At 65.7% G+C, this 56,154-nt stretch carries 56 protein-coding genes (1 of these 56 only partly in view); 13 read left to right on the top strand and 43 right to left on the bottom strand.

Annotation, left to right across the window (positions count from 1 at the left end; all coding sequences use genetic code 11):
* On the bottom strand, positions 1–120 hold the beginning of the coding sequence (locus tag AD89_RS0113680; RefSeq protein ID WP_025779796.1) for a pentapeptide repeat-containing protein. It extends 540 nt beyond the left edge of the window; the window shows 120 of its 660 coding nt (coding positions 1–120); the start codon lies at positions 118–120; its stop codon lies off the left edge, out of view.
* A 142-nt stretch (positions 121–262) separates the two neighbouring features.
* Between AD89_RS0113680 and AD89_RS0113675 the strand changes: the two genes are divergently transcribed.
* From AD89_RS0113675 to AD89_RS0113665, 3 genes are all read left to right on the top strand, one after another.
* The gene (locus AD89_RS0113675; protein WP_025779794.1) at positions 263–475 is read left to right on the top strand and encodes a hypothetical protein; all 213 of its coding nucleotides are present in this window, start codon (positions 263–265) and stop codon (positions 473–475) included.
* The gene (locus AD89_RS0113670) at positions 460–852 is read left to right on the top strand and encodes a hypothetical protein (protein ID WP_025779793.1); all 393 of its coding nucleotides are present in this window, start codon (positions 460–462) and stop codon (positions 850–852) included. Before AD89_RS0113675 ends, AD89_RS0113670 begins: the two co-directional genes overlap by 16 nt.
* A gap of 108 nt (positions 853–960) precedes the next feature.
* Positions 961–1,377 carry a VOC family protein gene (locus AD89_RS0113665; protein WP_025779791.1) on the top strand — a complete coding sequence of 139 codons (417 nt, stop codon included), beginning with the start codon at positions 961–963 and terminating at the stop codon, positions 1,375–1,377.
* Positions 1,378–1,381: 4 nt separating this feature from the next.
* Here the strand turns inward: AD89_RS0113665 and AD89_RS0113660 are convergent, their stop codons facing one another.
* The 4 genes from AD89_RS0113660 to infC all read right to left on the bottom strand — a co-directional run bounded on the left by AD89_RS0113660 (position 1,382) and on the right by infC (position 3,800).
* Positions 1,382–2,203, bottom strand: coding sequence for a TrmH family RNA methyltransferase (locus tag AD89_RS0113660; protein WP_025779789.1), 822 nt, complete (start codon positions 2,201–2,203; stop codon positions 1,382–1,384).
* 190 nt (positions 2,204–2,393) lie between these two features.
* Positions 2,394–2,783, bottom strand: coding sequence for a 50S ribosomal protein L20 (gene rplT / locus AD89_RS0113655; RefSeq protein ID WP_025779787.1), 390 nt, complete (start codon positions 2,781–2,783; stop codon positions 2,394–2,396).
* A gap of 128 nt (positions 2,784–2,911) precedes the next feature.
* Positions 2,912–3,118, bottom strand: coding sequence for a 50S ribosomal protein L35 (rpmI, locus tag AD89_RS0113650; RefSeq protein WP_025779785.1), 207 nt, complete (start codon positions 3,116–3,118; stop codon positions 2,912–2,914).
* A gap of 100 nt (positions 3,119–3,218) precedes the next feature.
* Positions 3,219–3,800, bottom strand: coding sequence for a translation initiation factor IF-3 (gene infC, locus AD89_RS0113645; protein WP_025779783.1), 582 nt, complete (start codon positions 3,798–3,800; stop codon positions 3,219–3,221).
* A 348-nt stretch (positions 3,801–4,148) separates the two neighbouring features.
* Between infC and AD89_RS0113640 the strand changes: the two genes are divergently transcribed.
* A complete protein-coding gene (locus AD89_RS0113640; RefSeq protein ID WP_025779781.1) occupies positions 4,149–4,520 on the top strand; it encodes a DUF1844 domain-containing protein in 372 nt (123 codons plus the stop codon).
* Positions 4,521–4,678: 158 nt separating this feature from the next.
* Here the strand turns inward: AD89_RS0113640 and AD89_RS0113635 are convergent, their stop codons facing one another.
* From AD89_RS0113635 to AD89_RS0113625, 3 genes are all read right to left on the bottom strand, one after another.
* Positions 4,679–5,041, bottom strand: a complete 363-nt coding sequence (locus AD89_RS0113635; RefSeq protein ID WP_051505264.1) for an ArsR/SmtB family transcription factor — start codon at positions 5,039–5,041, stop codon at positions 4,679–4,681.
* Positions 5,038–5,511 carry an SRPBCC domain-containing protein gene (locus tag AD89_RS0113630; RefSeq protein WP_025779778.1) on the bottom strand — a complete coding sequence of 158 codons (474 nt, stop codon included), beginning with the start codon at positions 5,509–5,511 and terminating at the stop codon, positions 5,038–5,040. The genes AD89_RS0113635 and AD89_RS0113630 overlap by 4 nt, the downstream gene beginning before the upstream one ends.
* Positions 5,512–5,646: 135 nt before the next feature.
* Positions 5,647–6,333, bottom strand: a complete 687-nt coding sequence (locus AD89_RS0113625; protein WP_025779777.1) for a TetR/AcrR family transcriptional regulator — start codon at positions 6,331–6,333, stop codon at positions 5,647–5,649.
* A gap of 65 nt (positions 6,334–6,398) precedes the next feature.
* On the opposite strand from AD89_RS0113625, the gene AD89_RS19360 reads away from it, so the two are divergent.
* A complete protein-coding gene (locus AD89_RS19360; RefSeq protein WP_155807452.1) occupies positions 6,399–7,415 on the top strand; it encodes an NAD-dependent epimerase/dehydratase family protein in 1,017 nt (338 codons plus the stop codon).
* A 12-nt stretch (positions 7,416–7,427) separates the two neighbouring features.
* On the opposite strand, the gene AD89_RS0113615 is transcribed toward AD89_RS19360, so the two are convergent.
* The 9 genes from AD89_RS0113615 to AD89_RS0113575 form a co-directional block, all read right to left on the bottom strand.
* Positions 7,428–9,080 carry an AbgT family transporter gene (locus AD89_RS0113615; protein ID WP_025779774.1) on the bottom strand — a complete coding sequence of 551 codons (1,653 nt, stop codon included), beginning with the start codon at positions 9,078–9,080 and terminating at the stop codon, positions 7,428–7,430.
* Positions 9,081–9,143: 63 nt separating this feature from the next.
* Positions 9,144–10,490: a M20 family metallopeptidase gene (locus AD89_RS0113610; protein ID WP_035320875.1), complete on the bottom strand. Its 1,347-nt coding sequence runs from the start codon at positions 10,488–10,490 to the stop codon at positions 9,144–9,146.
* Between the two features lie 46 nt (positions 10,491–10,536).
* On the bottom strand, positions 10,537–11,391 hold the full coding sequence (locus AD89_RS0113605) for an SseB family protein (protein ID WP_025779771.1): 855 nt from the start codon (positions 11,389–11,391) through the stop codon (positions 10,537–10,539).
* Positions 11,392–11,395: 4 nt separating this feature from the next.
* A complete protein-coding gene (priA, locus tag AD89_RS0113600; protein ID WP_025779769.1) occupies positions 11,396–12,133 on the bottom strand; it encodes a bifunctional 1-(5-phosphoribosyl)-5-((5-phosphoribosylamino)methylideneamino)imidazole-4-carboxamide isomerase/phosphoribosylanthranilate isomerase PriA in 738 nt (245 codons plus the stop codon).
* Between the two features lie 58 nt (positions 12,134–12,191).
* Positions 12,192–12,866 (bottom strand): imidazole glycerol phosphate synthase subunit HisH, encoded by a 675-nt coding sequence (gene hisH / locus AD89_RS0113595; RefSeq protein WP_025779767.1) that lies wholly within the window; start codon positions 12,864–12,866, stop codon positions 12,192–12,194.
* The gene (locus tag AD89_RS0113590; protein WP_025779765.1) at positions 12,863–13,465 is read right to left on the bottom strand and encodes a hypothetical protein; all 603 of its coding nucleotides are present in this window, start codon (positions 13,463–13,465) and stop codon (positions 12,863–12,865) included. The genes hisH and AD89_RS0113590 overlap by 4 nt, the downstream gene beginning before the upstream one ends.
* A complete protein-coding gene (gene hisB, locus AD89_RS0113585) occupies positions 13,462–14,058 on the bottom strand; it encodes an imidazoleglycerol-phosphate dehydratase HisB (RefSeq protein ID WP_025779763.1) in 597 nt (198 codons plus the stop codon). The genes AD89_RS0113590 and hisB overlap by 4 nt, the downstream gene beginning before the upstream one ends.
* Complete coding sequence (locus AD89_RS0113580) at positions 14,055–15,233, bottom strand: histidinol-phosphate transaminase (RefSeq protein ID WP_025779762.1); 1,179 nt, start codon at positions 15,231–15,233, stop codon at positions 14,055–14,057. Before AD89_RS0113580 ends, hisB begins: the two co-directional genes overlap by 4 nt.
* A 138-nt stretch (positions 15,234–15,371) precedes the next feature.
* Positions 15,372–15,710: a LysM peptidoglycan-binding domain-containing protein gene (locus tag AD89_RS0113575; RefSeq protein WP_025779760.1), complete on the bottom strand. Its 339-nt coding sequence runs from the start codon at positions 15,708–15,710 to the stop codon at positions 15,372–15,374.
* 234 nt (positions 15,711–15,944) lie between these two features.
* Here AD89_RS0113575 and lexA point away from each other — a divergent pair, with 234 nt between their 5' ends.
* Positions 15,945–16,700 (top strand): transcriptional repressor LexA, encoded by a 756-nt coding sequence (lexA, locus tag AD89_RS0113570; protein WP_025779759.1) that lies wholly within the window; start codon positions 15,945–15,947, stop codon positions 16,698–16,700.
* 93 nt (positions 16,701–16,793) lie between these two features.
* On the opposite strand, the gene AD89_RS0113565 is transcribed toward lexA, so the two are convergent.
* Both AD89_RS0113565 and hflX read right to left on the bottom strand, forming a co-directional pair.
* The gene (locus tag AD89_RS0113565; protein ID WP_025779757.1) at positions 16,794–18,764 is read right to left on the bottom strand and encodes an ATP-dependent DNA helicase; all 1,971 of its coding nucleotides are present in this window, start codon (positions 18,762–18,764) and stop codon (positions 16,794–16,796) included.
* On the bottom strand, positions 18,761–20,233 hold the full coding sequence (gene hflX / locus AD89_RS0113560) for a GTPase HflX (RefSeq protein ID WP_025779756.1): 1,473 nt from the start codon (positions 20,231–20,233) through the stop codon (positions 18,761–18,763). Before hflX ends, AD89_RS0113565 begins: the two co-directional genes overlap by 4 nt.
* A 129-nt stretch (positions 20,234–20,362) precedes the next feature.
* On the opposite strand from hflX, the gene AD89_RS0113550 reads away from it, so the two are divergent.
* Positions 20,363–20,977: a class I SAM-dependent methyltransferase gene (locus AD89_RS0113550; RefSeq protein ID WP_025779754.1), complete on the top strand. Its 615-nt coding sequence runs from the start codon at positions 20,363–20,365 to the stop codon at positions 20,975–20,977.
* A 21-nt stretch (positions 20,978–20,998) separates the two neighbouring features.
* On the opposite strand, the gene dapF is transcribed toward AD89_RS0113550, so the two are convergent.
* From dapF to AD89_RS0113485, 13 genes are all read right to left on the bottom strand, one after another.
* Complete coding sequence (gene dapF / locus AD89_RS0113545; RefSeq protein ID WP_025779753.1) at positions 20,999–21,988, bottom strand: diaminopimelate epimerase; 990 nt, start codon at positions 21,986–21,988, stop codon at positions 20,999–21,001.
* Between the two features lie 93 nt (positions 21,989–22,081).
* Positions 22,082–23,002: a tRNA (adenosine(37)-N6)-dimethylallyltransferase MiaA gene (miaA, locus tag AD89_RS0113540; RefSeq protein WP_025779752.1), complete on the bottom strand. Its 921-nt coding sequence runs from the start codon at positions 23,000–23,002 to the stop codon at positions 22,082–22,084.
* 6 nt (positions 23,003–23,008) lie between these two features.
* Entirely contained in the window at positions 23,009–23,674 is a 666-nt protein-coding gene (locus tag AD89_RS0113535) for a hypothetical protein (RefSeq protein WP_025779751.1), read from the bottom strand.
* 1 nt (position 23,675) lies between these two features.
* Entirely contained in the window at positions 23,676–25,172 is a 1,497-nt protein-coding gene (gene miaB, locus AD89_RS0113530) for a tRNA (N6-isopentenyl adenosine(37)-C2)-methylthiotransferase MiaB (RefSeq protein WP_025779749.1), read from the bottom strand.
* A 35-nt stretch (positions 25,173–25,207) separates the two neighbouring features.
* Positions 25,208–26,242, bottom strand: coding sequence for a regulatory protein RecX (locus AD89_RS20395; protein ID WP_025779748.1), 1,035 nt, complete (start codon positions 26,240–26,242; stop codon positions 25,208–25,210).
* Positions 26,223–27,314: a recombinase RecA gene (recA, locus tag AD89_RS0113520; protein WP_025779746.1), complete on the bottom strand. Its 1,092-nt coding sequence runs from the start codon at positions 27,312–27,314 to the stop codon at positions 26,223–26,225. Before recA ends, AD89_RS20395 begins: the two co-directional genes overlap by 20 nt.
* 191 nt (positions 27,315–27,505) lie before the next feature.
* Positions 27,506–27,913, bottom strand: coding sequence for a VOC family protein (locus AD89_RS0113515; RefSeq protein ID WP_025779745.1), 408 nt, complete (start codon positions 27,911–27,913; stop codon positions 27,506–27,508).
* Positions 27,914–27,976: 63 nt separating this feature from the next.
* Positions 27,977–28,204: a DUF3046 domain-containing protein gene (locus AD89_RS0113510; RefSeq protein ID WP_025779743.1), complete on the bottom strand. Its 228-nt coding sequence runs from the start codon at positions 28,202–28,204 to the stop codon at positions 27,977–27,979.
* Entirely contained in the window at positions 28,204–28,533 is a 330-nt protein-coding gene (locus tag AD89_RS0113505) for a helix-turn-helix domain-containing protein (RefSeq protein WP_025779741.1), read from the bottom strand. The genes AD89_RS0113510 and AD89_RS0113505 overlap by 1 nt, the downstream gene beginning before the upstream one ends.
* Positions 28,534–28,710: 177 nt before the next feature.
* Positions 28,711–29,253, bottom strand: coding sequence for a CinA family protein (locus tag AD89_RS0113500; protein WP_025779739.1), 543 nt, complete (start codon positions 29,251–29,253; stop codon positions 28,711–28,713).
* Complete coding sequence (pgsA, locus tag AD89_RS0113495; protein WP_025779737.1) at positions 29,246–29,986, bottom strand: CDP-diacylglycerol--glycerol-3-phosphate 3-phosphatidyltransferase; 741 nt, start codon at positions 29,984–29,986, stop codon at positions 29,246–29,248. The genes AD89_RS0113500 and pgsA overlap by 8 nt, the downstream gene beginning before the upstream one ends.
* Before the next feature lie 125 nt (positions 29,987–30,111).
* A complete protein-coding gene (locus AD89_RS0113490) occupies positions 30,112–32,901 on the bottom strand; it encodes an FtsK/SpoIIIE family DNA translocase (protein WP_025779735.1) in 2,790 nt (929 codons plus the stop codon).
* 488 nt (positions 32,902–33,389) lie between these two features.
* Entirely contained in the window at positions 33,390–33,929 is a 540-nt protein-coding gene (locus AD89_RS0113485) for an ArsR/SmtB family transcription factor (RefSeq protein WP_025779733.1), read from the bottom strand.
* A 150-nt stretch (positions 33,930–34,079) separates the two neighbouring features.
* Here AD89_RS0113485 and AD89_RS0113480 point away from each other — a divergent pair, with 150 nt between their 5' ends.
* Positions 34,080–35,417 carry an MFS transporter gene (locus AD89_RS0113480; protein ID WP_197021766.1) on the top strand — a complete coding sequence of 446 codons (1,338 nt, stop codon included), beginning with the start codon at positions 34,080–34,082 and terminating at the stop codon, positions 35,415–35,417.
* A 106-nt stretch (positions 35,418–35,523) separates the two neighbouring features.
* On the opposite strand, the gene AD89_RS0113475 is transcribed toward AD89_RS0113480, so the two are convergent.
* Positions 35,524–36,183, bottom strand: a complete 660-nt coding sequence (locus AD89_RS0113475) for a response regulator (protein ID WP_231488681.1) — start codon at positions 36,181–36,183, stop codon at positions 35,524–35,526.
* A complete protein-coding gene (locus AD89_RS0113470) occupies positions 36,180–38,114 on the bottom strand; it encodes an ATP-binding protein (RefSeq protein WP_025779727.1) in 1,935 nt (644 codons plus the stop codon). The genes AD89_RS0113475 and AD89_RS0113470 overlap by 4 nt, the downstream gene beginning before the upstream one ends.
* Before the next feature lie 143 nt (positions 38,115–38,257).
* Between AD89_RS0113470 and AD89_RS0113465 the strand changes: the two genes are divergently transcribed.
* Together AD89_RS0113465 and AD89_RS0113460 are read left to right on the top strand one after the other, a co-directional pair.
* Positions 38,258–39,760 carry a CitMHS family transporter gene (locus AD89_RS0113465; RefSeq protein ID WP_025779725.1) on the top strand — a complete coding sequence of 501 codons (1,503 nt, stop codon included), beginning with the start codon at positions 38,258–38,260 and terminating at the stop codon, positions 39,758–39,760.
* 13 nt (positions 39,761–39,773) lie between these two features.
* Positions 39,774–40,235 carry a universal stress protein gene (locus AD89_RS0113460; protein ID WP_025779722.1) on the top strand — a complete coding sequence of 154 codons (462 nt, stop codon included), beginning with the start codon at positions 39,774–39,776 and terminating at the stop codon, positions 40,233–40,235.
* Positions 40,236–40,295: 60 nt separating this feature from the next.
* Here the strand turns inward: AD89_RS0113460 and AD89_RS0113455 are convergent, their stop codons facing one another.
* Both AD89_RS0113455 and aceB read right to left on the bottom strand, forming a co-directional pair.
* Positions 40,296–41,450, bottom strand: a complete 1,155-nt coding sequence (locus AD89_RS0113455) for an FAD-binding oxidoreductase (RefSeq protein WP_025779720.1) — start codon at positions 41,448–41,450, stop codon at positions 40,296–40,298.
* Positions 41,451–41,640: 190 nt separating this feature from the next.
* Positions 41,641–43,245: a malate synthase A gene (aceB, locus tag AD89_RS0113450; protein WP_025779718.1), complete on the bottom strand. Its 1,605-nt coding sequence runs from the start codon at positions 43,243–43,245 to the stop codon at positions 41,641–41,643.
* 281 nt (positions 43,246–43,526) lie between these two features.
* Between aceB and AD89_RS0113445 the strand changes: the two genes are divergently transcribed.
* Positions 43,527–45,398 (top strand): L-lactate permease, encoded by a 1,872-nt coding sequence (locus AD89_RS0113445; protein ID WP_025779716.1) that lies wholly within the window; start codon positions 43,527–43,529, stop codon positions 45,396–45,398.
* Positions 45,399–45,673: 275 nt separating this feature from the next.
* Here AD89_RS0113445 and AD89_RS0113440 read toward each other — a convergent pair whose 3' ends face one another.
* A complete protein-coding gene (locus AD89_RS0113440) occupies positions 45,674–47,320 on the bottom strand; it encodes a ribonuclease J (protein WP_051505267.1) in 1,647 nt (548 codons plus the stop codon).
* A gap of 34 nt (positions 47,321–47,354) precedes the next feature.
* The gene (dapA, locus tag AD89_RS0113435) at positions 47,355–48,278 is read right to left on the bottom strand and encodes a 4-hydroxy-tetrahydrodipicolinate synthase (RefSeq protein ID WP_025779713.1); all 924 of its coding nucleotides are present in this window, start codon (positions 48,276–48,278) and stop codon (positions 47,355–47,357) included.
* 175 nt (positions 48,279–48,453) lie between these two features.
* Here dapA and AD89_RS0113430 point away from each other — a divergent pair, with 175 nt between their 5' ends.
* Positions 48,454–49,767 (top strand): ATP-binding protein, encoded by a 1,314-nt coding sequence (locus AD89_RS0113430; protein WP_025779711.1) that lies wholly within the window; start codon positions 48,454–48,456, stop codon positions 49,765–49,767.
* Positions 49,768–49,804: 37 nt separating this feature from the next.
* On the opposite strand, the gene AD89_RS0113425 is transcribed toward AD89_RS0113430, so the two are convergent.
* From AD89_RS0113425 to ypfJ, 3 genes are all read right to left on the bottom strand, one after another.
* A complete protein-coding gene (locus AD89_RS0113425) occupies positions 49,805–50,428 on the bottom strand; it encodes a TetR/AcrR family transcriptional regulator (protein ID WP_025779709.1) in 624 nt (207 codons plus the stop codon).
* Positions 50,425–52,440, bottom strand: coding sequence for an oxidoreductase (locus AD89_RS0113420; RefSeq protein ID WP_035320870.1), 2,016 nt, complete (start codon positions 52,438–52,440; stop codon positions 50,425–50,427). Before AD89_RS0113420 ends, AD89_RS0113425 begins: the two co-directional genes overlap by 4 nt.
* A gap of 157 nt (positions 52,441–52,597) precedes the next feature.
* On the bottom strand, positions 52,598–53,476 hold the full coding sequence (gene ypfJ, locus AD89_RS0113415) for a KPN_02809 family neutral zinc metallopeptidase (protein WP_025779705.1): 879 nt from the start codon (positions 53,474–53,476) through the stop codon (positions 52,598–52,600).
* Between the two features lie 68 nt (positions 53,477–53,544).
* On the opposite strand from ypfJ, the gene AD89_RS0113410 reads away from it, so the two are divergent.
* Positions 53,545–54,825 (top strand): heparan-alpha-glucosaminide N-acetyltransferase domain-containing protein, encoded by a 1,281-nt coding sequence (locus AD89_RS0113410; RefSeq protein WP_025779703.1) that lies wholly within the window; start codon positions 53,545–53,547, stop codon positions 54,823–54,825.
* On the opposite strand, the gene AD89_RS0113405 is transcribed toward AD89_RS0113410, so the two are convergent.
* Positions 54,788–55,246 carry a tetratricopeptide repeat protein gene (locus AD89_RS0113405; protein ID WP_025779701.1) on the bottom strand — a complete coding sequence of 153 codons (459 nt, stop codon included), beginning with the start codon at positions 55,244–55,246 and terminating at the stop codon, positions 54,788–54,790. The genes AD89_RS0113410 and AD89_RS0113405 overlap by 38 nt on opposite strands.
* Complete coding sequence (gene dapB / locus AD89_RS0113400; RefSeq protein ID WP_025779699.1) at positions 55,246–55,992, bottom strand: 4-hydroxy-tetrahydrodipicolinate reductase; 747 nt, start codon at positions 55,990–55,992, stop codon at positions 55,246–55,248. The genes AD89_RS0113405 and dapB overlap by 1 nt, the downstream gene beginning before the upstream one ends.
* Positions 55,993–56,154 lie beyond the last annotated feature (162 nt).

Below are 56,154 nucleotides of genomic sequence, written 5' to 3'. Positions count from 1 at the left end.
GAGGTTGAGGTCGCTCAACTCCATCCCTTCGAGGAATTCCTCGGGACCGATATCACCGAGGAAGCCCGGAACCAGATCGTCGAGGCTGAGCTTCGGTGGGCGCGGAGATTCGGTGGCCATAACGCCACCCTAACGGCTCCTATGGACACGGCATTTCATCGGACGGTAGACCCAGGCAAGACCTCTCCGGTGCAGTTTCATTTCAACGAACTTGTCTAGATCGCTCTAGACGCCCCTGTCTACCCTGCACTAGACTTGAGTAATGAAGCGGGCGGCTGTTCTCAAGAAGCTCAATCAAGCAGCCAAAGAAGTCGGGAAAGATTTTTCGTTGACCGAACTCACCAACCACACAGGCGTCACGGTCGGACAGACTCGATCCACGCTCGGTCGGCACAGTAAAATCGACGATGACACCGCACGAAAATTCTTTGATCAGTACGCGAAGGAACTCGGGAAAGCATGGTGGCGGAAGTGATTTACACAGTCGAAGCAACCCGCAACGGATCCTGGTGGTCATTGCAGTGCCGTGAAGTCCCCGGAGCACTGTCACAATCCAAATCACTCGCGGAAGCCAAGAAGATCATGCCGGAGGCTATCGCTTTCGTTGCCGATGTTCCCGAAACGGCAGTTGAAGTCACAGTTGTTTCAATCGTTCCCAGCGCCGCCCAAGAGCATCTGCAAGAGGCAGCCAGACTGAGGGAAATCGTTGCCACCGCTAATAGTCAGGCAGCGTCCGAGTCACGCCAGGCTGCCGAGGAGCTGCGCAAATTGGGAATGACGGTGCGGGACATCGGTGAGACCCTGGGCGTTTCCTACCAAAGAGCCAGCCAGCTCTTGGCCTCTGCTTCCTAACTCGCGAAGTCCGTCTGACAAGGCACCCGTTGAGCCACGAGTAATGATCGTGTACTGCAGTAAGAGGTGGAATCCGCCTCGACGACACTCCCCCGCTAGACTCCAGTAATGAAGCCACTGACAACGATCCTGTCATTGCCCGTTGCCGACCCACAGGCCACCGCGAACTTCTACGCCGAAGGGCTCGGACTCGAAACCGACGGTGTGGAGGACGGCATCGTCGCCTTCGAACTGCCCAACCTCTCGATCTTCTTCATCACCGCAGACGAATACGGTCAATACCTTGAGCTCTCGGGGCAGCCGGGTTCGAAGAATCCGGTTCCAGGCGCCAGCATCATCTCGTGTGCGTTCACCACGCGTGCTGAGATCGATGAGGTGCTCGACCGTGCGGTTGCCGCCGGCGGATCAGCCGATCCGGGTCAAGACGTGGATGGGTCGTACATGGGCTACTTCGCTGACCTCGACGGCTACATCTGGGAACTCGTCGCCAACGAGCAGACGGCGAAGGCCGCCGGAACCAACTAGCCCCTCACATCCGCTGATTCCGCGCACTCTCGTAGATGCACACACCAGCAGCAGTCCCGAGGTTGAGGCTTTCGGCCGAGCCGTAGATCGGAACAGCCACAGACGAATCGCACAGCTCCAGATCCTCGGCGCTCATCCCCCAGGCCTCGTTTCCAAAGACCCACGCGGTCCGGGCGGTGAGATCAAGGCCTGTATCCCACGGGTGGTGAAGACCGTGGGCTTCGTCGTTGGCGTCGGCGGCGAGCACCTGCAGGCCGCGTGCACGGGCCAGTTCGGTGACCTCGGACAGGCCGACTCCGGTGACGATGGGAATGTGGAAGAGCGAACCGGCGGTCGACCGCACGACTTTGTCGTTGTAGACATCCACCGACGACGACGTCAGCACCACGGCATCGGCGCCCGCAGCATCGGCCAGCCGGATGATCGTGCCGGCGTTGCCCGGATCACGTACCTGCGACAGGACGACGACGAGCTGAGCTTCTTTGTCGACAACTGAGGTCAGTTCAACGTCCAGGGTCTTGCACACGGCCACGACACCTTGGGAGTTCACGGTCGAGGCGAGCTCGGTGAGCACCTCGGGGGTGACGATGCTGCACTGCATGCGGCCGTGCTTCGCCGCGGAGACGAACGAGGGATGCTCCTCGGCGGCCTCCTCGGTGATGAAGAGCTCGACGACGGAGCCCTTGCGCGCCAGTGCCTCCCGGACGGCCTGCGGACCTTCGACGAGGAACTGCCCCGTGGCCTTGCGGTCGCGGCGCTTGAGCAGCTTCGCGGCGTTCTTGATCCGCTTCGACTGTGGTGAGGAGATGACGTCAGGGAGTTTCATGAAACCGTGTTCTCGATCCGTTGGATGCTGAAGGGGAAGATGTGGTGGCTGAAGAGATAGAAGCTGATCCGGGGACCAGACGGGCCCCGACAGAACGACCGACGGCCCCGAACCTGCAGTTCGGGGCCGTCGTCGATCACCGAGGCGATCGGTCAGTCACTGTGTGACCGGAGTCTTGAGTTGACGCTGCTCAGGCGGCGTCGGTCTTCGCTGCGTTGACGTCAGCAGGAAGAGCATCCTTGGCGACCTTGACCAGGTGCGCGAAGGTGGCCGAGTCGTTCACGGCGAGCTCGGCGAGCATACGACGGTCGACCTCGACTCCAGCGGCCTTGAGGCCCTGGATGAAACGGTTGTAGGTCATGCCGTTGGCGCGGGCGCCGGCGTTGATGCGCTGGATCCAGAGACGACGGAAGTCGCCCTTGCGCTTGCGACGGTCACGGTAGCTGTAGACCAGCGAGTGGATGACCTGTTCTTTGGCCTTGCGGTACAGGCGCGAACGCTGTCCGCGGTAGCCGCTTGCCCGGTCGAGGATGACCCGGCGCTTCTTGTGAGCGTTGACCGCTCTCTTCACACGTGCCACGTGTTACTCCTTTGAAAAGTTCGTATCTGCCGGCGGTGCCGGACTCTGGTTCAAGCTGAGACAACCGATGTCGGCTGCCCGTGGGAGTTCCCGGCTGATGCCCGGAAAGCGAAGCCCCGAAAGGGGTCTCACCTGCCCTTGAGCTTGCCCAGAAGCTTGCGGGCCTTGGCGCGGTCGCCGCCGACGATTTCCTGGTCGGTGGACACGCGGCGCTTACGAGCCGAGGTCTTGCCCTCGAACTTGTGCTGGTTGTTCACGCCTTCACGCATGATCTTGCCACTGCCAGTCACGCGCATGCGCTTCTTGGCGCTGCTGTTCGTCTTCTGCTTCGGCATAGTGCCGTTCTCCTTTGCAATTCGTTGCCGACGTCGACCGCCGGCAACTACTTCACACGCACAGTCCAGGACGGGCCTGGAACACGACGTACTTAATTTCTCACGCGTCCGGGCGAGCTGCGTTCTTCTCGGCAGCGACCCGATCGCGACGGGACTTCACCTCAGCGGATTTGCCCTTGGCACCAGCCGATGCCTTCCGGGCCTCCGCCTTGGCGTCAGACTTTGACTTGTGCGGGGCGATGACCATCACCATGTTGCGTCCGTCGACTCGCGGTGAGGATTCGACGGAGCCGAGGTCGGACACATCTTCGGCCAAGCGGTTGAGCAGCTTGATGCCCATCTCGGGGCGGGACTGCTCACGTCCGCGGAACATGATCATGACCTTGACCTTGTCGCCGCCTTCGAGGAAGCGGGTGACGTGGCCCTTCTTCGTCTCGTAATCGTGTTCGTCGATCTTGAGACGGAAGCGGATCTCCTTCAGCGCAGTGTTCGCCTGGTTCTTCCGGGCTTCTCTGGCCTTCTGGGCAGATTCATATTTGAATTTTCCGTAGTCCATGAGCTTGGCTACGGGTGGCTTCGCCTGCGGGGCTACCTCGACGAGGTCGAGTCCGGCCTCACCGGCGAGATCGAGTGCCTTGCGAATGGCAACGATACCGACCTGTTCACCATTGGGTCCGACCAACCGGACCTCGGGAACCCGAATCCGGTCATTGATGCGCGTCTCGCTGATGTGTTCACTCCTTTTTGCTCAAATGTGGTCGTGGCAACGAAAAAGGCTCCCGTTGACACATGCCAAGGGAGCCTGCACACACGAGCAGTACGGTAGACGTACGTTCGGTGAATACACCTCGATCTGCACCCATTCGGACAATGCCCGAAGGACAGATCTTTGGACCCGATCGCTCTTCGCGATCAAGGTGGGAGACAGACTCCGCTTCGCACCAGCTACCAGTGTACTACGCTTCATGACTCTTCGCACATCGAGGCCCTGGTGTGATCGCCGCGTTGATTTATATGTCAAGCTTATGGCATGAGTTCTGAAGAATCTGTTCCAGCCGAGGCGATCGCCGACGTTACGCGCGACATCGCCGAGGTCCCCGCCGTCGAGGTCATCACCTCCAGCGCCGTCCACCTCATGTCCGCCGCCGCCGTCAAGTGCGGCCTGGCCGAGGACACCGCCGAAGGCCACGGCGCCGACCTCCAGGACCTCGATGAGGCCCGCAAGCTGATCACCGCGCTGGCCGGCTTCGTCACCGGCGCCGCCACCGTGATCGGCGACCACCACGCCCGCCCGCTGCGCGATGGACTCCGCAGCCTGCAGCTGGCCTTCCGCGAGGCCTCGGAGATTCCCGACGCCCCCGGCGAAGGCCCCGGAGAGAAGTTCACCGGCCCCGTCCGCTGACACATCCATCACCGAGGCGGCCCCCGACCATTCGTCGGGGGCCGCCTTCGTCTGTGGTTCAGCCGTTCGCCGGCGAGGATGGCCCACCGGGTCCGCCGAACCCCCGGTGCAGCGTCTCGGCTGAGAGGCGGCTCCGAAGGCGAAGCACTGTCGACGGATCAGGGATCCTCACCTGCTCGCTCCGCCTGCGCCTTGATGCCGCGCAGGCGACGATCCCATCCGTGGGCGACGATACCGAGCAGATCGGATACTTCGCGGATCTGCGACGGACTCACCGAGTGCACGCGGCGGGATGATCGGGTCGTCGAACTCACGATCCCTCCGCTCTCGAGAATCCGCAGCTGCTTGGCCACAGCCTGTCGGCTCAGCCCGAGATCACGCGCCACGGCGCCGGCGTCATCGGGCGACTGGGACAGCCGAACCAGGATGCGGCGTCTCGTGTGGTCGGCCAGCGCTTTGAAGACGAGATCCGCCTCGTCCGACAGCAATCTGTGCTGAACGGAGTCCTCTGCAGCACTCATCTCGCCGACACGGCGAGTCCCCTCGCCACCGCGAGCTCTTCGACCCAGCCTTCGGCATTCTCCTCAAATCGCCGGCGTCGCTCGGCGGCATCGTCGCTGAGCCGGGCGAACCCACTCTCACGGACGGTGAGCAGGACGCCCTGACCCTCTGGTTCGATGGTGAAAACGATCGTGTTGCTGGGAAAGTCGTCCAATGATCCGGGCGTCCCGCCGAGCCAGCGGAAGACGGCACGGCGAGGCGGATCGAGCTCCTCCGTGCCGATGGTGAATTCGCCGACGTTCGGGTCAATCACCCGAGAGACACCGTCCTCAGAGCTGATGTCATGCTCGGTGTAGCTGCCGTCATTGATGAACCAGCCGGGTTCGCTGATGATGTCCCACACCGTTTGTGCGTCGGCGTCGATGTGGATGCTGCGGACGATCTCGTCGGGCACATCATCCGCAGTGGTGGGTACGTCGTCCTCGGTCACGATGGTTCCTCTCGTCGGCGAGATCGGCACTGGGCCGCGTTGGCGACGACTCTATCTCGCACCCCGTTAAAGTGCAACCATTCAGTTGCACCCTCGTTCATCGATCGGCCGCCGATTCCCACCCCGCCCCGCGGTTCATTCGCCGAGGCTGCCGATGACTCCGCGCATGAGTTCACCCTCGATTTCGTCGAACCCCGGACCGAATTGGCCGAAGCGAAGACCGTTGATCAGACCGATGACAGCGACCCAGATGGTCACGGTTCTCATGATGACCGCATCGGAGTAGTCGAGGCCGAGCTCCTCGAGGCCGTCGCGCAGCGGCGCAAGTGCGCTCTCAGGACCCTGAGTCACCGAACCGGTCTTGCCCGACTGGGGCACGGATGCCCGTTCCGACGCTCGAGCATCCTCTGCCACCAGCTGCGCGAGCGCGACCATGATCCGCGTTCCCGGGACCACGGTCTCCTCTCGCGGAGCCTCATAGTCAGCGATCGGGGTGCCGTAGATGAGCGCCCACCGATTCGGGTGCGCGCGCGACCATTCGAGCATGGTCAGCGCGAGGGCCTCCACGCTCCGCTCCCCCGCCAGCGCTTCATCGACGGCATCGGCGATCTGCGTGAAGGCATCGCGGATGAGAATGGTCAGCAGCTCATCACGGCTCTTCACATAGCGGTAGACCGCGCTGGAGACGACCCCGAGCTCTCGCGCGATCGCCCGCAGCGACAGCCCGTCGACTCCGTCGTCGTCGACCATCCGGTTGCCGATCGCGGTGATCTGGGCTTCCGTCTCGATTCGGGCTCGCTGTCGTGGGGTCGTTTCTGTCATGACTTCACCCTACGGTCCGAGAGCAAAGATAACAATAGTGAGCACTGCTCTTGCATTGTCGACGCATGCGGCCTACGCTGAATTCCGAGAGCACCGCTCTCTCAATCATGAGAACATCATCGGAAGGACTCGCTATGAGAACAGCACTCATCATCGGAAACGGACAGATTGGTTCGGAGATCGCCGCCCGACTCACGGACGTCGGAGTCACCGTCCGCATCGCCACCCGCTCCGGCAGCAACTCATCCGGCACCCCCACCCACATCAAGGCCGATGCGAGTGATCGCGCCCAGCTGGCCGAGGCCGCTGCCGGAGTCGATGCGATCTTCGCCTGCGCCCACGCCGCGTACGACAGCCGCAAATGGGAGCAGATCCTCCCCCGCCTCGATGCGGCGGTCCTCGACACGGCGGCCGAACTCGACATTCCTGTGGTCTTCCCGGAGTCGGTCTATGCCTTCGCCGGCCTCGACTCCCCGATCACCGAAGACTCCCCTTTCGCCCCGGTCGACGACAAGGGACGGATTCGGCAGCGGTTGGTCGAAGCACGGGAAACCCATCCGGCGACGTGTGCAAGCGTCATCGCCGGGGACCTGCTCGGCAGAACTGCCGAGAAGTGGTCATCGGTGGTGCGCATGTGCATCACGGACCCGATCGGTCAGGGTCGACGGGTCTATGTGCCCGCACGCACGGACGTGCCGCATGGCATCACCGTCATCGCCGACCACGCGGCCGCCATGATCCAAGCGGCAGAGGATCTGAATGACGTCCCCGCGGGGACGCACCAGCTGCGGATCGCCCCGGCGTCGAACCCGACTCTGGCCGAGATCGCCGATTTCACCGCGGATGCCCTCGGGCAGAAGCACAAGCGTCCGGCCACGGTGCCGCGCTGGGCGACCCGTGCGGCAGGAGTGTTCGAACGCTCCTTCTACGAGCTCAACGCTCTGGCCCCGATCTGGTACGAACCCTGCGTCATCTCCTCCAGCGATTTGGCCGAAACAGTCGGCACAACCGATTGGCGGGAGGGCGTGCGGCAGATGCTCGACGCGGGAACGTCTGAGACTCCTGCACGGCAGCCTCGGTGAGCGAACGAGGCCTCACAGCCGGATCCCGTTGCCCGGACCCAGCGGCAGGTCGAAGACGAACCAGATCGTCAGCAGCACGGCCCAGGCCAGCCAGAACGGGATGACGAACGGGAACATCCGCGAGATCACCGTACCCAGTCCGGCATTGGGTTCGTAGCGGCGAACGAGGCCGAGGAGGACGATCATGTACGGGTTGAGCGGGGTGATGACCTGGGTGGCCGAGTCGCCGACGCGGAATCCGGCCTGGATGAACGCCGGTTCGTAGCCGAGCAAGGCGAAGAGCGGAACGAACACCGCGGCCATGAGCGTCCACATCGATGACCCGGAGATGATGAATAGGTTGAGCACACTGGCCAGGAGCATGAACCCGATGACTGCAGCGAGCCCGGTCAGGCCGATCGCCTCAAGCCCCGAGGCTCCGGCGACGGCGATCCACGAACCGATTCCCGTCCAGTTGAACAGGGCGATGAACTGGCCGAGGATGAACGCGAGGATGAGGAAGGACATCATGTCGATGATCGACTGGCTCATCATCCTCACCAGGTCGTTCATCGACCGCACGGTGCGCACGACGAAGCCGTAGACGACGCCCATGAGCATGAAGTAGGCGAAGACGATGAAGACGATCGACGACAGCAGCGGTGACTTCGGGAGGAATCCGCCGTCCTCATTGCGCCATGGCGAGGCCGGGAGGAGGAATGCGACGAGGAACACCGCGGTGAGGACGAGCGCCGCGACGACCGCCCAGATCAGCCCCTTCTTCTCCTCCGGCTCGAGTTCCGCTTTGATCTCGGTGGTCTCGGACTCATGGGAATCACCCGAGGACTGATCCTCTGATGTCGCCGAGGTGTCCCCGTAGGGGCTGTCGGGCGCCCGGTATTCCCGCGCCAAGCCGGTCCCCGAGGCGCTCGCATATTCACGCGGCACGCCCTTGCGCACCATGTTCGGTTCGATGAGCCGGTCGATGATGAAGCCGGCGATGATCGCCAGCACGATCGACGAGGCGATGTTGAAGTAGTAGTTCGACACCGGGTTGACCGCGGTGTAGTCGGTGTTCGGCAGCGTATCCATCACCGAGGTGGTGATGCCCGCGAACAGTGCGTCGAGGCTGGTGGGCACGATCGACGTCGAATAGCCGGCTCCGGTGGCGGCGAACCCGCCGATGAGGCCGGCCATCGGGTGCCGTCCCGCGGCTTTGAACACGAGAGCGGCCAGGGGCGGGATGATGACGAACGCGGAATCGGCCATGATCGAGCCGACGACGCCGACGAAACCGACGACATAGGGCAGCAGCCACTTCGGGCTCTTGCCGAACGCGATGCGCACGGCGGCGGCCAGCATCCCCGACTTCTCGGCGACGCCGACGGCCAAGAGGATCGGCAGCACGGTCGCCAGAGGCGGAAACCCGATGTAGTTGTCCCCCATCGTCGTCGTCAGCCATGCCAGGCCCTCACCGGTGAATAGGCCCTTGATCGCCACGGTGTCCTCGGTGCCGGGGATGGACACGGAGACTCCGGCCAGGGCCATAGCGGTGGAGACGAGCCCGGTGAGGATGAACAGCCCGAGGAACAGGGTGAACGGTTCGGGCAGCTTGTTGCCGATGCGTTCGATCCAGTCGAGCGTTCGCTGGCCGAAGCCGACTCTGCCGTTTGTCGTCGTTGACATGGTCAGTCCTTCTTCTCGCGGGAAAGGGCTCGGTGGTGGGCTGCGCGCGGTGACGCGGCGAGTTCAGTCGAAGAAGTGCTCGACATCGATCGCTCCGCCCGCACGGTCGAACTCTGCGGTCACCTCGGCGGCGAGGGCATCGTCGGCGAGGAAGTCCAGGGCGGTGCACGCAAGCCCGTAGGCCGCGTCGAGTGCCGCGGATTCGGCGTCCGGTGTCTTCGCTGCCTCGGCGAATTCACGGGTGTGCAGGGCCACCTCGGCGTCGGCGGTCTTGATGAGCGGATGGATGCCGGGAATCCGGTAGGAGACGTTGCCGAAGTCCGTGGACGCGGCAATCGATTCGTCGAGGACGCCGGCGGGCAGCGGCTGGCGCCCGCGGGTCTGTTCGTGTTCGGCCCAGCGGGCGGTCAGCGCCTGGTTCGTGCGCACGGGCAGCGAGGGCGGGTGGTCGTCCCAGTCGACCGTGACGCCGGTTCCGGTCATGAGTGCGGCACCTTTCGCCGTATCCTCGACCCGGTCGGAGAGCTCTTTGAGCGTTTCGGGGAACTTCGAGCGGACGTAGCACTGCACGGTGGCGGTTTCGGTGATGATCGACGGTCTCGTTCCGCCGTCGGTGATGACCGCGTGCAGGCGGGAGATCGGCGGCATCTGCTGCCGCAGCAGACCGAGCCCCTGGTAGAAGAGGTTCGCCGCGTCGAGGGCGTTGCGCCCCATGAAAGGCTGCGCCGAGGCGTGCGCGGCGACCCCTGAGTATGTGACCTTGAGCAGGCGGCGTCCCAACCACACCTGGTCGGCGCAGTCGTATCCGTAGCCGTGGACCATGATGGCCGCGTCGATTCCGTCGAAGGCGCCGGCCCGGGCCATGACCTCTTTGCCCGAATGACCTTCTTCCGCTGGGGTACCCAACAGCACGACGGTGCCCGGCACGGCGTCGGGGTCCTTCTCGTATAAGGCATGGAGGGCCAGGAACGCACCGACTCCGGCGGTGGCGATGATGTTGTGCCCGCACGCATGCCCGATCTCGGGCAGGGCATCGTATTCGGCGAGGATCGCGATCGTGCGCCCGTCGCCGGATCCCGTCGTCGCCCGCAGTGTGGTCTTCACACCGTAGAGGCCGGTCTCGACGTCGACTCCGTGATTGTCCAGCACCGAGGCGATCGCGGCGACCGAATCGAACTCTTCGAACGCGGTCTCGGCGAGGTCATGGATCGTGTGGAGCAGGCCCGTGAGGTCGCCTTCCGCAGCGTCGAGGCCAGCAGCGATTCCAGACCGGCTCGTCTCCGGGGCGCCGGTGAAGTCGGAGGCCCACTCGGCGGCCTGCTCGGCCCGGGCCCTGGTCTGCCGGGCCATCTCGTCGAGGTAGCTGTCGTCCGGCGCGGTCGAGTGACTGAGGTCACGGATTTTGCTCATGGGTCATAAGCATAGGGGCCTTGCCGATCTGACACGCCCGGAACGCTCAGACTTCGACGAGGCGGATGGCCAGGGAATCGATCTTCGCGACGAGGTCCTCGTCACCGGCGACGGCCTCCTGGAACCGGCGCACTTCCTCCGGGGCCACCTCGGATTCGACGCCGAGCGTGATGCCGAGCTCCGGCCCACCGAGGTGAACGCTGTTGCTGCCGGGACTCACACCGATCCGAGCCAGCCAGGGGAAGGACTCGGCGATGGCACGCAGACGCCCGGCCACCTCGGCGTCGGCCCAGGACGGAGTCCAGGGCTGGGACTGCACGAACGCGAACATCGCCGGACGGCGCAGCAGGAATGAGGACTCGGCACCCGGGTCGAGGACGACGAGCTGGGATTCGGCCTCGATCGCCCCGAGGACGAGCCGCTCGGATTCGATCGGCACGGGACGGGCGTCCGAATGCCACGCCGTCAATGGTGGGATTCCGGAGAATCCCGGGGTGCACTCGCGTCCGTCCTCGGCTTGCAGGCGGACCATCGCCATCTCCGAGGAGTTGTCGGTCATCAGCCCGTTCTCTCCGATCTCTTGGTCGAGAGCCATCGGCACGATCGGGGCGTAGAGCCTGGTCCCGGACAGAGCCCGGACGACCTGCTGGTGTGCGGCAGGATCCAGGGGTGCCTGAGCGACCTGGGTCATGGCCTCCAGCAGGGCCGCATCGGCCAGCCCGGTGTCACCGGAGAACGGGTTGGGTTTGAGGTCCCGGCCCGCCCACGCCTGCCCGGCGGAATCCGTCGGGGCGTGGGCCTCGCCTGCCTGGTCGGCAGATGCGGCGGACCGGGGCTCGTGCGGCTCGTGCGAGTGGCCCGGCTCGTCCGACTGGCGCGGCTCGTGCGAGTGCGTGCTCACCGGCTCACCGTCCTGCGACGTCGAGGGCTTCTTCCAGGGTGAACTTGCCGGCGTAGAGTGCCTTGCCCACGATCGCGGAGTCGACGCCGAAGGGCACGAGCTCACGGAGGGCACGCAGGTCATCGAGGCTCGAGACCCCGCCGGAGGCGACGATCGGAGAATCGGTCTTCTGCGCGAGGTCCTTGAGCAGGTCGACATTGGGACCCTGCAGGGTGCCGTCCTTGCGCACATCGGTGACGACGTAGCGGGAGCAGCCGGCGGATTCGAGGGTGTTCAGGACTTCGTAGAGGTCGCCGCCGTCCTTCGTCCAGCCGCGGGCGGCCAGGGTGGTTCCGCGCACGTCGAGGCCGATGGCGACCTGATCGCCGAAGCGCGAGATCATCTCGGCCGTCCACTCGGGGTTCTCCAGGGCGGCGGTGCCGATGTTGACGCGCTCGGCCCCGGTGTCGAGTGCGCGTTCAAGGCTTTCGGTGTCACGGATGCCACCGGAGAGTTCGACCTTGATCCCCACGGCCTTGACGACCTGGTTGAGCAGATCCGAGTTCGATCCGCGTCCGAAGGCGGCATCGAGGTCGACGAGGTGGATCCATTCGGCGCCGCGGCTCTCGAAGTCCTGAGCGGCGTCGATGGGTGAGCCGTAGTCGGTTTCGGTTCCGGCTTCGCCCTGGACGAGGCGGACGGCCTTGCCGTCGGCGACGTCAACGGCGGGGAGGAGGACCAGCTTGTTCGAACTGTCTGTCATTGTGACCTTTCTGCCAGGGTGCCACGGGGTTTGAGGCAACCATAGTCGGTGTGCTCGGTCAGGAGCTGAGTGCGCCTGTGGGGGTGCTGCCGATGCTGCCGGAACCACCACCGGGGCTGCTGCCGGCGGCGAACGAGGCGAGCCAGTTGCGCAACAGCCTGGCGCCCGCCTCGGCGGACTTCTCGGGATGGAACTGTGCGGCCCAGGTGGTGCCGTCCTCGACAGCGGCGATGAAGTCGCTGCCGTGACGGGCGGTCGTCACCGTCGCATTCGGCGGCGGCTCGGTCGCGGCATAGGAGTGGACGAAGTAGAAGCGTTCGTCCCCGACGCCCGCGAACATGGCCGAGTCTGCAGGTGCACTGACCTTCGACCAACCCATATGCGGGATGACCGGGGCTTCGAGGCCGGTGACGGCTCCGGGCCACAGGCCGATGCCCTCGGTCTTGACTCCATGTTCGACGCCGCGTGCGAAGAACACCTGGAGGCCGACGCAGATGCCGAGCAGCGGTCGGCCCTGTTCGTGTCGGGCACGGATGAGGTCGACTCCCCCGACGTTGTCCAGTCCGGCCATCACGGCCGAGAACGCGCCGACCCCGGGGACCAGCAGTCCGTCGGAGTCGTTGATGACATCGCGGTCGGCCGTGAGCGTGACCTCGGCACCGGCCGCGGCGACCGCACGCACGGCGGAGCGGACATTGCCGGCTCCGTAGTCGAGGACGGCGACTGTCGTCATCGCTTCGCCCCCTTGCTCAGCACTGACCAGATCCTCCACAGGGAGAACCCGAGGACGATGACGCCGAGCACGGCGACGACCCAGGCGATGGTGTTCCCGCCCAGCGCGAGCGCAATGCCGAAGGCGGTGACGAGTCCGGCGAGGACGGCGGCGATGATCCACAGCAGTGCCGTGCGTGCCATGGCTGCCCGTCCCGGGCTCATCGTGGCCGCACTGGCCTGCAGCTTCGTCATCGAATCGGTTCTGATGCTGCCTTCGACGTCGTCTGCGGCAACGGTTTCGAGCAGCAGCCCTTCGAGGACATCGGGGAGGTTCTTCAGTGCCAGTCCGGCCGGCACATCGGATTCACGGGCGCCGTGGCGGAAGTGGCCGGCGTCGATCTGCTCTTCGCTGCGCACGAGGAGGAGGACCTCATGTTTGCCGGCGAGCTTCGAGATCGCCGCGGCCGCCTCGTTGCCGGCTTCGACATCGGTGTCGGCGAGGACGATGCCGCTGAACTCACCGATCGGCACGATGGTGCCGGAGATGTTCGACAGCACGCACGCGGCGGCCAGCTGCTGGGCGACCCCGAAAGGGGTCACGATGACGGTCGTGCTCACAGGACTCCCTTGGTGCTGGGAACGGAGTTGCTCCGCGGGTCGGTCTCGACGGCCTGCCGCAGCGCGCGGGCGAAGGCCTTGAATTCGGCTTCGACGATGTGGTGCGGGTCGCGGCCGCGAACCAGGTCGAGGTGGACGGTCAGTCCGCCGTTGAAGGCGATCGATTCCAGCGAGTGGGAGGTCATCGAACCGGTGAAGTGACCACCGATGAGGTGGTACTGCTGGCCTTCGGGTTCGCCTTCGTGGACGAAGTAGGGACGACCGGAGACGTCGACGACGCACTGGGCCAGTGCTTCGTCCAGCGGCACGGCGGCGAAGCCGTAGCGGCGGATGCCGACCTTGTCGCCGAGTGCTTCGCGAATGGTCTGGCCGAGGACGATGGAGGTGTCTTCGACGGTGTGGTGGACGTCGATGTGGGTGTCGCCGATGGCGGTGATGTCGAGGTCGATCATCGAGTGCTTCGACAAGGCGGTGAGCATATGGTCGAAGAACGGCACGCTCGTGGAGATGGTCGAGGTGCCGGTGCCGTCGAGGTTGACGGACACGGACACCGTGGACTCGGAGGTGGTGCGTGAGTTCTGGGCCTGCCTCATGGAGTGCCTTTCGTCGGGGCGGCTGGTGACGGGGTCGGAGACTGCGGACGGTCCGCGAGGAGGTCAGGGTCGTCGGCGAGGATCTCGTCGATGGCGGTCAGAAACGCTTCGGTCTCTGCCTCGGTGCCGGCGTTGACGCGGGCGTGGCCGGTGATGCCGATATCGCGGATGAGGATTCCGCGATCGAGCAGCTTCTGCCACAGCTCGGCCGGTGAGGCGATGTTGCCGAAGAGGACGAAGTTCGAATCGCTGTCGTGGACGGTGAAACCCGCCTCGGCGAGGTGGCTCGACATGCGGTTGCGCGAGTCGATGAGACGGTCGACGTTGCCCAGCAGCAGCTCCGCGTGTTCGAGTGCCGTGCAGGCGAGCACCTGAGTGACCTCGGACAGGTGGTAGGGCAGGCGGACGAGGCGGAGGACGTCGATGAGCTCGGGGGCGGCGATGGCGTAGCCCAAGCGCAGGCCGGCACAGGCGAAGGCCTTGCTCATGGTCCGGGAGACGACGAGGCGGGGCCGACCTTCGAGCAGAGTCATCGCTGAGGACTTGGCGGGGCGGGAGAATTCCGCATATGCCTCGTCGACGATGACGATTCCTGCGCAGTTGTCGTAGGCGGCTTCGATGACGTCGAGGCCGATCGAGGTCCCGGTCGGATTGTTCGGGGTACACAGGAACACGATGTCCGGATTCGCCCGCGCCACTTCGGCGGCGACCGTCTCGGCATCGAGAGTGAAATCGTCCTTGCGTTCGACGTGCTGCCATTCGGCTCCGGTGCCCGTGGTGATGAGCGGGTGCATCGAATAGGAGGGGGTGAAGCCGAGGACGGTGCGGCCCGGTCCGCCGAAGGCCTGGACGATATGGCTGAGCACTTCGTTCGACCCGTTGGCGGCCCAGATCATGGAGGGGTCGAGGTCGACGGTGTCTCCGACACGTTCGTTCCCACCGTCCAAGTAGGTGACGAGGTGTTCGCGCAGTGCGGTGAATTCGCGATCGGGATATCGATTGAGTCCGGCGAAGTGATCGTCGACCGCTGCGCGCATGCTCTCGACGACGACGTCCGGAAGCGGATAGGCGTTCTCGTTGACGTTGAGCTGGACCGGCACATTGAGGTGCGGAGCCCCGTACGGCTTGAGGCCGACGAGGTCTGAACGCACTGGCAGAGAGTCGATGTTTCCCACGGCGACCATTCTACCGAGAGGCCCCCGCCGCCCGGGCGGCGGGTCGGGCATCGAGATCGGCCGGTCGGCTCACCCGATCAAACGGGTCGGCGCGCTGTCAGTCGGGTCGGCGTCCCGCCGGTCGAGCCGGTCTCGACCTCAGCGGACGGGGACGTCGAGGGTCTGGCCGGGGTGAACGGTCGGGGTGTCCAGGTGGTTGATCTCGACGATGTCGGCCACGACATCACGGGTGTCGCGGTCGATGCCGAGACTCGTCGCCACGGTCCACAGCGATTCGCCTTCACCGACGACGACCGCCTCGGCGTCGATGCCGATGCTTTCCGTCTCCGATTCGGCGACGGCAGCGGCCGAGAACGACTGGGTGGCGAGGAGGACCGCTCCGCCGATGACGACGAGAGCGACGAGCAGGGTCCGGAGAAGGCGCACAGCCTGGCGTCCACGAGTGGTCAGGCGCAGCTCGGTGTTCTGTGCAGACATCGCATTACCTCTTTCATTCGTACGATTCCACCAGTAATCGGTAGAACGTCTGTTCTATTCAACATGCCAATCGAACAAATGTCCAGTCCAACTCGAACATCTATGCGACAATGAGAGGGAACCAGCGTTGTTGATTGATCTGTCAGAACCATCTCAGTCGGCACTGACACGAGAATCTTCGAAGCGGAGATCACGGCGTTCAGCGGCAGGGAATAGAACGAAGGGGAACGAGCAGTGGTTCAGAACAAACGAGGCAGAGGCAGGCCTCGCAACGAAGATGTTGCCACCGAGATCGCTGCCGCTCGCAGCGATGACGACGTGGTCCAGATCCCAGAGGGGTCATCCGGTGAGGGCGATTTCCGCCTCACTCCCCGCCAGCGTCTCGTCCTCGAGACCATCGAACGCGCCGTCGTGGCCAACGGCTACCCGCCGAGCATGCGCGAGATCGGCAAGGCCGCCGGACTGGCGTCCCTCTCCAGCGTCGCCCACCAGCTCTCCCAGCTCGAACGCCTCGGCTATGTCCGCCGCGACCCGAAGCGCCCGCGTGCCATCGAGGTGGTCAATCCGTTCGAAGAGGAAGAGGCCGAACGCGCGAAGTACGAGGAGCTGGCCAACAACACCGTGCAGGTCCCGGTCGTCGGACGCATCGCCGCCGGCGGCCCGATCCTGGCCGAGCAGGAGGTCGACGATGTCTTCTCCCTGCCGACCCAGGTCGTCGGCTCCGGTGAGATGTTCCTGCTCAAGGTCGTCGGCGATTCGATGATCGAGGCCGCCATCTGCCACGACGACTGGGTGGTCGTGCGCAAGCAGCACACCGCCGACAACGGTCAGATCGTCGCAGCCCTCCTCGACGGCGAAGCCACGGTGAAGACGCTCAAACGCAAAGCCGGTCAGCAGTGGCTGATGCCGCAGAACGAGAACTACGAACCCATCGACGGCACCTACGCACAGATCATGGGCCTCGTCGTCGCCGTCATCCGCCGCCTCTGAGCCTCGGTCCCACCTTCGAACTGAGAAGCGCCCGCGACCACGGTTGGTCGCGGGCGCTTCTGCGTCATCCGGCGGAGCTCAGCACCGTCTGCCTCACTTCTCGTCGGTCTCTGCCAGCCGGGCCAGGCTTGTGCGGACGAGACCGGAGTTCGTCGTCGGCCACATCCTCGGCATCGAGTTGACGAGGAACCCGGCGTACCGGGCCGAGCGCAGCCGCGAGTCGAGCACGGCCACCACTCCCCTGTCCTTGGTCGACCGGATGAGGCGTCCGGCGCCCTGAGCCAGACGCAGGGCGGCATGCGTGGCCGACACCGCCATGAATCCGTTGACTCCACGCTGGTCGGCATCGCGTGCCCGCGCCTGCATGAGCGGGTCGTCGGGGCGCGGGAACGGCAGACGGTCGATGATGACCAGGCGGTTCGTCCGTCCCGGCACATCGACTCCCTGCCACAGAGACATGGTTCCGAACAGGCAGGTCTGATCGTCGGCCGTGAACTGGGAGACCAGGGCCGGCAGTCCGTCGTCGCCTTGGAGCAGGATCGGGAAGTCGAACTTCGTCCGCAGGTGTTCGGCCGCCGCATTGGCCGCCGCCCGCGAGGAGAACAGTCCCAGTGCCCCGCCGTTCGAGGATTCGACGAGTTCTTCGAGTTCGGTCAGCGCTTCCTCGCTCAGCCCGCTGCGTCCGGGTTTGGGCAGGTGGGAGGCGACATAGAGGATGCCCTGCTTGCCGTAGTCGAAGGGCGATCCGACATCGAGGCTGTCCCACTTCGGTGCGTCCGGTCCGAAGAGTCCCAACGAAGCGGCCACCGCGTCGAAGTTCCCTCCCAGGGACAACGTCGCCGAGGTGGCCACGACCGTCGATTCTTCGAAGATCCCGTTGCGCATGGTGCCGGCCACACTCAAGGGTGCGACGACGAGGTTCGTCGTCTCCTTCTCTCTGAACGTCGACCGGGAGAGCCAGATGACGTCGTTCTTACCCGGGTCGCAGAAGCGTTCGGCGAGTTCGAAGATCTCCTGACAGCGCGCCTTGGCCATCTGCCGACCCGCATCGGCGTCTTCGGTCTTGCCGCCGATGTCGTTGATGATCTGGCGGGCGGAGTCGCGGATCTGCGTCAGGGCCAGTCCGAGCGCCTCGCTCATATGCAGGATGAGTCCCTCGGGCACCGAGGTCTGGGCGCGTTCGAGTGCCGCCGCGGCGGAGTCGAGCAGCGAGACGACCCCGTCCTGGACAGTGGTGTGTTTGCGCACGGAACTCGTCGCCGCCGAGAGCATGCTCGTGTTGATCTGCCCCGACAGGGCGCTGGTCACCCGGTCCCTGAGCTCGTGGGCCTCGTCGATGATGATGACATCGTGTTCGGGCAGCACGTTCGATTCCCCGAAGGCATCGATGGCCAGCAGCGCATGGTTCGTCACGACGATATCGGCTTCGGCGGCTTTGTTCCGGGCGATTTCGGCGAAGCATTCGGTGAACAGCGGGCAGTTCGATCCGAGGCAGTCGAAGGCATTGACGGACACCTGTGACCAGGCGCGATCGCTGACACCGGGCAGGAGGTCGTCACGGTCGCCGGTATCGGTGGTCTTCTCCCAGGTGCGGATCCGCTGGATCTCCTCCCCCAGGCCCGAGCGTTCGGTGGGTTTGCGTCCCGCCTCGGCGTCGGCCCCCAGGTCGAAGAGCATGCCCTCACCCTCGTCCGGGTATCCGCCGGCGAGCTTGTGCTTGCACACATAGTTCCGCCGCCCCTTGAGCAGTGCCGCTCGGGGCAGCGGGTCGAGGTCCTTCTTCACGGCCTTGAACAGCCGGGGCAGGTCGCGGTGGATGATCTGCGTCTGCAGGGCCAGGGTCGCCGTGGACACGACGACCTTCCCGCCGGTACGGGTGACGTACTCGGCGGCAGGCACCAGGTAGGCCAGCGATTTGCCGGTACCGGTTCCCGCCTGCACGAGCAGATGGATTCCCTTGTCCAGCGACGAGGCGACCGCCTGCGCCATCTCCTGCTGACCCTCACGTGGCGATCCGCCGATGGCGCCGACAGCGGATTCGAGGAGGTTCTCGACTGCTTTCACTCGTCGATGACCAGGTCCGGACGTTGGAATTCGCGCAGTTCGTCGACGAGTTCGGTCGGCACCTTCGCCTGCAGGCTGGTGCCCTCCGTGCCGTGCGATTCGTGTTCGACCGTGCCGAGGGCGTAGATCTTCGACACGAGGTCACCGCGTTCATAGGGAATGAGCACGGTCATGTCGATATCCGGGACGGGAAGGCGGTTCTCGATGGCCTCGATGAGGTCGTCGATCCCTTCCTTCGATACGGCGGAGACGAACTGGGCGTCGGGGTACTCCGCGCGCAGGCCGGTGATCACGGCCTCCTCGGCGATATCGGCCTTGTTGAACACGAGGAGTTCGGGGATGTCCCCAGTCTCGACGTCCCCTAGCACGTCGCGCACGGCCTGGATCTGCCCGTGCGGATCCGGGTGTGAGGCGTCGACGACGTGGAGGAGCAGATCCGAACCGGCGGCCTCCTCCAGGGTCGAGCGGAAGGCTTCGACGAGCTGGTGGGGCAGGTTGCGCACGAATCCGACGGTGTCGGTGTAGGTGAAGACGATGCCGTCTGCGGTCTTGGCCTGCCGGACGGTCGGATCGAGGGTGGCGAACAGGGCATTCTGCACCATCACCTCGGCGTCGGTGAGCAGATTGAGCAGGGAGGACTTGCCCGCGTTCGTGTACCCGACGATTGCGACGGAGGGCACATGATGGCGGGCGCGGTTCTTCCGCTTCGTCTCTCGAGACGGCGCCATGGCGTTGATCTCCCGGCGCAGCTTCGACATGCGCGCACGGATGCGGCGACGGTCGAGTTCGATCTTCGTCTCACCGGGCCCGCGGGAGCCGATTCCGGCACCGCCGGCGACACGACCGCCGGCCTGCCGGGACAGGGACTCACCCCAACCGCGCAGACGCGGCAGGAGGTATTCGAGTTGGGCGAGTTCGACCTGGGCCTTGCCTTCGCGGGATTTCGCGTGCTGGGCGAAGATGTCGAGGATGAGCGCGACGCGGTCGACGACCTTGACCTTGATGACGTCCTCGAGTCCGCGCCGCTGGCTGGGGGCGAGTTCGGAGTCGATGATCACGGTGTCGGCGCCGACGGAGGCGACGACCTCGGCGAGCTCGGCGGCTTTGCCCTTGCCGAGGTAGGTGCCGGGGTCCGGCTTGTCGCGGCGCTGGATGAGGGCGTCGAGGACGTCGGAACCGGCGGTTTCGGCCAGTGCGGCGAGTTCGCGGATCGAGTTCTCGGCTTCGGCCTGGGTGGTGTTCCAGATGCCGGCGAGGACGACGCGTTCTAGGCGGACCTGACGGTATTCGACCTCTGTGATGTCTTCGAGTTCGGTGGACAGTCCGGCCACGCGGGTGAGCGCGGCGCGCTCGGCGAGGTCGAACTGGTCGTCCTCGGGGGTGGTGTCGTGATCGTCGAGGGCTTGGGCGCCTCGGGAGAGCACACGGTCGAGCATCGCGTTGCGACGCTCTTTGTCTTCAGACGTCATTCATTCCTTTGTTCTCTGCCGTCCGCACGGTGCTTCTCGTGCCGACGTCGTCATGCCTCGCACCGGTCGTCGCGGTGCGCACCGACGGTGGTGTCCATCAATTCTCCCACAGCCGTCTACACTGAAACGGTGTCAGAGCACTATTTCACCGAATCGCCGAGCAGCGAGGCCAAGTCGCGGGTACTCAACCTCGATCTGGCCGGCCGCGCCGTCACCGTCGAAACCGTATCCGGCACGTTCTCACCCACCCGCCTCGACCTCGGCACGGCTGTGCTGCTGCGGCATCTGCCGCGGCCGCCGGCCGGCGATATCCTCGACCTCGGCTGCGGGTGGGGTCCGATCGCGTTGCACACGGCCTTGGACGCCCAGGACGCCGAGGTGGCTGTGCGAGTGTGGGCGCTCGACGTCAACTCCCGGTCCCTGGAGACCACCGCGGCGAATGCGCGCAGGCTGGGTCTCGATACGATCAACACCGTCACCGCCGCCGATGTTCCCGCCGATCTGCAGTTCGCCGCGATCCGGTCGAATCCCCCGATCCGCATCGGCAAGGAGGCACTGCACGAACTCCTGGAGACGTGGCTGCCGCGTCTGGCGCCGGGCGGTCGCGCCGATCTCGTCGTGTCGAAGAACCTCGGTGCCGATTCCCTGCAGAAGTGGATCGCCGGGATGCTCGGTGACGGCTTCGAGGTCGTGCGGACGGGATCGTCGAAGGGCTTCCGCGTGCTCACGGTCGAGCGCGGCTGAGACACTCTTCCCGGCTTCGGCTCAGCTGATCGTGCCGCCGGCGACGAGGACCGCGGGTCCGGCGAGGCTGACGCGTCCGCTCGTGCCTTCGGCATTAGGTTCGATCTCGATGCGCAGCTGACCGCCGGGCACGTCGACTCTCCACTGCAGAGGTGACTTCTCGCCGGCCCAGTGGTGGGCTGCGATCGCGGCCGCGCAGGCACCGGTTCCGCAGGAGCGGGTCTCACCGACGCCGCGTTCGAACACGCGCATGCGCAGGGCGCCCTCTCCCCCGGCCACATCGGATCGGGCGGGCTCCATGACGATGTATTCGACATTCGAGCCCTGTGCGGGCACGGGGTCGAGGACGGGGGCATCACGCAGGTCGGCGGCGGCGAGTTCGGAGTTCTCGGCCAGGGCGACGACGGTGTGGGGATTGCCGGTGGACACGCGCAGTCCGGGGCGGGCGACCTCGATGCCGCCGGTGGTCACGAGCACGCTGCTTGACGGGTCGAGTGACCATTCCCCCATGTCGATCGTGTACCAGGCGTCGCTGGCGGATCCGGGCCCGGGCGTGCCGGTGTCGACGACGTCGTCTCCGGTCTGGACGCCGAGGGCCGGGTTGAGGGTGGTGCGCACGGTTTTGATTCCGTCGCGGGTGCCCACGAGGATGTCGCGGGCCTCGGCGGAGACGCGGCCGCTGGTCACGAGTGCGTGGGCGAAGACGCGTACGCCGTTGCCGCACATCTCGGAGAGGCTGCCGTCGCTGTTGTAGTAGTCCATGAACCATTCGGCACCGGCGTCGGCCTGTTCGGCGGCTCCCGGGATGCCGCTGGCTGCGGAGCGGACGATGCGGATGATGCCGTCGGCGCCGAGTCCGGCCCGACGGTCGGCGAGCGTGGCGACGGCTTCGGGATGCATCTCCAGCCTGCTGTCGTCGTCGGAGAGCAGAACGAAGTCGTTCTGGGTGCCGTGTCCCTTGACGAAGGTGACATCGGTCCAGGCGGCGAACGGGGTATCCGGAGTGCTCATGGCTCCATCCTATCGGTGACGGTCGGGTCAGGTCTTCAGTGCCCGTTCAGGACGTCGACCGCGGCCGCCATGTCGAGCTCGGCCGCTATGTCGTCAGTGCCCGCCCAGCACGTCGAGCGCGGCCGACAGGTTCTGCTCGGCGTCGGCGGCGCTGCCGTCGATCCAGTGGATGCGCGGATCACGACGGAACCAGGTGTCCTGTCGGCGCGCGAACTGCCGGGTGCGGATCGTCGTCTCGTCCTTCGCCTCGGCGGCGGTGAGCTCTCCGGCCAGGTGCCGCTGGATCTGTGCGTACCCGATGGCGCGCGACGCCGTCTTGCCTTCGGCCAGTCCGGCGTCGAGGAGCCGAATCACTTCATCGACCCATCCGTGATCCCACATGAGGTCGACGCGAGCGGCGATGCGCTCGTGAAGCACGGCTCGGTCCATGCTCAAACCCACGTGGATGGTCGGTTCGATCTCCTGGTAGTCCGGCAGCTGAGCGCTGAACGGACGGCCCGTGAGTTCGATGACTTCGAGGGCTCGCGCAATGCGTCGTTGGTCGTTGACGGTGATCTTCTCGGCCGCTTTCGGGTCGATTTCGCGCAGCTTCTGATGCAGCGCCCACCGGTCGACGGCGACCTCGGCCTCGAGGCGGGCACGCAGCTGAGGGTCGGTGCCGGGGAACTCCATATGGTCGACCGCAGCACGCACGTAGAGCCCGGACCCGCCGACGAGGATCGGCCGCAGTCCGCGCCCCCGGATGTCCGCGATCGCCGCCCGCGCACGCGCCTGAAAGTCCTGAACGTTCGCCTCTTCGGTGACGTCGAGAATATCGATGAGATGGTGCGCGATCCCCCGCCGCTCATCGACCGGCAGCTTCGCCGTGCCGATGTCCATCCCGCGATAGAACTGCATCGAATCCGTGTTGATGATCTCCCCGCCGAGGCGGCCCGCCAGATCCAGCGCCAGGTCCGATTTCCCGGTGGCAGTGGCTCCGACGATGGTGATGATCGGCGCGTTGTCCTCAGCCATCGGCGATCACGCCCAGCTTCCGGTTCCGCCGAGTGTCCGCACTTCGTGGACACGTTCGTCGATGACCGGCTCCAGCGTCGACACATGAGCACCGTGGTCGACGAGGTGGCGGATTCCTGCGGCAAGCACTCTGAGATTCGCGGCCATGGTCTCCGCCCGCTCACAGAGATCGACCAGTCTTGCGGTGTCGAGCGTGGGCCCGGAGGTGAGTGTCTCCACGACTGCGTCATCGAAGTCCGCGGCACCGTCGATCGGGGCCAAGGGCGCGTCCTCTGTCGCGGCACCCGAGAGGTCGATGGGCAGCAGAAGATTCTCGCTCGATCCGAGCCGGCCGATGCCGACGCCAGCGGCGTGAGCGTGAAGGATTGCGACGATGATGGCCGGGTCGGCCGCCTCGGCGAGTCTGCGTTCGTCCGTCGTCAGGGACGCAACGGTGTCGACCCAGTCGGCTCCGGCCAAAAATCGACCCGTGCGAGTATCGACTCCACGGTCGATCCCCCAACCGCCGAGCCCGGCCACGGGCGGCAGCGTCTCGATGGGCAGCGCCCAGTCGGACTGCGACCTCACGGTGTTGTGGAGCGCAGTCCGCAGTTCGACCATGCGAGTGGTTTCGCTGCGGTCGATGTTCTCGAGCAGCACGGGGGCTGCCGGGATGACGGCAAAGACGCCCATCTCAGCCGCGGGTGCGGATGGTCGGCATGCCGAGGTTCGTCGCGCTGGCCGAGCCCTGGCCGGGGCTCGGTGCACCGCAGCTGTCGGCCTGTGCCCGGTCGTAGGCATCACCGGCGCGGGACGGGCGCACGGAGAATCCGGAATCGGCGAGGAGGAAGTAGGGCTTCGCTTCGGTGACGGTGGCGGTGACGAAGTCACCGGGCCGCGGCATCTGTGCACCCTCGGGGATTCCCACGTGGACGAGGCGATTGTCTTCGGCCCGACCGCTCAGCCTGGGGGAATCGGCGTGGGGCAGCTTGGTCACGAGCACCTCGACCTCGCGGCCGATCTGGGCTTTGTTCTCGTCCCAGGCGATCTCGTCCTGGAGTGCGGTGAGGCGTTCGAATCGCTCCTGCACCACGTCCTTCGGCACCTGGTTGTCCATCGTCGCCGCGGGTGTGCCGGGGCGGATGGAGTACTGGAAGGTGAAGGCCTGGGAAAACCGAGCACGGCGGACGATGTCCATCGTGCCCTGGAAGTCCTCTTCGGTCTCTCCCGGGAAACCGACGATGATGTCGGTGGTGATGGCCGCGTGCGGGATGCGTTCGCGCACGGTATCGAGGATGTTCATGAACCGCTTGGTCCGGTAGGACCGCCGCATGGATTTGAGGATCGTGTCCGAACCGGACTGCAGCGGCATGTGCAGCTGCGGCATGACGGTCGGGGTCTCTGCCATTGCGTCGATGACATCGTCGGAGAAGGCCGCCGGGTGCGGGCTGGTGAAGCGGACCCGTTCGATCCCGTCGACGTTGCCGACGGCGCGCAGCAGTTTCGCGAATGCGCCCTTGTCGCGGAATTCGGCACCGTAGGAGTTGACGTTCTGGCCGAGCAGGGTGACTTCGACGACTCCGTCGGCGACGAGTGCTTCGACTTCGGCGAGGATGTCGCCGGGACGACGGTCTTTCTCCTTGCCGCGCAGGCTGGGCACGATGCAGAAGGTGCAGGTGTTGTTGCAGCCGACCGAGATCGACACCCACCCGGAGTGCTGGGATTCGCGCCGGCTGGGCAGCGTCGAGGGGAAGACGTCGAGGCTTTCGAGGATCTCGACCTGCGCTTCCTCGTTGTGGCGGGCGCGTTCGAGCAGAGCCGGCAGGGAACCCATGTTGTGGGTGCCGAAGACCACGTCGACCCAGGGGGCCTTCTTCACGATCGTGTCGCGGTCCTTCTGTGCCATGCATCCGCCGACGGCGATCTGGAGACCGGGATGGTTCTCCTTGACCTTCGCGAGCTGGCCGAGGTTGCCGTAGAGGCGATTGTCGGCGTTTTCGCGGACGGCGCAGGTGTTGAAGACGACGACGTCGGCCTGGTCGTCGGTGTTCGCCTGAACGTAGCCGGCGTCGTCGAGAAGTCCGGACAGACGCTCGGAGTCGTGCACGTTCATCTGACATCCGTAGGTCTTGACCTCGTAGCTGCGAGGGGTGGTGCCGGATGTCGTCGGGGATTCAATCAGTTCAGTCATGGCGCACCTATTCTAGCTGTTCCCCGGGTGCCGTTTCAGTCGTCGGCGAGCACGTCTCGTGTGACCTTGATGCAGATCGCCGAGGGGAAGCCGCGGCGGGCGAGCATGCCGAGGATCCGACGCTCCCGCACCGCATAGTCGAGGCGCCGTGTGGAGGCGGCCTTCTTCTCGGCGACTTCGCGGGCGAGCTCTTCCTCGCCGTCGATGTCGGCGACCGCGTCGGCGGCCAGTTCGGGGCTGATGCCCTTCTTGCTCAGTTCGCGTTTGAGCACGGACCGGGAGAGTTTCCGGTTCTCTCGCTGTGCCCGTGCGAACCGGTGCGCGAATTCTTCGTCGTTGAGCAGCCGCGAGTTCTGCAATTTTTCGATGAGGACATCGATCGCTTCGGGCATGAGGTCGCGTCTGAGCAGCTTCTTGCGCAGTTCATCGCTGGAGTGATCGCGCATGGCGAGCATGTTCATGGCCGTCTTCTTCGCCTGGGCGTAGTCCGCATCGAAGTCGGGCGCCTCGTCCTCGTCGTCATCGAAGCTCAGCCCGGGACCGGAAGCGAAATCGGGCGGACCGTCGCTGCCATCAAGGAAATCTGGACCATCATTCTCGGCGGCAAGGAAATCAGGGACGTCGATGAAGTCCGGAGTCGAGTCGGTACCGCCCTCGACCCACCCGTTGTCCGGTTCCTGCTGCTGTCGCTTCCAGCCGCTCGAGTTCTTCTTCCGCTTCGAACCGGCAGTCGAGCCGGCTTTCGATGCCGTTCGTGCAGATTTCCCCGACCGTTTTCCCGAGCCAGCACTGGAACGCGACCCGGAACTCTTTCGGCTGCCGGTACGACCGTTGCCGCCGGTGACATCACCGTCGTCGAGGCCGGAGAGACCGGCGAAGAATCCGGCCTCCCCTTCGGCATGACGCTGGTCGATCTCCGAGATCGCGCTGCGCAGCTGCGAGAGCGTCTCGGTCTGGGACGAGTCGTTCCGGCCGAAGTCCCCCGCACCGACCGTATCGGTCGCCGCGGAGGGCCCGTGGCCGCTGTATTCGTCGTCATTCGACGAGGCGTCAGGAGACTTCGACGTCATCCGTCTGAGCTTCTCCGGCCGCCTCGGCGCCGTCCTCGGGTTCGTCGACCTGGATGAGACCCAGCTTGTGTTTGATCTTCAGCTCGATCTCTTCGGCCAGGCCCGGGTTGTCGCGGAGGAAGTTGCGGACGTTCTCCTTGCCCTGACCCAGCTGATCGCCGTCGTAGGTGAACCAGGAACCGGACTTGCGCACGATGCCGTTGTCGACTCCCATATCGATGAGGCTGCCTTCGCGGGAGATGCCGTGGCCGTAGAGGATGTCGAACTCGGCCTGCTTGAACGGCGGAGCGACCTTGTTCTTCACGATCTTCGCACGGGTTCGGTTGCCGACCGCGTCCTGACCTTCCTTGAGGGTCTCGATGCGGCGGACGTCGATGCGCACGGAGGCGTAGAACTTCAGGGCCTTACCGCCCGAGGTGGTCTCCGGGGAACCGAAGAAGACGCCGACCTTCTCACGCAGCTGGTTGATGAAGATCGCGGTGGTCTTCGACTGGGCCAGGGCACCGGTGATCTTCCGCAGAGCCTGCGACATCAGACGAGCCTGCAGACCGACGTGGCTGTCTCCCATCTCGCCTTCGATCTCGGCCTTGGGCACCAGGGCTGCGACGGAGTCGATGACGATGATGTCCAGCGCACCGGAGCGGATGAGCATATCGGCGATCTCGAGAGCCTGCTCACCGGTGTCCGGCTGGGACACGAGGAGCTGATCGGTGTCGACGCCGAGCTTCTTCGCATACTCGGGGTCCAGTGCGTGCTCAGCATCGATGAACCCGGCAATTCCGCCGGCCTTCTGTGCATTCGCCACGGCGTGGAGAGCCACGGTGGTCTTACCGGAGGATTCCGGACCGTAGATCTCGACGACGCGACCGCGCGGCAGACCGCCGATGCCCAGAGCGATGTCGAGAGCGACAGAACCGGTCGGGATGGAGGCGATGGGCTCACGCACACCGTCGCCGAGGCGCATGATCGCGCCCTTGCCGTAGTTGCGATCGATCTGGCCCATTGCGGCTTCGAGCGCCTTCGACTTGTCGCCGCCGGTGGGAACCTGAAGGTTCTTGGGTGTACGTGCCATGACGTCTCCTCTTCGTTGCTTTTCCTTTGAGACCAAGGCTAGAAGATGGCACTGACATAACGACAGAGGAAGCGATTCCCCCGTGGATAACCAGCCACTCATGGTCACAGGTCCCGTGATTCCTCACCAGGATAACCCACATGGGAACAGGTGTTCTATATATTCGGGTGTGTCGCGTGTCTCTGCGAGAACTAGGCCGACGCCAGGCCCAGCTGCCAGGTGAGACCGAAACGGTCGCCGACCCAGCCGAACGGTCCGAATCCGTAGTCGTCGAGCGGCATGAACACAGTCCCCTGCGCGCTCAGTGCGGTGAAGAGGCGTTCGAGCTCCTCGGCCGATTCGCAGTCGACCATGAGCGAGACACCAGGGGTGATGTCCCACTCGTGGGCGACGAAGCTGTCGCTCAACCGCAGTCTCTGGCCGGCGATCTCGATCTCGGACATGATGACCGTGCCCTCGGCACCCGGCCCCTCGGGACCGTAGCGATTGTCGAGGATCACTCGCCCGTCGGCGAAGAGTTCGACATAGGTGTCCATGGCTTCGGCGGCGCTCTGGCCGCGGCTGGGCTGGAAGGTGATGAACGGGACGGCCTGATTCATGCGGTCAGTCTACACTCGGCCGACACCGCGCCGACAGAGAAGGTTTCGCGCAGCTGCGAGACATCAGAACGGAGTCGAGCGCGGCTTCTCCTTGCCCAGACGTCGGGATTCGGGAACGCCCATGGAGTCGCACACGGCGATCCAGATATCGCGAGGTTCGACACCGGCTTCGAATGCCTGCGCCGCGGTTCGTGAACCCAATGAGCTCAGCGTGAGGTCGGTGTGCAGGGAGGCGGCACGAGCCTCACCGAACTCCTCGTTCATGAGGATCCAGTAGAGCGTGTGCCGCATCAGGGCTTGGCAGCCAGGCGCGGAGACGAGTATCCCTCGGGGTGACCGAGGATCTTGTCCGAGAGCTCCTGCGGAATGGTGTCGGGGATCTGCACGCCCTCTTCGAGCGCGAAGCGATCGGACACGGACGACAGCAGTGCCGACAGCGGCAGCTCGAGTGCTTCACAGATCGCCGACAGCAGCTCCGAGGAGGCTTCCTTCTGTCCGCGCTCGATCTCGCTGAGGTAGCCCAGCGACACGCTGGCCCCGGTCGAGACATCGCGAAGGGTGCGTCCTTGACGACGGCGGGCGGAACGTAGTGCGTCGCCGATTTCGACTCTCAGTAACATAACGCGGCCCTCCCTTTGTCAGCGCGTCCCGTCAATGTAGTTCCAACAACCTTACAACCTGGCCGTGACACAGCACCAACCTGGTGCCCCGAGCGGATGGATTTGCCAGTCCATTCGAAGACTTTGGAGAATTTTCGTCCGATGGTCATCACCCGGTCAACCCCACAGCGGTCGGAGTTATTCCGCGACGGACTCACGATCGGCTGTCGCCTGCCCGGCTTCCGGTCCGAAGGCGAGTTCGCGCACGAATTCGTCGAGGTTGACCGCCATCGCCTCCACCGTCTGGCTGCGGATGGCGTCGCGGTCACCGGTGAACTCGTGTTCGAAGACCTTCGCCTTCCCGCCGAAGGCGATCGCGGTGTAGACGAGTCCGACGGGCTTGTCGTCCTGCGGATCGGGACCGGCGACCCCGGTGCAGGAGATCCCGATATCGGCGACGCACTGCACGGCCGTGCCGACGGCCATCTGCGCGGCGACGACCGGGTCGATCGGTCCGGTCTCCTCGAGGTGGTCGGCATTCACTCCGGCCAGGCTCGCCTTGAGGTCGGTGGCGTAGGTGACCAGTCCGCCGCGCACCACGGCCGACGCGCCCGGCACGTCGACGAGCGAGGCGACGAAGCGTCCCCCGGTCAGCGATTCCGCCGACGCCAGTGAGATCCCCAGCTGAGAGCAGGTGGAGATGATGCGACGCGCGGTCGCCGTCAGCTCGGACTCAGCCACGCTGTGTGTCCCCGCCGGTCTGCGTGTCCCAGGCGCTCGGCCCATCCTCGCCGCTCGGCGCATTCCCGCCGCTCGGCGCATTCCCGCCGCTCGGCGCAGTCCCGCCGTTCTTCGCGTCCTTGTACAGCTTCGCCGCCTGCACGCAATAGTCGATTCCAGTGACGATGGTGACGACGATGGCCGCGGCCATGATGACCCAGGCGACGACGAGGAGGATGTCGGAGACGACGGAGGGCACCACGTCCGAGAGCGGGAAGACCACCAGGAACAGCCCGATCGCCGCCGTCTGCAGCACGGTCTTGATCTTGCCCCCGCGCGAGGCGGGCATAACGGCGATGCGGATCATGAAGAACCGCAGCACGGTGATGCCGAATTCGCGCACGAGGATGATCACGGGCACCCACCAGGGCAGTTCGGCGATGATCGCCAGACCGATGAGTGCGGCTGCCATGAGCGATTTGTCAGCGATGGGATCGGCGATCTTGCCGAAGTTCGTGATGAGGTTGTTCCGCCTGGCCAGGTAGCCGTCGACGAAGTCGGTGAACATGGCCAGCAGGAACACGACGAGCGCCCACCAGCGCAGGGTCACATCGTTGCCGCCGTCGGTCAGCAGGAGCACGAGGAACAGGGGCACCATGATGATGCGCAGCACCGTGAGTGCGTTCGGAATGTTCCACGGACTCGGTTCCGCTGCGGGCTGCTGGGAGGCTCCGGCCTCGACTCGATCGTTCACGCATCCAGCCTATCGGAGTGAGCTGAGCAGATCATTCCAACCATGGGATTCACGACGACAATCGCCGAGGCGGCGCACCGTCGCAACGGTGAGCCGCCTCGGCGAGGGGTGGGGTTCGGATCGGATCAGCGGCCGGTGAGCTGCCAGGCGTCCTCTCCTGCAGCTTCGACGACCTCGAGCCCGGTCTCCGGGTCGACGTCGCCGACGGTGAGGTCGCCGGCATGGCCGACTCCGTTCGCGTATCGGTCGGACGATGCTGAGCTGGACGACGCCGAGCCGTGGGAGGTGTTCCCGTAGTCGTCGTCGAACTCCTCGTCGTAGTCCCCGGCCGCCGACGCGTGCCCGGATCCGGACTGCCCGGTGTGGCCGTGGCCCTGGCCCCCGTCGGTCGGGGCGTCGGCCGCCGCGCCGGACGAATCACCGTCGGGCGGGGTCTCGCCCTTCATGATGGCCAGGGTGCCGGGCAGATCGTCGGGGCGCACGAGCACATCGCGGGCCTTCGATCCCTCGGAGGGTCCGACGATGCCGCGGGACTCCATGAGGTCCATGAGGCGACCGGCCTTGGCGAAGCCGACGCGCAGCTTGCGCTGGAGCATCGAGGTCGATCCGAACTGCGTGGTCACGACCTGTTCGATCGCCTGGAGCAGCAGTTCGAGGTCGTCTCCGATGTCCTCGTCGATCTGCTTCTTCGGTGCTTCGACGGCCACGTCTTCGCGGTAGTTCGGGGTCAGCTGGCTCTTGACGTGCTCGACGACCTTCTCGATCTCGGACTCGTTGACCCAGGCTCCCTGGACGCGCATCGGTTTGGCCGCACCCATCGGCAGGAACAGCGCGTCACCCTGTCCGATGAGCTTCTCCGCGCCGGGCTGGTCGAGCACGACTCGCGAGTCGGCCAGCGATGAGGTCGCGAACGCCAGACGTGAGGGCACATTGGCCTTGATGAGGCCGGTGACGACGTCGACGCTGGGTCGCTGCGTGGCGAGGATCAGGTGGATGCCGGCGGCACGGGCCAGCTGCGTGATGCGCTGGATCGAGGCTTCGACGTCGCGCGGGGCGACCATCATGAGGTCGGCGAGCTCGTCGACGACGACCAGCAGGTACGGGTAGGGCTGGAGGACGCGTTCGGAGCCGGCGGGCGGGTGGATCCGACCTTCGCGAACGGCTTTGTTGAACTCCTTGACGTGTTTGAAGCCGTAGTGCGCGAGGTCGTCGTAGCGGGCGTCCATTTCGCGCACGACCCATTCGAGTGCCTCGGCGGCCTTCTTCGGATTCGTGATGATCGGGGTGATCAGGTGCGGGATGCCTTCGTAGATCGTCAGCTCGACGCGCTTGGGGTCGACGAGGATCATGCGGACCTCGTCGGGGGTCGCGCGCATCATGATCGAGGTGATCATGGAGTTGACGAAGCTCGACTTACCGGCACCGGTGGCACCGGCGACGAGCAGGTGGGGCATCTTCGACAGATCGGCGACGACGAATCCGCCTTCGACGTCCTTGCCCACGCCCATGACCATGGGGTGGTCGGTCTTGCGGGCGGCCTTCGAGCGCAGCACGTCGCCGAGGGCGACGTTCTCGCGGTCGGTGTTCGGGATCTCGATGCCGATGGCCTTCTTGCCGGGGATCGGCGAGAGGATGCGGACATCGGCGCTGGCCACGGCGTAGGCGATGTTCTTCGACAGCGCCGTGACCTTCTCGACCTTCGTGCCGGCGCCGAGCTCCACCTCGTAGCGGGTGACTGTCGGTCCGCGGGAGAAGCCGGTGACCTCGGCGTCGATCTTGAACTGCTCGAGCACATCGCGCAAAGCTTCGACGACACGGTCGTTGGCCTCGGAGCGTTCCTTCGCGGGAGGTCCGGGCTGGAGGTTGTCGGAGGCGGGCAGGGTGTAGGTGACGTCGCCGGCCAGGGTGAGCTGCTCGACGCGTTCGGGCAGCTGCTCCGTAGGCGGAGGTGCGGGTGCGTTCGTGATCGGCACCGGCGCCGAGGCGGCAGCGGGCTCGGACTTCTTCGCCTGGTTCGCGGCGTCGTCGTCCATCCCGATGGTCTTCTTCAGCTCGGCCATCTCGCGTTCGGCCTTGGTGGGGCGGCGCTGGCCGGGCTTGAGCTTCGGCTCCGGGCTGGTCTCGATCCGGGTGGTGTCGGCCTCTTCGTCGCTGACGTCGTTCTCGTGGATGTACGCCTTGTCGTAGGCCTTCGTGGCGGTGTCGTCGTCGGCGGCATCCGAGTCGGCATCCGGGATCTCGGTCTTCTTCTTGCGACTGCGGCGCTTGGCGCCCATCACGGGTTTGAGGTCGGAGGTGCGGCCGTTCTCGGCAACGAGGTCGGACTGTTTGGTCTCGGCCGCCTCGGCGTCGGTTGCGGGTCGGGCACCGCCGGTGAGTCGGTAGTACAGGTCGGTGAGTCGGCGGGGAATCGCACGCACCGGCGTTGCGGTGACCACGAGCAGGGAGAACAGCCCGAGGAGGACGAGCAGCGGCACGGCGACGTAGACGGTCGTCGCGATGACCAGCGGCGAGGACACGACGAATCCGAGCGCGCCTCCCCCGTTGGCCATGGCTTCGCGAGAGTTCGTGAAGGTCGGGTTGCCGGCGGCGATATGGGCCAGCCCCGAGGCGGCGAGCAGACCGAAGATCATCCCGATGAGGATGCGGTTGTTGCCGCGGTTGTCGTCGCCGCGCAGGAACAGGCGGATCGCATAGCAGGTGAAGACCACCGGCAGGGCGAGTGCCACCCGGCCGAAGGTGCCTTCGACGATTCCGCGGACGGCGTCGCTCATCGCGCCGGGGATGTTCCACCATTCGAAGGCGGCGATGATGATCGAGAGTCCGATGAGGAAGAAGGCTGTACCGTCCCGCTTCGTCGGTGATTGATCGGTCGGTTCGTCGCTGAGAGTCTTTCGCGCACGGTTTCCGGCCATGTGGGCCACTCCCCTCCATGCACCGGTGACAACGTTTGTCCCGGGTTCTTCGGTCCCCGCTTGACCGGACCGACCAGCGTTTTTGCGCGCTGTGCGTTTCCCGGAACCAGAAGCGGGGGAAGTCGTTCTGGTCGCCATGTCTCTCATCTTAGGACGATACCTGGCTCCTGCCCAGCAAATCCGCAGGTTTCGGCGTGTGGCGCGGCGGTCCGCGGGGGCTTCGGAGGACGGGCGGTGGGAGGCGAAATGCGATGTCAGCCTGGGTGCCGGTAAGAAGGTTGAGCAAGGCAGCGGAGTGCTGGCTGGCAGGCTGGAAGTGGTGCATTCGACACCATGCGGAGTGAACGCCCACGCCAGGCCGCATATCTCGCCGAAAAACGGGCTGCGTGTCGAGAAACGGGTGTGCACATGCGTTTCTCGACGCTTCACCCGTTTCTCGGCGCAGCGTCTGGCTGAGTACGAAATCGGCTTCCGATTACTCGGCGCCGTCAGCTGGCATGCGAATCGCTCGGATGCATGGCGATGAACAGACCCCACTGGGTGGCGCCGTCCTTCTTGCGCCGACTGCGGAACTCTTCGAACAGCTCATCGATCCGCGACCGGAATTCCTCGACCTCATCCGCGGTGAGCATCGCGGCCATCCGCCCCATCGTCCGCTCCTCATAGGGTGCGGCGGTGAACTCGGCGGTGAAGGCCTCGAGCATTTCGGTCGTCATATCGCCGGTGTTGAGGAACCAGCTTTTGCCCGTAGCGAGGTACGGGATCTCTCTGGACCCGCGCTTGCCCCGCCGCGCCTCCTGCGCTTCGAGGAAGCCGGTGTCGGCGAGCATCCGCACGTGGTGGAGCGAGGTCGCGGGATTGAGGCCGGTCGCCTCGGCGATCTCACGATTGCTCAGGGCTTCGTCCAGGCACAGCCGCAGGATTCGGATGCGAATACTCGAGGCCAGCGTTTTGGCCTCGGCCTCGGTGGCGTCCCGGCGCTCGACTGCTCGGGCGAGGGAGGCCGCGGCGGGTGTGTCATCGTTCATGCCTCAACGCTAGCGAGTGATCGGGAGAAGTCAATCAATCTCCCAAAGTGATTGACTTCCCTCAATCGCTCGTGGAGCATTACTGATTGACAACCCTCAATCACTGACGCTCAATCACTGATCATCCGCCCGCCGTCTCGAGGAAGAGCCATGGCCACATCCGACCAACCGCCGTCGAGCAAACCACAACAGCAGCACGGTCCCGCTTCATCGCAGCGGCCGAAACACGTCTCGCTGTGGAGACACCGCGATTTCATGAAGCTGTGGGCAGGCGACACGGTCTCTGTGTTCGGATCCGAGCTCGTCCTCTTCGCCCTGCCCCTCATCGCCGTGCAGATCCTCCACGCCGACGCCTTCGAAATGGGAGTGCTCGCAGCCCTGGAATCTGCGGCGTTCCTGCTCATCAGCCTGCCCGCCGGGGCCTGGGTCGACCGTCTGCCGAAGAGACTTGTCATCGTCTCCGGCGACATCATCCGCGCCGCCATCCTCCTGACCATCCCGGTGACCTGGATGGTCGGCGCCCTGAGCATGGTCCAGCTCTACCTCGTCGCGGCCGGAGTCGGAATCGTCAGTGTCTTCTTCGACATCGCCAATCAGTCCTATCTGCCCGAGCTCGTCGACAGCGATGCGATCTCCGACGGCAACGGCAAGCTCCAAGCCAGCCAGCAGACTGCCGGAGTCGCAGGCCCTACGCTTGCCTCCGGACTGGTCACCGCGATCGGGGCCCCGCTCACCGTGGGACTGACGAGCATCTGCATGGGACTGTCCAGCATCCTCGTCGGGCTCATCCGACACCGCGAAACCCCACGGCCGGCCGAGGTGCGGGCCGGACTCGTCGCCGAGATCCGCGAGGGACTCGCTTTCGTCATCGGCCACCCGCTGCTGCGCCGGATCACCGCGTGCACAGGTCTGACGAACTTCGCGTCGTCGGGCATCTTCGCTCTCTTCGTGCTGTACGCCCTCACCACGCTGGGACTCCACCAGGTCGAGCTCGGCATCATCATGTCCGTCGCCTCGGCCGGCGGCATCCTCGGTGCGCTCTCTGCCGCATGGGTGCAGAAGGTCCTCGGCGAAGGATCGAGCATCGCCCTGTCCGCGCTGATCGGCGGCCTCTGCTTCCTCGGTGTTCCGCTCGCCGCCGTCCTGCCGGCACTGCCGACCCTGCTGATCAGCTGGTTCCTTGTGACCTGGGCGGTCGTCGTCTACAACATTGCGCAGGTGAGCTTCCGTCAGCGCCTGTGCCCGAAGCCGCTGCTGGGCCGCATGAATGCCTCGATCCGCTTCCTCGTATGGGGGCCGATGCCGCTCGGCGCTTTCCTCGCCGGCATCCTCGGCGACTGGCTCGGGGTGACGACGGCGATGTGGATTTTGGCGGCCTGTGCGCTGCTCGGCTCACTGCCGGTACTCGCCTCCCCGCTCGTGCGGATGCGCGCACTCCCCCGCGAACTCGATCTGCTCGGCAGCAGCGCAACCGCCGATCGAGAGTGATGGCGAAGGAGCGTTGCGAATCGACAGCTTGGTGAACGTGCATCAGCTCGGTCCCTGCACCAGGCTGTTGCAGGTTCACCAAGTTGTCAGCGAGATGTGCCCCACCTCAGCGGGTCGCGTAGAGGTGCTCGGGCCGTCCCGTCGATCCGTACTGCAGGGACACCGTGATCGTGCGGGCTTCGGCGAGCTTCGCCAGATGCCGCTGCGCGGTGGCACGTGAGGCACCGACCGCCTCGGCGACCTCGAGTGCCGTCATCGGACCGCTCGCCTCCTCGAGTGCGGCGAGGATCCGCGTCGTCGTCGACGATCCCGCCGGGCTCGCTCCGGTTCCCCCGACGGCCGCGGCATCATGGAGGTTGCGCAGCTGCCGCTCGAGGTCGGCCTGACCGACCTTCTCCCGCTCCCAATAGCGGAGGAACCTCGCGTAGCGGCGCAGGAAGTTCTGCAGCACCTCGGCCGCGAAGGGCTTGACGATGTACGTCATCGCGCCGGCCCGCAGCGACGAGCGGACCACCTGCGGATCCGTGACCGCCGAGAGCACGATCGCATCGATATCGGTCTCGCGGATGAGGTCGACACCGGTGCCCTCGGGCAGCACATAGTCGACGAGAAGCAGGTCGACGTCGTGCTCGGCGATGATCTCGCGCGCTGCCTTCAGGTCGCGGACGGGTTCGAGCGCCTTGAAGCCGGGCACCTCGTCGACATAGCGGGCATGGATCTGCCCGACGAAGAAGTCGTCATCGAGCACGAGAACGTTGACCATCATCTCTCCTCACCAGTTGGGAAATCGTCGTCGGCGACCGTCACATCGCCCGCGCCGTCAGCGACCGCGCCGCCCGCGCAGCCTGCCGCTGTCAGGTCGCCCGCGCCGTCAGCGACCGCATCGCCGTCGTCGCCGTCGTCGCCCGCGCCGTCAGGATCGTCGAGCGCATCGGGCAGGCGTACGCCGAAGCTCGCCCCGCCGAGGTCCGGATCGTGTCCGTCGATGAGCCACACCTCTCCCCCGCCCTTCTGCGCGACCCGGCGGCAGAGCGCGAGTCCGATGCCGAGTCCGTGACCGTCCCCGGTGCCGGTTCCGGTGGTCAGTCCGATCCCGAAATCCGGCGCCGAGGCGGCCGTCGAGGTTGTGAATCCCTCGTCGAAGATCCGTCCCGCCACCTCGTCGTCGATCCCGTCGCCGGTGTCCGTGACGACCGCGTGCAGTTCCGTCCCGGAGCTGAGCACTTCTACTTCGACCCGGCCCCCGTCCACGGCGTAGCGCTGCCCCGCCACGGCCGCGCGCACGGCGTTGTCGATGAGGTTGCCGAGGATGAGCGTGACCGCTTCCGGGTCGCGGACCGCGCCGACGGCCAGGGAGTCCGGGGTCACGGCCAGGGTCACTCCCGCCTCGGCGGCGGTCGTCCCCTTCGCTTCGAGGACGGCCCGCAGGTACGGGTCGGAGATGAGGTCGATGTCCTCGACCGGTGTCGTGATCGGCCCGGTTCCCAGGAGGGAGGACAGGTAGGTGTGGGCCTCATCAGTGGCACCCGTATCGACGAGTCCGAGCACGGTATGCAGCCGGTTGGCGAACTCGTGCCGCTGGGTGCGCAGGGCCCGAGCCATGGCGGTGACGGATTCGAGCTGGCGGGCCATCGTGAGCATCTGGGTCTCGTCGCGGACGGTCACGACCCCGCCGACGGAGACCCCGTCGCGCTGGACCCGCACGGCTGTGGCCAGCAGGATCCGGTCGCCGATTGTGATCCGCCGCCGCAGGGCTCCGTCCGCCGGGGCGTCGGCCATGAGCGCGGTGATCTCGTCGGGCACATTGACGAGTTCCTCGTCGGAGACGGCGGCCAGTTCGCAGTCGGAATCCCCCGCCGAGGCGGCTGCCCCGTTCGCGTCCACCGTGCCGTCCGCATGGTCGACGTGCTTCACCGAGGCGGCCCCGAGCAGCTCCTTCGCATTCGAATTGCTCAGGGTGAGTTTCCCGTTCGTGTCGAAGCCGAGCACTCCGTCGTCGAGGCCGTGGAGCACGGCCCCTTGGTCGCGGGCCATCTCGGCGAGCTCTTCGGGTCCGACGCCGAGCGTCTCCCTGCGCAGCCGGCGCCCGAGCATGACCGATATGACCCCGCCGAGTGCCAGGGCGAGCACCGCAACGGTGCCGAGCAGAATGAGTTCGCGGCGGACGTCGGCATCGAGCACGGAGGCGAAGATGCCGACAGAGACCTCACCGACGACGGTCTTTCCGTCCTCGCTCGAATAGATCGGGACCTTCGCCCGTACCGTCTCGCCCAGGGTTCCGGATTCGTGGGAGACGTTCTCGCGTCCGGCCAGCGCCTCGTCCGGAGACGTCGAGACCTTGTGCCCGATCTTCGACCTGTCGGGGTGGGTGAGTCGGATGCCGCGGTCGTCGGTGATGACGGCGAAGGTGATGCCCGACCGGTCGCGCAGATCATCGGTGATCTTAAGCATGGAGGTCACGAGCTGTTCATCGGGTTCGTCGGCGTGTTCGGCCGAAGCCTGCGTGGCGGCGGCTCGGACGTCCGGATCGACCGCCAGCGTGCGGGCGGTGGCCAGCGCCTTCGTCTCGGTCACCTCGGTGACGGTGCGCGCCCCCATCCACGCGAACACGCCGGTGACCAGGGCGAGGATCACGATGACGAGCGCGAGCTGAGAGATCAGCACACGACGGGAGAACGAACGATGGGGCCGGGGCACGCGCTCAGCGTAGCCGCGGATGAGCGCAATGCGCAAAAGGCACTCAACGATCTCAACGCCATCAGTGCACACAAACGCGCGGAGCACGTGACCTGGGCCCTACGGTGTTTCGAGCCTCACATTCGCCTTCGAAGGAGAAGCTCGTGCTTGTCATTCTCGGTTTCGCCATGATCGCCGTCTTCATGACGCTGATCATGACCAAACGCCTCTCGCCGATCCTCGCGCTCATCCTCGTGCCCACGATCTTCGGCCTCTTCGCCGGAGCAGGTCTGGGCATCGGGGAGATGGTCATGGACGCGATCGCCTCGATGTCGTCAACGGCAGCCCTGCTGCTCTTCGCCATCATCTACTTCGGCATCATGATCGACGTCGGCCTCTTCGACAAGCTCGTCGAGTTCATCCTCAAGGTCGCCGACAACGACCCCGTCAAGGTCGTCCTCGGCACCGCGCTGCTCACCGGTGCGGTGTCCCTCGACGGCGACGGATCGACGACGTTCATCGTCGTCACCGCGGCCATGCTGCCGATCTACCAACGCCTCGAGATGTCGCCGGTGGTGCTCACCTGCGTGGCCGGTCTCATCAACGGCACTCTCAACATCGTCCCATGGGGCGGACCGACGGCCCGAGCCTCCTCGGCGCTGCAGATCGACGCGAACGAGATCTTCGTTCCCATGGTGCCCTCCCTGGTGGCGGGCCTGCTCGTGTGCTTCGTCTTCGCCTATGTGCTCGGCATCTCCGAACGCCGCCGCCTGGCCAAGAACGGCGTCGCCTGGGCCTCCGACCGCGGATCGAACCGTCGCAGGGACCTCGTCGGCGCCGTGGCCGGAGCCAGCACGACCGCGGGTTCGTCCGCGGGCGGCGGGAACGGTGCGACCACGGGTGGACACGGATACGGATTCGGGTCGACCGCCTCGGCGAACGATGACACCACCGAGGCAGGACCCGCCTCCGGAAGCGACGCAGACGGATCCGCCGGAACTGGTTCGGGCCTGACGAACACCGCACTCGATCCCAACCGCGCAACCCTGCGGCCGCAGCTGTTCTGGTTCAACCTGGCCCTGACCGTGGCCGTGATGGTCCTGCTCATCATCGACATCCTGCCGCTGCCGTACCTGTTCATGATCGGCACCGTCATCGCACTCATCGTCAACTTCCCGAAGATGAAGGACCAGCAGGAGGAGCTCGCTTCCCACGCGACCGCGATCATCTCCGTCGTCGCCATGGTCATGGCCGCAGGCGTGCTCACCGGAATCATGTCCGGCACCGGAATGGTCGACGCGATGGCCGCATGGCTCGTCGACGTCATCCCGAACGCAATGGCCCCCTACATGGCCGTCATCACCGGCCTGCTGTCGATCCCGATGACGTTCTTCATGAGCAATGATGCCTTCTACTTCGGCATCCTGCCCGTGCTCGCCGAGACCGCCTCCCACTTCGGCATCTCCGCAGCCGACATGGCCCGCGCCTCGATCACCGGCCAGCCCGTGCACATGCAGTCACCGCTGGTGCCCGCGATCCTGCTGCTCGTGTCCCTGTCCGGCGTCGAGCTCGGCGATCACCACAAAAAGGTGCTGTGGCGGGCGCTCATCGTCGCCCTCGTCATGCTCGCAGTCGGTGTGGCCGTCGGCGTCATCGGAATCGGCTGAGCGGAGGCCCCAGATGACTGATCTCTACTCGACCTCACAGCCCCGCTTCCCCGTTCCGTCTCGGCAGGTCACCGCGTCACCGGACATCGGCTCGGCCTCGCGCACCGTGGTCCTGGCGCTGCGCCCCGATTCCTCGGACGAAGTGCTCGAACAGGCGATCGCCGCGGCCCGCCGTGAGAACGCAGCGGTGCAGGCCGTCGTGTTCGGCACGGATACGACGACCGCGCCGTCGACCTCTCCCCTGGCCGAGTGCACCAAGTTGGGTGCCGCCCTCGCCGAGGCGAAGCTCGACTACGCCGTCCACCGTGCCGGTCCCGACGCGGCCGAGCAGATCCTCGGTCTCGCCGCCGACCATGGTGCGGCGCTGATCGTCATGAGCACGAAGCGACGTTCGCCGGTGGTCAAGCTGCTGCTCGGCTCAAGCGCACAGCAGGTGATCCTCGAAGCCGAGTGCCCGGTGCTGTTGGTCAAGTAGCAGTCCGGTTCAGGCCACGTCGGTGCCTGAAGTCGGTCGCGCGGCAGCGGTCGCGTGATGCTAGACCCCGGCGATTCCGCGGCCCGGGGCAAGGATTCCGCGCGGATCGACGAGCGACTTGAGCTCTACCAGACCCTGCCGGCCCGGCTGCGGACCCCACGCGTCGACCTCGTCCCAGACCGGCGCGGGGGCGTGGATCAGCCGGGCGGCGATGCAGTGCAGACCGAAGCTGCGCAGATGCTCGAGGGCCACACGTGTGGCCACCCCCGGTTCGGATTCCGGAGCGCCGATGCCCAGCTCGAACACGCCGGTCGCACTGCCGCGCAGCTGCAGCGGATAGCCGATCGTCGTCTCCAAGCGGGTCACGGCATCGATGAGGGTCGGAATGAAGCTCGGTGCCGCCGACAGCTCGATGGTCGCGGCCAGGCGCGCTCTGCGACCCCACCATTCCGGTTCCGCGCACGGAGTCGCGCCGGGAATCCGGTCTGCGAGGTGGTCGATTTCGCCGACGACGTCGTCGTTGTCGCCTTCGAACTGCACCACGGTTGCCGCCGGCGAACCGGGTGGGCGTTCGATGACGACCGCGTCGGGAACGCGACGGGCGGTCAGAAGGTCGCAGGCCGCCTCGGTGCCGGGAATCCACACGAAACCCTGCGTTTCGGGTCGCTCGGTCAGACGAATCTCGGCTTCGGCGATGATCGCCCGGGTCCCCCAGGATCCGGTGACCAGGCGCGGCAGAGCGCGACGGCCCAGATCCGGATGGAGGCCGCCAGCGGTGCGGGCGATGGTCCCGTCGGCGGCGATTACCGTCACGGATTCCACGGTCTCGGCCAGGCGGGGACGGCGCAGACTGCGGGGCCCGGTGGCCGCGGTGGAGATCATTCCGCCCAGAGTGGCGCCGGCGTCGATGCGGTCGCGGGGAAGATCAGCGAGGATCTCCTGTCCTGATTGGGCGGCGAACCTGGTCAGGGCGCTGATCCGGGTTCCGGCTCCGGCCCGGATGGTGTCGCCGGACTGGTCGGCCACCTCGGCGATGGATGTCAGGTCGATGAGCAGGCCCGGGGTGGACGCGGGCGGATGATCGTCGAAGGCGGTGCCGCCGCCGAACACTGCGACGGTGCGGTTCTCGGCATGGGCGCGGGCCATGAGCTCGGAGAGTTCGGCGATACCCCTGGGACCGGCCAGTCGGGGCAGTGCGTCTGTGGTCAGGCTCATCCGCATCTTCCGTTCCTGCTGTCTCGGGCGCTGCGCTGCATGCGTGTGTATGTCGAGCTTAGCGAAGAACGCCCTCGAAATCGGTGCTCGGGGCACAGATTTCGAGGGCGTTCGGTGTCGTCACCGGCCGTGGACGTGCTTGCCCGAATCGGGGCACGCAGCAGGGCCGGAGTCGATCACGACCTGCGGATCACGGCATGCGGGCGTAGGCCGGCAGAGTGAGGAAGTCGACGTACTCGGGGTCGAGAGCGACCGAGACGAAGGTGTCGGTGGCGTCCTTCCAACCCGAGTCGTCACCGGGCAGCTTGGCGACCTCCTCGGCGACGATGCGCTCGACGAGTTCCTTCGTCACCGTCTCACCGGAGTCGAGGGTGATACCAGCGTCGAGCCACTGCCACACCTGGGAGCGGGAGATCTCGGCGGTCGCGGCGTCTTCCATGAGTCCGTTGATGGCGACAGCGCCGTTGCCTTCGAGCCAGGCGCGCAGGTACTGGATGCCGACGGACACGTTGGTGCGCAGGCCCGCCTCGGTCATCGCACCCGGGGTCGACTTCACGTCGAGCAGATCGGCAGCGGTGACATTGACGTCTTCGCGCTTGTTGTCGATCTGGTTGGGCTTGTCGCCGAGGGTCTCGGTGAAGACCTCCTTGCAGAGTGCGACCATTCCGGGGTGAGCGACCCAGGAGCCGTCGAAGCCCTTGGAGGCCTCACGCGACTTGTCTTCACGCACCTTGTCGAAGGCGGCTCTGTTCGCGGCTTCGTCCTTCGAGGGGACGAAAGCGGACATTCCGCCGATGGCGTGTGCCCCGCGCTTGTGGCAGGTCCGCACGAGCAGTTCGGTGTAGGCGCGCATGAACGGCACCGTCATAGTCACGTCCGAACGGTCCGGCAGCAGGTAGTCGGAGCCGCGGGAGCGGTAGTACTTGATGACGGAGAAGATGTAGTCCCAGCGTCCGGCGTTGAGGCCGGCCGAGTGCTCGCGCAGTTCGTAGAGGATCTCTTCCATCTCGAAGGCTGCGGGGTAGGTCTCGATGAGCACGGTGGCGCGGATGGTGCCGCGGGACAGGCCGAAGACATCCTCGGCGTGTTCGAAGACCTGGTTCCACAGGCGGGCCTCGAGGTGGGACTCCATCTTCGCGAGGTAGAAGTAGGGGCCGCGGCCCTTCTCGATCTGGATCTGACCGGCGGTGGCGAAGTAGAGCGCGAAGTCGACGAGCGAACCGGAGGTCTCCTCGCCGTCGATGAGGATGTGCTTCTCGGGCATGTGCCAGCCGCGGGGGCGCACGACGATGGTCGGCAGCTCCTCGTCGGGGGCAAGCTTATATTCTTTGCCCTCAGGCGAGGTGAAGTCGATTTCGCGGTTGAGCGAGTCGAGCAGGTTGATCTGGCCCTGGATGACCGAGTCCCACTGCGGGGTGTTCGCGTCCTCCTGGTCGGCCAGCCACACCCTCGCGCCGGAGTTGAGCGCGTTGATCGTCATCTTCTTGTACGTGGGGCCGGTGACCTCGACGCGGCGGTCTTCGAGACCGGGTGCCGGGGGTGCGACCTGCCAGGAGGGGTCGTTGCGGATCTCAGCGGTGTCTTCGAGGAAGTCGAGGTCTTTGCCTGCGGCGATCTCGGCCTGGCGCTCCCTGCGAGCCTCGAGGCGCTCGAGACGGTCGTCGTTGAACTTCCGGTGCAGGTCGACGATGAGCTCAAGCGCCTTGGGCGTGAGGACCTTCTCAGCCCCGTCCGGCAGCTCACCGGTGATCTCCATCCCGGCGGGGATGTCCAGGTTTTCGATATGAGCGGTCATCGATGGTTCTCCTTAGTCAGCACATCGGTGCTGCATCCTTATCCACATCTGGTGATGCGATTTGTTCGCTGGTCAACGGGGTTTTGACTGCGAAACTTTCACATTGTGAAAATGTTTGTTCACACAACGAAAGAATATGAGGTGATGCACGTCTCGTCAAACCCTATCCTGCATTCGAGACGGTGTGTTCGTTGACACCGCCCAAGGGGCCGGCGAGGATGAGAAGGACATCTCTCGTGGACTCGCCGAGGCGGCAACGACGCCGCGGATCGGACTGAAAAGTGGACAACCTCGCTGTTGCAGCTCTCTTGGCCCTCTCCCCCATTCTCTTGGCCGGAATCCTTCTCATCGGATTCCGGTGGCCTGCGAAATACGCCATGCCGATCGGACTGATCGCTGCCGCGCTCGTGGCGAACTTCGCCTGGCAGATCGAGTGGGTGACGATCGGCGCATCGGTCGTCCAGGGCCTCCTCGTCGCGATCGGACTGCTGTGGATCGTCTTCGGCGCGCTTCTGCTGCTGGCCACGGTCACCCGGTCCGGAGCGATCGAGACGATCCGCTCCGGGTTCATCGCGATCTCCCCGGACCGGCGCGTGCAGGTCATCATCATCGCCTGGCTCTTCGGCTCCTTCATCGAGGGTGCCGCCGGCTTCGGCACTCCGGCGGCCGTGGTCGCCCCGCTCTTGCTGGCCCTCGGCTTTCCCGCGATCGCCGCGGTCCTCGCCGGTCTCATCATCCAGTCGACTCCGGTGAGCTTCGGCGCCGTGGGCACCCCGATGGTCGTGGGCATCGGTACCGGCCTGTCTCAGGAGGACGGCTCGATGTCGGCCGATGTCGCCGAACGCGCCGGTCAGCTCGGCCTCGGCCAGGCCGAGTTCGTCGCTCACACCGCCGCTCAGGTCGCGCTCATCCACGCCTGCTGCGGCATTCTCATCCCGCTGCTGCTGTCGTGCATGATGACCGGGTTCTTCGGTGCCAATCGGCGCTTCGCCGACGGTCTGGCCATCGCCCCGTTCGCGATCTATGCGGCTGTGGCGATGATCGTGCCCTACCTCATCGTGGCCAATGTGCTCGGACCCGAGTTCCCGTCGCTGCTCGGCGGACTCATCGGTCTGGCCATCGTCGTGACGACCTCCCGGATGGGCTTCCTCATGCCGAAGAAGACCTGGGACTTCGCTCCGCGTGAGACGTGGCCGGCGATCTGGATGGGCACGGTCGACCCGAACAAGGAGAAGGCGCAGCTGACGAAGAAGATGTCGCTGGCCCGCGCCTGGTCGCCCTATCTCATCGTCGTCGCTCTGCTGCTCATCACGCGCAATGTGCCCGCGATCAAGGAGTTCCTCACCGGTCCGGCCGTGATCAAGATCGATAACATCTTCGGCACCCCGATCAGCCAGAACATGGATCTGCTGTGGTCGCCGGGGGCGATCTTCGTCCTCGCCTGCGGGCTGACGTACTTCATCCACCGGATGACGAGTAAGCAGATCGCAGGCTCCTGGCAGATCGCCGGTTCGCAGATCGCCGGCGCTGCCGTTGCTCTGCTGTGTTCCCTGCCGCTGGTGCGCGTGTTCATCAACTCCGGCGCCGACTACAACGGTGCCGGCCTGGATTCGATGCCGGTCACCCTCGCCGAGGCGGCCGCCAGCTCAGTCGGCGACGCCTGGCCGCTGTTCGCCCCGTTCGCCGGTGCGCTGGGTGCATTCGTGGCAGGGTCGAACACGGTTTCGAACGTCATGTTCTCGCAGTTCCAGTTCTCCACCGGCACCGCGATCGGTGCGGCCAGCCCCGAGACCGTGGTCGCGGCTCAGGCGGTCGGTGGCGCTGCTGGAAATATGGTGGCCGTCCACAACGTCGTGGCCGCCTCGGCGACGGTGGGCCTCATCGGTCGGGAAGGCGAGCTCATTCGTCGCACCTCGATCCCGATGCTCGTCTATTCGCTGACCGCGGGCGCTCTGGCGTTCATCGGCCTCAACGGTCTGGGCTTCAATGCGGGCACCGTCGTCCTCACCGCGATCATCATCGGCCTCGCCGTGGTCGTGGTGATGATCCGCCGCTCCCCGGGCAAGCCGCTTGCCGGGGTCGGCGTCGGGGCGGCGGCCGGCGGCAGCGAAGGCACGGCCGACGACGATCCGGAGCCCACCACGCGCACCTGACGTTGCCGCCCGCGCTTGACTGTGCCGTCCGCGCGGATCGTTCCTCGCACCTGACGCTGCCGTCCGCGCGGATCGTCCCTCGCACCGGGTGTCATAGCCTTTTGGCACAGGAGTCATCGCCTTCTGATCCAGGCATGGGGTTCAAACGCGATGTGCCGATCAGAAGGCGATTCGTCCGGAACGCGCCAACGCACGCAGGACCGACAGGCACCTGCGGGCGTTCTTGGGTTCGTCGGCGCAGCAGACCGACAGTCGAGCCGACCGCCGACGCAGTCTCAGACGATGACGACCATGGGGACGATCATCGGCTTGCGGCGCAGCTTCGACGACACCCAGCGGCCGATGGTGCGGCGCACCACCTGCTGGAGCTGGTACTGATCGGTGGTGCCGTCACGCAGGGCATCCTCGACGGCCTTCTGCACCTTCGGGATGATCGAGTCGAAGACGTCATCGGACTCGGCCACACCGCGGGCGTGGATCTCGGGTCCGGCGATGAGCGACTTCGTCTGCGAGTTCACGGCCATGAAGATCGTCACGAACCCCTCGCCGGACAGGACCAAGCGGTCCTTGAGGTCCGCCTCGGTGATCTCACCGACCGACGAACCGTCGACGAAGACGTAGTTGCAGTCGACGGCGCCGACGACCTCGGCGTGACCGTCCTTGAGGTCGACGACCCAGCCGTCATCGGCCAGGACGATGTTGTTCGGGTCGACTCCGGTCGCCTCGGCGTGGCGGGCGTTGGCCAGCAGGTGACGCCATTCGCCGTGGACGGGCATGACGCCGCGGGGTTTGACGATGTTGTAGCAGTAGAGCAGCTCGCCGCCGGAGGCGTGGCCGGACACGTGGATCTTCGCATCCGCCTTCGAGATGACACGAGCGCCGAGCTTCATCAGGCCGTTGATGACCTTGAACACGGAGTTCTCGTTGCCGGGGATGAGCGAGGAGGCGAGGATGACGGTGTCGCCGTCGCCGACGTCGACGCGGTGATTGCGGTTGGCCATGCGCGACAGGGCGGCCATCGGCTCGCCCTGGGAACCGGTGCACATGAGGACGATCTGGTCCTCGGGGTAGTCGTCGACCTTCTTGATGTCGATGAGCGTTCCGGCCGGCACGTTGAGGTAGCCGAGGTCTTCGGCGATCTTCATGTTGCGCACCATGGAGCGGCCGACGAGGGCCACCTTGCGGCCGTGGGCGGTGGCGGCGTTGAGCACCTGCTGCACGCGGTGGACGTGGGAGGAGAACGAGGCGACGATGATGCGGCGCTCGGCGGTGCCGAAGAGGTTCTCGAGCACGGGCCCGATGTCCTTCTCCAGCGCGGTGAAGCCGGGGACCTCGGCGTTCGTCGAGTCCGTCATGAACAGGTCGACGCCTTCTTCGCCGAGGCGGGCGAAGGCGCGCAGGTCGGTGATGCGGCCGTCGAGCGGCAGCTGATCCATCTTGAAGTCACCGGTGTGCAGGATGTTGCCGGCGCCGGTGCGGATGAACACGGCCAGGGCGTCGGGGATCGAGTGGTTGACGGCGACGAACTCGAGGTCGAAGGGACCGAGCTGGTCGACATCGTCTTCGGCCACCACACGGGTGATGGGCTTGATGCGGTGCTCTTTGAGCTTGGCTTCGATGAGCGCGATCGTCAGCTGCGAACCGAGGATCGGGATGTCGCCCTTGCGGCGCAGCAGGTAGGGAACGGCGCCGATGTGGTCTTCGTGGCCGTGGGTGAGCACGAGGCCGATGATGTCATCGAGGCGGTCGTCGAGGTAGGAGAAATCGGGGAGGATGAGGTCGACGCCGGGCTGGTCCTCTTCGGGGAAGAGCACACCGCAGTCGACGATGAGGAGTTTGCCGTGGTATTCGAAGACGGTCATGTTGCGGCCGACTTCGCCGAGTCCGCCGAGCGCGACGATGCGGACGGCTTCTCTGTCCATCTTCGGCGGGAGGGACAGTTCTTGGGTCAATGCATTATTCACTGAGGTAACCACTCCTGGTCAATTGGGCGGCGACGAACGCCATCTGATCCTCATCAGCTGGGAGCAGCGGCATACGCACATCGCGGTTGTCGAGTATTCCTTGGGCCTGCAGAGCGGCCTTCGCCGAGATCACTCCCGGCATGTGGTTCATGAGCGCATCCACCACGTCCGCGGTGTCGCGGGAGAGGGTGCGTGCGGTGTGAAGGTCGTTGTTCGCCACTGCGGAGACCATGGCGGCGAACCGGTCCGAGCAGACGTGTCCGGCCACGGACACGAGTCCGAGTGCACCGAGGGACAGCAGCGGCAGGTTGAGGGCGTCCTCGCCGGAGTAGTACACGAGCGAGGAGTTGTTCATGACGAACGAGGAGGCGAAGAGGTCGCCCTTGGCGTCCTTGACCGCGAGGATGTTCGGGTGGTCCGAGAGTCGCAGCAGGGTGTCCGTGATGATCGGGGCACCGGCGCGGCCGGGGATGTCATAGAGCATGACCGGCAGGTCGGTGGAGTCGGCGGCCGCGCGCATATGGGCTTCGATCGCCGGCTGGGTCGGCTTCGAATAGTACGGGGTGACGAGCAGGATCCCGTCGGCTCCGGCATCGGCCGAGCGGCGGGAGAGATCGATGGTGTGTGCGGTGACGTTGTTGCCGGTGCCGGCGACGATCTTGGCCCGCTTGCCGATGACTCCGCGGACGACGCGGATGAGTTCGACCTTCTCGTCGTCGGTCGTCGTCGGTGATTCGCCGGTGGTGCCGGAGACGACGAGCATGTCGTTGCCGAGCTCGACGAGGTGGTTCGCCACCTTCTCCACAGACGCATAGTCGATGCTGCCGTCGCGCTTGAATGGAGTCACCATTGCAGTGCCGACGGATCCGAACGCGTCAATGGCAGTCGCTGCTGCCTGATCACCGAGAATCGCCATAGACCCAAGGATACCGCCCACGTCGTCTCATCAGTGCAGTGGTCCACCCGCGTTGCGGGTGTCGTTCGCCTCGGATGCGGCGCTCATGCAGTCACAGTGAGAGACAGATCACACCCGTGTCCGTCCGATCGTCTACGCTTGTGCCCTGCCTGCCACCGAAACTCAGGAGTTTTCGATGACCCGCACCCGCGTCCGCGATTTCCATGATGATGACCTCGACGGAATCATCCGTCTCTTCGAAGCCGCCGTCCCGGAATCCGCGGCCGCTCCTCCGCTCTATCCGCTCTCCGAGGTGCTGGCCGCCTGCCAGCGCAATCAGGCCGTCGTGGCCGTCCGTGATGAGGAGATCGTCGGTGCCGCCGTCGGTCGCGCCGCCCACGGGCAGGGGGTTCTCGTGTTCTTCCATGTCCTCGAGGCGGTCCGTGCCGATCCGGAGCAGGGCACCCGCGCCGAGGCGGGGCTGCTCGATGCGCTCGAACGCCGTCTCATGCCGCTGGGCTTGGGGAAGCTGTCGATGCTCATTCCCGCAGGGACGTCGGCCTGCGATGGTCTGGTGGCCAACGGGTTCGAGACCCGGTCCGGGCTGAAGTACGTCGAACGGCACCTGCCCGTCCAACGTCGTGAACTCGACCGGCTCAAAACGGTGGGCGGACGGATCCTGCCGCGCCACCTCTGGGATGGGGTCAGCGGGATGCAGGAGGAGAAGGACATGCTCGAGGACCGCCTCGTCGTGCCCTTGGCCGAACCGGATCTTGCCGATCATTTCGGGGTGGTGCCGCCTCGGGCGGTGATGCTCTTCGGTCCGCCGGGGACGGGGAAGACGACATTTGCGAAGGCGGTGGCATCGCGGTTGGATTGGCCGTTCGTCGAGGTGTTCCCGTCGCGTCTGTCCGGCGAGCCCGGTGGTGTGGCGGCGGGTCTGCGCACGACGTTCGAGCAGATCAACGAGCTCGAGCATGCTGTCGTGTTCATCGATGAGGTCGAGGAGATCGCGTCGAAGCGCGGGGGTGAGCCGCCGTCGCCGACGCAGGGTGTGACGAATGAGCTGCTCAAGCAGGTCGGTCAGTTTCGAGATCGGGAGGGCCGGCTGCTCATCTGTGCGACGAACTTCGTCCGCGCCCTCGATGCGGCGTTCCTGCGGCACGGGCGCTTCGACTACGTCATCCCCATCGGTTTGCCGGATGCCACCGCCAGGGAGGCGATCTGGTCGCGCTACATTCCCGAGCACACGATCGCCGGTGTCGATCTCGACGTGCTCGTCAATGCCAGTGACGGTCTGACCCCGGCCGATATCGAGTATGCGGCCCGGCGTGCTTCGCAGGAAGCTCTGGCGTCGTCGCTGCGACAGCAGCACGTCGATATCTCCTCTCGGTCGGATGTGCTCTCCACCGATGACTACCTCGAGGCTCTGCGGGCGACGCGAGCGACGGTGTCCGAGGAGACAGCCCGGGAGTTCGGCGAAGACGTGGAGACGATCGCCAGGCTGTGAGCCGGTCGCAGTATCCGTCGCTCGGGTACGGTGCCCCCTACCCTTCGAGCAGGCGGTCCGCGGTCTCGATGAGGATCCGCGTCATCGTGGACGGATCGGGACCGTGACCGGCGACGGTGGCCAGGTCGAAACCGTCGATGATGGCGACGAACGTGTCGACCACCTCGGCGGCGGAGAGCTGGAAGAGCTCGAATTCGTGCCTCTTCAGCCCATCGTCGACGATCGTCCGGAACAGTCTCCGCCATCCGGCGAACACGGCATCGACACAGTTCTGCAGGCCTTCGTCCGTGCGCGCGGCGGTGACGAGTTCGAGCCAGATCCGCGACCGCTGCTCGTGCATGCCCACCCCATGGACGGCAGCGAACGCATCGTGCAGGCGATAGCGAGCCATCCGACCGCGCGGGTCATCGCCCGGCTTCGCCATCTCTTCGAGGTGCAGCAGCACCGTCGCGGTATGGAAGGAGAACGCCTGGGCGAGCAGGTCGTCCCGGGACTCGAAGTAGTACTGCACGGTGCCGATGGACATGCCGACTGCTTTCGCCACGTCCCCGAGTCGGACCGCGGCGGGACCTTTGGCGACGATGGCGTCGAGGGTCGACTGGATGATCGCGAACTTCTTCGCCTCGGCCTGCTCGGGCGGCTGAGCCGGGCGCGGGCTCATGCCGTGACCGATTCTCGTCGTTCGGCCAGATCGGTCGCCGCGGTCAGACCTTCGTACACGGCCTCCTCGACCGTGCGCGGGGCCAGGGCGTCGCCGATCACCGTCACCGAGGCGGCCCCGACGTCGAGGTCGACCGGCACCGATCGCGGTGCCGCCGACACGATCGTCGCGGCGACGCCGTCGACCTCGTGGACGACCTCGCAGAGTGTGGATTGCAGGTACCCGGTGTCGGTATCGACGCCGACGAGGCGGGCGTCGTTGACGAATTGCACCCGGCCGGTCCGCAGTGCTTGGGACACGAGCAGGGTGCGGGTGTACTGCTGGATCGCGGCACCGGCGAAGTTCGCCGCGGTCGCCAGAGTCACCTGGCGTCCGGCTTCGGCCAGGCGCAGGGCGATGCCGAGTCCGATCCAGTCGCCCTTCCAGTCTGTGACGAGCACGCGCCCGACCGGCAGGTCCGGGGACTTCCGCAGATAGTCGCGGGCGCCGATGACGAACGCGTCGTCGGCGATCTCGAGGGCGGGCATGCGCTGTTCGGCACCGGTGGCGATGATGACATGGTCGGGGGCCACCTCGGTGATGAGGTTCTGGGTGGCCGGTGCGGAGGTGCGGATGTCAACGCCGGCGCGGGCCGCCTCGGCGGTCAGGTTCGTCGCCGCTCCCCCGAATTCGGACCGGTACGGCAGTTCCTGCGCCAATAGAACCGCCCCGCCGAGGTGGGGCTCCTTCTCGCACAGAACGACGTCGTCGCCCTGTTCGGCGGCGACCGCTGCGGCCTTGAGCCCGGCCGGTCCCCCGCCGATGACGAGGACCTTGCGTCTGGTGCGCACCGTCGGTCGGGGCAGGAAGGTCAGTTCCCGACCGGATTCGGGGTATTGGATGCACGAGATCGGCACACCCTGTTGGAAGTGGCCGATGCAGGCTTGGTTGCAGCCGATGCAGGCGCGGATCTCGTCGACGTTATCGGCTGCAGATTTGTTCGCGATCTCCGGGTCGCAGATCATCGCACGAGTCATGATCGCCATGTCGGTGCGGCCTTCGGCGATCGCGGTTTCGGCTTCGTGGGGTTGGTTGATGCGGCCGGCGACCATGACGGTCTTGTCGGTGATCTTCTTGACCTGCTCGGACAGGTTCGTCGCGTATCCGGGGTCGATCTGCATCGAGGGAACGATGTGGACGGCACCCTGCAGGGTGGAGGAATCGCCGGCGGTGATGGAGAAGTAGTCGAGGCAGTCGACGCCGTCGGTGTCGTCGGCGTCGGCGGTCAGGGAGTCGAGGTGGTCGATGAGGTCGAGGATCTCAGCGGCGACGAGCCCGTCCTCGGTCTTCTCCTCACCGGAGACCCGCACGCCGACGACGACATCGGGTCCGACGGCGGCGCGGACGGTCTGGGCCACCTCGGCGAGGAACCGGCGGCGGTTCTCCGGGCTGCCGCCGTACTCGTCGGTGCGGGTGTTGACGGCGGGGTTGAAGAACTGGATGGGCAGGTAGCCGTGGCTGGCGACGATCTCGACGCCGTCGATTCCGGATTCGACGATGCACTTCGCTGCATGCCCGTAGCCGGCGATGATGTCTCTGACCTCAGCGGTGGTCAGCGCTTCGGGGACGACCTTGAAGCGTTCCTGCGGTTCATCGCTCGGGGCCTTGGCCCGGGGTGCCATTCCGCGCTCGCCGTCCATGACTTCGCGGCCGGGGTGGAAGAGCTGGGCGACGATCGTGGCCCCGTGACGGTGGACCGCCTCGGCGACGGCCCGGTATCCGGGGACGGAGGATTCGTCGGTGGCCATGAGCACGTGGCTGGTGTAGCGGGCGGTTTCGTGGACGCCGGAGACCTGGAGGACGATGAGTCCGGCTCCGCCCTTCGCACGGGCCTCATGGTAGGCGACGAGGTCGTCGCCGATGTGGCCGTGATCGTCGAGGACGGTGTCATGGCCGGAGGAGACGATGCGGTTGCGGATCGTCGTCGAGCCGATGGTGATGGGGGCGAAGAGGTGCGGGAACAGCTGAGACATGATCGTCCTTGATCACTCGCGGGTGGGACTGTGTGGCCGACCCTCGATGGGGCTGCCTCAGTTATTCATATCACCGTATGACGAACGGCGGCAAGGGCTGCATCCATGGACCCGATCTCCGATAGGGCGGGCCTTGGTCTCTAAACCGAGTGGTCAGTCAGAGCTCGCTGCCGGAGACCGCGAAGGTGTCGCAGCTGTTCAGACCCTCGTTGTAGCCGGTGGTGAACCAGTTCTGGCGTTGTTCGCTCGACCCGTGGGTGAACGATTCCGGATTGACGAAACCGGACTGCTCTTGGATGTGATCGTCGCCGACGACGAAGGCCGCATTGAGGGCATCGTCGAGCTGTTCCTTCGTGGGCTCTTCGAGGTACGCAGTGCCGTTGTCGTCGGTGAGTGTGGTGATCTTGCCGAGCCAGGCACCGGCGTAGCAGTCGGCTTGGAGTTCGGTGCGCACGCCGTTGCTCTCAGGTCCGGTGCCGTTGTTCGGGTGCTCGCTCATCACGCCGGTGATGTTCTGGGTGTGGTGGCCCCATTCGTGACCGACGATGTAGAGCTGGGCGAGCTCATCGGCCGAGGCACCGAACTGCTGACGCAATATGTCGAAGAAGCTCGGATCGATGTAGACGCCCTGATCGGCCGGACAGTAGAACGGCCCGACCTGGTTCGAAGCGGTTCCGCAGGCCGTCGAGGTCTGACCGTCGACCAGTGTCATCGCCGGCGGTTCGTAGCCGTCCACTTGCTGGGCCCAGTAGTCGTCGAGGACGACCTGCGCTCCGGCCATTCGGCAGTCGATGTTCGTATTCGCGTCCTCACCCGTATCGCATTGGGACATGCTCGTCCCGCTCGACTGGCTCTGCCCGCCGTCGTCCGGGGTGATGCCACCCATCAGCCCGGTGACATCAACGCCGAGCAGCGGTCCGATGAGGAAGACGAGCAGGCCGACGATGCCCACGCCGCCGCCCCCGACGATCGCGGTGTTGCGACCGCGTCTGCTCGTCCTGTTGCCGCTGATATCGGCGTTCGGGTTGAAGGTCATGGCATAAAGATACCCCGGGAGCGGACAAGGGCAGGCGAGCAGATGTGAAGTCGTGTGAGAATCGTTCCATGAGCTCTCACCCGGCGGAACCTCACCGAGCGCACGACGCAGACTCCACGGCCACCTCGGCGAGGGTTGCCCGTCGGCTCAGCCCCGACGGTCGCCTCATCGGACTCGATGTCGCCCGCGGGATCGCTCTCTTGGCGATGATGGTCACGCACATCTTCGCGCTCGGCGACGAGACGGGGATGCCGACCTGGGCAGCCATCTTCGCCGGGCGCGCCTCGGCGCTGTTCGCCGTCCTCGCCGGCTGCTCTCTGGTGCTCTCGACCCGGTCAAGGATGGCGGAATCGGGCCGCTTGCGCGATGCGGCGCCGAGCGTGCTCATCAGGGCGGCGGCCATCGTCCTCATCGGGCTGTGCCTCGGGTCGATCTCGAGCCTCTTGGCGGTCATCCTCGTCAACTACGGGATCATGTTCGCACTTGCGCTGTTCTTCCTGCGTCTGCGGGCCGGTGCGCTGTTCGCGATCGCCGGAGTCTGGGTGGTCGTCTCCCCGATCGTGTCGATGTGGGTGCGTTCGACATTCCTCCTCGAACCGAGCTACCTGCCGATGGGCTTCTTCGACCTGGCAACGCCGGGGACGATGCTCACCGACCTGTTCCTCACCGGCTATTACCCGGTGCTGCAGTGGCTGTCATACATTCTGCTCGGCATGGCCGTGGCGAAGCTCGACATCGGCCGGCACCTGCGCGCGCTGTTCACGGCCGGACTCGGACTCTTCGTCGCCGGTCGCGGTGCCTCGTGGATTCTGCTCAATGTCTTCGGCGGAGATGCCGCGCTCGTGGAGGTGTCGCAGATGTGGGGCACGGACCTCACGGCGGCCCTGTTCACCGGCAGCTATGGGGTGACTCCGGCGACGTCGTGGTGGTGGTTGGCGATCGCCGGTCCGCATTCGGGCACGCCGTTCGATCTGCTCTCCACGGGCGGCACCGCGTTGATGACGATCGCCGCCTGCCAGGCTGCGGCGCTGCTGTTGGGTCGCCGCTCGTGGGTGCTTGCACCGCTGTCGGCACCGGGATCGATGCCGCTGAGCGTGTATTCGGCGCACGTGGTGCTGTTGGAGATCACGCGGTCGCAGATCGTCGGCAATCCGCTGGAGGAGGCCGCGACGACGGGCGAGCAGACCCTCGAATTCGTCATCCACGCACTCACATTCGTGCTGCTGCCGCTGGTGTGGAAAGCATTTGTCAGCGCCCGCGGCCCGTTGGAAGGCGGAATCGCCGCGGTCATCCGGGCGGCGTCGCCGGGACCTAAGCGCCCTGCTTCTGACCGCCCCGGAAGAGACTGATCGACTTGCGCATCGTGGCGCGGGCCCGTTTGCGGTCGCCGCTGGCGTCGTAGGCGCACGAGAGCCGGAACCAGGACCGCCAGTCGTCGGGGGCTGCCTCGGCTTCGGCCTGGTACTTCACGAATTCCTTGTCGGCGGCCTCGCGGATGATCTTCCCGCCCGGTGTCCTGGGCAGGTCGTCGACGGGCAGTCCGCCTTCCTCGCCGAGGATGCGCGCGAGCTTCTCCGTACGGGCACCGAAGACGAGTTCGACGATGAGCGTCCAGGCGCCGATGACGGGCAGAACGAACAGGGCGATGCCCATGATCGTGGGGATCATCGCGGGTTCGCGCACGAGGATCCACGCCCGCTGACCCATGAGGACGAAGTAGAAAACGAGGACGACGGAGACGATGATCGCCCCGATCTTGGCCTTCGACATCAGAGGTCGAGCATGTTCTCGAGGCCGTGGATGAGCCCGGTGTAATCGGCGATGGACCGCACGGCGGTGACGATGCCGGGCATGAACGCCGAGGTGGAGTGTGAGTCCGTGCGGATGGTCAGTGCTTCGCCGTCGGAGCCGAAGAGGATCTCTTCGTGGGCGTTCATGCCCTGCTGGCGGATGGCGTGGACGTGGATTCCGTCGATGACGGCGCCGCGGGCTCCCTGCGGGTCGGATTCGGTGGAGTCGGGAACGGCCGGCAGTCCGGCGGCGTTGCGGGCTGCGGCGATGCGCTGGGCCGTGTGGTTCGCCGTGCCGGACGGGGCGTCGAGTTTGCGGGTGTGGTGGATCTCGACGACTTCGGCCGAGTCGAAGTAGGGTGCCGCGAGTTCGGCGAAGCGCATGGCCAGGACGGCACCGATCGAGAAGTTCGGGGCGATGAGCACCGCGGTCTGCGGATGGTCCTTCAGCGTGTCCTCGAGCCGGGCCAAACGGTCGTTGTCCCAACCGGTGGTGCCGACGACGGTGTCGATGCCGTTCTCGACGAGGAAGCGGACATTGTCCTCGGTGGATTTGGGCACGGTGAGTTCGACGGCAACGTCGATGTTCTGCTCCAGCAGGGTCTCCAGCGAGTCGCTGCTGCCCAGGGCTGCGACGAGTTCGAGTCCTTCGGCGTCATTGATCGCATCGACGGCGTGGGATCCCATCCGGCCCTTGGCTCCGATGACGGCTACGCGAATGCTCATATGCTGTGACTCCTTGTGCGATGATCCTTGCGAGGTGTGCCGGTCGGGACGAGGCGAGACGACCGGAACGATCTCCGCCAGCCAGTCTAGCGACCCTCGGCAGTTCTCTTCACATCCAGTGACCATCCGAACACTCCCAATTGCTACCTGACGGCGGCGCAG

The organism is Brevibacterium sp. VCM10, assembly GCF_000583215.1.
GTDB lineage: Bacteria > Actinomycetota > Actinomycetes > Actinomycetales > Brevibacteriaceae > Brevibacterium > Brevibacterium linens.
Note: the sequence above shows the minus strand (reverse complement) of the source record. Positions and strands in the feature narration are given on the sequence as shown.

Excerpts from the sequence above, each read along its gene's own strand:
- dapB (WP_025779699.1), bottom strand. The coding sequence starts at position 55,992 with ATGAGCATTCGCGTAGCCGTCATCGGAGCCAAGGGCCGGATGGGATCC.
- AD89_RS0113670 (WP_025779793.1), top strand. The coding sequence starts at position 460 with ATGGTGGCGGAAGTGATTTACACAGTCGAAGCAACCCGCAACGGATCC.
- AD89_RS0113640 (WP_025779781.1), top strand. The coding sequence starts at position 4,149 with ATGAGTTCTGAAGAATCTGTTCCAGCCGAGGCGATCGCCGACGTTACG.
- AD89_RS0113480 (WP_197021766.1), top strand. The coding sequence starts at position 34,080 with ATGGCCACATCCGACCAACCGCCGTCGAGCAAACCACAACAGCAGCAC.
- AD89_RS20395 (WP_025779748.1), bottom strand. The coding sequence starts at position 26,242 with ATGACGTCGAAGTCTCCTGACGCCTCGTCGAATGACGACGAATACAGC.
- AD89_RS0113440 (WP_051505267.1), bottom strand. The coding sequence starts at position 47,320 with ATGGACAGAGAAGCCGTCCGCATCGTCGCGCTCGGCGGACTCGGCGAA.
- AD89_RS0113490 (WP_025779735.1), bottom strand. The coding sequence starts at position 32,901 with ATGGCCGGAAACCGTGCGCGAAAGACTCTCAGCGACGAACCGACCGAT.
- AD89_RS0113410 (WP_025779703.1), top strand. The coding sequence starts at position 53,545 with ATGAGCTCTCACCCGGCGGAACCTCACCGAGCGCACGACGCAGACTCC.
- AD89_RS0113420 (WP_035320870.1), bottom strand. The coding sequence starts at position 52,440 with ATGTCTCAGCTGTTCCCGCACCTCTTCGCCCCCATCACCATCGGCTCG.
- priA (WP_025779769.1), bottom strand. The coding sequence starts at position 12,133 with ATGACAGACAGTTCGAACAAGCTGGTCCTCCTCCCCGCCGTTGACGTC.
- AD89_RS0113660 (WP_025779789.1), bottom strand. The coding sequence starts at position 2,203 with ATGAAACTCCCTGACGTCATCTCCTCACCACAGTCGAAGCGGATCAAG.
- AD89_RS0113505 (WP_025779741.1), bottom strand. The coding sequence starts at position 28,533 with ATGTTACTGAGAGTCGAAATCGGCGACGCACTACGTTCCGCCCGCCGT.
- miaA (WP_025779752.1), bottom strand. The coding sequence starts at position 23,002 with ATGGCTGAGGACAACGCGCCGATCATCACCATCGTCGGAGCCACTGCC.
- miaB (WP_025779749.1), bottom strand. The coding sequence starts at position 25,172 with ATGACTGAACTGATTGAATCCCCGACGACATCCGGCACCACCCCTCGC.
- AD89_RS0113430 (WP_025779711.1), top strand. The coding sequence starts at position 48,454 with ATGACCCGCACCCGCGTCCGCGATTTCCATGATGATGACCTCGACGGA.
- AD89_RS0113575 (WP_025779760.1), bottom strand. The coding sequence starts at position 15,710 with ATGTCTGCACAGAACACCGAGCTGCGCCTGACCACTCGTGGACGCCAG.
- AD89_RS0113535 (WP_025779751.1), bottom strand. The coding sequence starts at position 23,674 with ATGGGCGTCTTTGCCGTCATCCCGGCAGCCCCCGTGCTGCTCGAGAAC.
- AD89_RS0113515 (WP_025779745.1), bottom strand. The coding sequence starts at position 27,913 with ATGAATCAGGCCGTCCCGTTCATCACCTTCCAGCCCAGCCGCGGCCAG.
- hisB (WP_025779763.1), bottom strand. The coding sequence starts at position 14,058 with ATGAGGCAGGCCCAGAACTCACGCACCACCTCCGAGTCCACGGTGTCC.
- AD89_RS19360 (WP_155807452.1), top strand. The coding sequence starts at position 6,399 with ATGCGGCCTACGCTGAATTCCGAGAGCACCGCTCTCTCAATCATGAGA.
- dapF (WP_025779753.1), bottom strand. The coding sequence starts at position 21,988 with ATGAGCACTCCGGATACCCCGTTCGCCGCCTGGACCGATGTCACCTTC.
- AD89_RS0113625 (WP_025779777.1), bottom strand. The coding sequence starts at position 6,333 with ATGACAGAAACGACCCCACGACAGCGAGCCCGAATCGAGACGGAAGCC.
- rpmI (WP_025779785.1), bottom strand. The coding sequence starts at position 3,118 with ATGCCGAAGCAGAAGACGAACAGCAGCGCCAAGAAGCGCATGCGCGTG.
- hflX (WP_025779756.1), bottom strand. The coding sequence starts at position 20,233 with ATGACGTCTGAAGACAAAGAGCGTCGCAACGCGATGCTCGACCGTGTG.
- AD89_RS0113485 (WP_025779733.1), bottom strand. The coding sequence starts at position 33,929 with ATGAACGATGACACACCCGCCGCGGCCTCCCTCGCCCGAGCAGTCGAG.
- recA (WP_025779746.1), bottom strand. The coding sequence starts at position 27,314 with ATGGCACGTACACCCAAGAACCTTCAGGTTCCCACCGGCGGCGACAAG.
- aceB (WP_025779718.1), bottom strand. The coding sequence starts at position 43,245 with ATGACCGCTCATATCGAAAACCTGGACATCCCCGCCGGGATGGAGATC.
- AD89_RS0113665 (WP_025779791.1), top strand. The coding sequence starts at position 961 with ATGAAGCCACTGACAACGATCCTGTCATTGCCCGTTGCCGACCCACAG.
- AD89_RS0113675 (WP_025779794.1), top strand. The coding sequence starts at position 263 with ATGAAGCGGGCGGCTGTTCTCAAGAAGCTCAATCAAGCAGCCAAAGAA.
- dapA (WP_025779713.1), bottom strand. The coding sequence starts at position 48,278 with ATGGCGATTCTCGGTGATCAGGCAGCAGCGACTGCCATTGACGCGTTC.
- AD89_RS0113455 (WP_025779720.1), bottom strand. The coding sequence starts at position 41,450 with ATGAGCCTGACCACAGACGCACTGCCCCGACTGGCCGGTCCCAGGGGT.
- AD89_RS0113460 (WP_025779722.1), top strand. The coding sequence starts at position 39,774 with ATGACTGATCTCTACTCGACCTCACAGCCCCGCTTCCCCGTTCCGTCT.
- AD89_RS0113615 (WP_025779774.1), bottom strand. The coding sequence starts at position 9,080 with ATGTCAACGACGACAAACGGCAGAGTCGGCTTCGGCCAGCGAACGCTC.
- AD89_RS0113510 (WP_025779743.1), bottom strand. The coding sequence starts at position 28,204 with ATGCGGCACACGCTCTACTGGATCCTCATGAACGAGGAGTTCGGTGAG.
- AD89_RS0113635 (WP_051505264.1), bottom strand. The coding sequence starts at position 5,041 with ATGAGTGCTGCAGAGGACTCCGTTCAGCACAGATTGCTGTCGGACGAG.
- AD89_RS0113425 (WP_025779709.1), bottom strand. The coding sequence starts at position 50,428 with ATGAGCCCGCGCCCGGCTCAGCCGCCCGAGCAGGCCGAGGCGAAGAAG.
- ypfJ (WP_025779705.1), bottom strand. The coding sequence starts at position 53,476 with ATGACCTTCAACCCGAACGCCGATATCAGCGGCAACAGGACGAGCAGA.
- AD89_RS0113405 (WP_025779701.1), bottom strand. The coding sequence starts at position 55,246 with ATGTCGAAGGCCAAGATCGGGGCGATCATCGTCTCCGTCGTCCTCGTT.
- hisH (WP_025779767.1), bottom strand. The coding sequence starts at position 12,866 with ATGACGACAGTCGCCGTCCTCGACTACGGAGCCGGCAATGTCCGCTCC.
- AD89_RS0113610 (WP_035320875.1), bottom strand. The coding sequence starts at position 10,490 with ATGAGCAAAATCCGTGACCTCAGTCACTCGACCGCGCCGGACGACAGC.
- AD89_RS0113475 (WP_231488681.1), bottom strand. The coding sequence starts at position 36,183 with ATGATGGTCAACGTTCTCGTGCTCGATGACGACTTCTTCGTCGGGCAG.